A 40,968-nucleotide genomic window follows, 5' to 3' on the forward strand; every position below is an offset into this window, starting at 1 on the left:
TCAATCCTGTGATTCCAGAAGTGGTCAATCAAATTGCATTTAAAGTGATTGGGAATGATCTGACGATTACTTTTGCAGCAGAAGCAGGGCAATTACAACTGAATGTTATGGAACCAGTGATTGCAGTTTCACTTAATGAATCTATTGAATTATTGGTTAATGGTATTCAAACTTTGGATGAAAAATGTATCCAAGGTGTAGTGGCGAATGAAAAAACATGTTACGACGCAGTAATGCGAAGTGTCGGCATTATCACTTTACTTGATCCTATTTTAGGTCATGCGAAATGTGATGAAATCGGTAAGTTATGTATTGCTGAAAATAAAACGATTCAAGAAGTGGTACTTGAGCAAAAATTATTGACTCAAGAGCAACTGGATACAATCTTCTCATTTGAGAATATGATTTCAGAAATTGCAGTGCAACCTTATGAAGAAGTTGAGAAAGCAGGCTAATTCAGTTTTTAAACTTAGTATTTGATATACCAAGCTAAGTTTTTTAAATCGTATCTGACTCGGATTTAAAAAATCCGAGTTTTTTATGAGATATTTATTCTACATCATTGTTTCTTTAATGTGTGGGTTGAGAAGAAGCAATCAACGTTTTGGAATGAGCATTATCAATCGTCATCAAAATAAAAAAGATTAACAAAATCATGTTGGCTAAGTTGTTTTAGTTATGATATCACTTTGTTAATACAATAAATTTGGAGAATAACAATGCACCCAACCATTGAAACCCAAATGCTGATCCGCAAACCTATTGCCGAAGTATTTCAAGCTTTTATTGATCCAGAGATTAGTTCGCAATTTTGGTTTGATTCTTCAACGGGGAAACTTGAACAAGGTAAAACGGTACAATGGACATGGTCTAAATATCAAGTGAGTACCCAGGTTAAGGTATTAACAATTATAGAAAATAAACAGATCCAAATTGTATGGGGCGATCCAAAATCTACAGTCGATTTTATTTTTGAAGAAGTCAGTCCAAACACAACGTATTTGCGTATTCGAAATTATGATATTCCATTACAAGGTGCAGAATTGATCAAATTTATCATCGATGCAACAGGTGGCTTTACAACGGTTGTTGATAACTTAAAAGCTTATCTTGAGCACGGTTTAAAATTAAATTTAATTGAGGATAAGTTTCCGCCATTTTAAAAAATATTTTAATTTTACGATTTTAAAACGACCTCAAAATCATTTAATCAGTTGAGCTTTGAAATTATAAAATGGTTTTGAACGTAACTTATTGCGAGGTCATTATTTCTTAACTTGTTGTTCTTTCAAGGATAAATAAGTGGGTAGTTTTAACTTGGCCTGCGCTCTGAGTTTCATTTTGATATAGAGAACTAATGCAAAACAGGTCGTTGCAATGGTTAAAAATAAACCATTCATATAGGTCATAATCGAACTGATATAACCAATTGTGGTTAAACGATTCATCATTTTGACCACTTGAGGGCTACTTTCTATATCGGTAATGGCCCAACTGCATAAATGTTCACAATTGTTAATAATCAAGTGATAGTTATTTTCATGCATACGTAAACGCATACGACGTACAATATGACGACCTTTATATTTAGGTGAATCATAATGGCGGATTGTAATGCTTTTACCATGTGAAAATTTTGCTAATGATGTCACTTCGATTGGGCGTTTTTTGAAAAGATGTGCAAAGCCTGAATAATGAATGACTCGACCTTTTCCTGCATAGATTCCATGATGGCTATAACCAAAATGTTTAACGATGAGATGAGCACCTAAAGGATAATGATATAAGCGTTTTTTCAGCATCTTTCACTCAGTTCAAATAAAGTATACATATGTATTTAATTGAAAGGATAAAATCATTATAGTCAAGCCAAGGGAATATGGTAGTAGTAAAACTGATAATTCAGTAAAGAATTGCATCTAAAATGATCAGTAATTTTCATTATGGTCTACTATATATTGCGTAATAGACAAAAATTGCTTAAGTCAGCTATGAATTTAAAAATGATCATTTTGCGTTTAGCAGCACTACTCAGTGTGAGTAGCTTGGCGATGGATGTACAGGCCGATACAGATTATTTTCAAATCAAACAGGATAACCGTATTATTGCAGATGCTGTTCGTATTGCTGATTTAGAAAACCTACAATTATTACTGAATAATCAACAAGGTATAGCTTTTAAAAAGTTTAGCCATGTTCAAAAAGCACATCCTAAATGCAAAATAAGTTTTGCGATGAATGCAGGCATGTATCATGCAAATTTTTCTCCAGTGGGACTCTATATTGAACAATTTAAGCAACTGAGTGCATTGAATAGCAATACAAATCAATTTGGTAACTTTTTTCTACAACCAAATGGTGTAGTTGCATGGAATAAGAATAAGGCCGTACTTTTAACGACGCAGCAGTATGCTCAGTCTAATTTTCAGGCAGAATATGCAACACAATCTGGTCCAATGTTGGTGATGAATCGTGAAATTAATCCAATATTTAAATCGAACTCAGATTCTTTAAAAATTCGTAACGGCGTGGGTATTAAAAACAATCAGCTTTACTTTGTTATTAGCCGTGGGAAAATCAATTTTTATCATTTTGCTGATATTTTTAAGACCCAACTTAAAGTAGATCAAGCTTTGTACCTTGATGGAACTGTCTCAAGTGCTTTTATTCCACAAGTCAAACGGCACGATCAGATTTACGATTTAGGGCCAATGTTTATTTATGCGGAGTCAAAGCATTGTGATTGATTTATGGCGTGAGCAAGTTGTATGGGGAGAAAGAAACAGTCGCAGTATATGAATGCTACAACTGTATTTTGAATGGCGTGGCCGTTCTATTTCACCATACTCAGAATAGAAGATTGTGCTTTACAGGTTTGAATAGCCTCATCTTTAGGTAAGCTTTTGATTTGTTCTTCAAAGGCTTTCTTTTGTTCTTTAAGTGCATCTTCTGGAATACCACTTTGTTTAGCGATTTTTTCCATATGTTTCCATGATTCTTCACATTCTTTTGGCATATCACTACATGCGCTTAAAACAGCAGTCATTGCGAAAACTGGAACTAAAAGTAAATATTTCATATTTATGTATCCCTTAAATTTTTATATGGGTATGCGTTATAGTTTGTACAACATTGGTTGTATAGCACAATAATAAAATTTAATGTAATTTCAATGGTGTAAAAACAGTTTTGAAAATAGATGATCTATTTTGAACAGACTATCAAAAAATGACCATTTCTTAAATAAAAAAAGCATTCAGTACACTGAATGCTTTTCTGTATCATCATCCATGACTATTGGATAGGTGGATGCTGTAATTGGTTGAGTTCTTTTTTACTGAAGCCTCGCGACACCAATACTTTTTTAATCCCAGTGATGACATCTTGATCTGTCGCATTTGTTAATGCTGATAAGAGCTGATCATTGGATTTACAAGAACAATCATTTTCAACACATGCAATTTGATTCTTGTGTTCATTTTGCTGTGTATCTTCTGCCATAAACAGCTTTTGCCAAAAACTCATAGAGCCTTCATATGCAACCTAACATAGTTCGAAATATAAGCTTTTTTTTCTAAAATACAAGAGATCTGTGATTATAGAAACAGCTCTTGAAGCTTAAATTGAATAAAAAATTAAATTTTTTATCTATCAAGTGCTATAGAGAAAAAGCATTCTTATCTAATAAAATGTTGATATACATATGTTTATCACAATGCCAAAGGTGCTCTATCGGCATTGTGAGTATTGTAATAAATTGTTTAAATCTTTTCGAGAAGAACACCTGACTCAACATGATGGGTATATGGAAATTGATCAAACATCGCAAATTTTACGATTTTATGCGTTTCAAGAAGTGTTTTTAAATTGTCATGTAGGGTGTCAGGATTACATGAAATATAAAGAATTCGATTAAATCCTTGTAATAATTTTAAAGTATCATCATCAATTCCCGCACGTGGTGGGTCTACGAATACACTATCAAAATTGTAGCTTTGAATATCGATTTCAGCTTCTTGCAAACGACGAAATTCACGTTCGCCATTATAAGCGAGGGTAAATTCTTCTGCGGACAGTCGTGCAATTTGGATATTATCAATGTTGTTTTTTTCTATATTCCATTGTGCAGCATAAACAGATGATTTAGCCAATTCTGTAGCAAGTACACGATTGAATTTGAATGACAAAGGTAGGGTAAAATTACCATTACCACAATACAATTCCAATAAGTCTTGATCTGTTTTTTCAACACTATTACATGCCCATTCCAGCATTTTTTGGCAGACCTGAGCATTCGGCTGAGTAAAACTGCTTTCAATTTGTTTGTATTGAAATTTTCGGTCGAACACTTGTAATTCTTCAACCACAAATTCATCGCTAAGAATCACTTTTTGACCACGACTACGGCCGATCAATTTAATATTGAGTTTTTCAGCCAGTTGTTGGGCTAAGCCTTCCCATTCTTTGGTTAATGGCGCTCGATAGATGAGTGAAACGAGCATTTCACCTTTAAGTGTTGCTAGAAAATGAATTTCAAAAAGACGTTTTGAAAGGATCTCATTTGTTTTTAATTCTGCCAATAAAATTGGCATAAGTGTGTTAATACTTTGATCCGCGATAGGGAAATCATCAATACGCACTACGGTTTTTTGCTGATCTGTATTACGTTCAAACATTGCATAGAACATATCATCATCAGTATGCCAAATACGGAATTCTGCACGCATTCGAAAATGTTGCTCAGGTGACGCAAACACTTCTAAAGATGGTGGATTGAATTCAGCAAATTGAGTTTGGATTCGTTCAATTTTGGCATCAAGCTGTTGTTGATAAGATGAAGTCATAAAAATCAGAAAACACTGGAATTAAGCAGTAGCGATGGTATCAAAAATAGCGGACGATGGACAATCATTCCTGCCCATCTTTGAAAATTTTAGGCAATTCAGCTGAATTGAATATCAAGCAATGGTTATCTATGTAGACCCAAAAGGGCAATTAGTATTTACTTAAATGTTCAACCAGATAATCGATAAAAACACGTACAGCAGGGAGTAAACCACGGCGAGATGGATAAACTGCATGGAAAATACCATGTGGTGCTTTCCAGTCTGGGAGTACTCGTACCAATTCACCTGTTAAAATATAATCATTGGCGATGGTGTCGGGAAGTAGGGCAATACCACAATTTTGACTGGCCAATTTAGCCAACATCATCAAGTCCGAACCCATTAAAATAGGATTAATCTTAATTTTCTTGGCTTGGTTTTGATGATCATGTAAGACCATTTGTTGATCTAAATGCTCATCGACCATGCTTAAAATACGATGTTCAGTTAAATCTTCAGGTTTTTTTAATATGCCGTATTCATTCAAGTAGGCTTGGCTGGCAAATAAATGTTGTTCAATATTTTCAAGTTTTCTTAGCACCAAACTTGGATCATCATCTAAATTGGCACGAACACGTAAAGCAATATCAAAGCCTTCATTAATAATATCAATCCGGCGATTGCTTACCAATAATTGCACTTTAATTTCAGGATAGGTCTTTAAAAAATCAGGTAATATTTTGGAAAGTTCATTTTGTGCAATAGAAACAGGCACACTGACTTTGATCACACCGCGTGGTTGTTCACTTAAATGATCCACTAAATCATGGGCTGATTGGGCAGCATTAATCATCACTTGCGCATGCCGGTAAATATTCATACCGATATCGGTCACGGCAAAGTGGCGTGAACTGCGTTGAATCAGCCGAACACCTAATTTTTCTTCTAAATTATAGACGCGACGACTTAATTTTGATTTTGGAATATCCGTTGCTCTTTCTGCCGCACTAAACCCACCATGTTCGACGACTAAGCCAAAGCAGTAAAAATCATCTAAATCAGAGAGCATTAAAATATTCCAGAATTGCAACAATTGCCTGTTATTAAACTTGATTGTTGCAAAAAGTCAATTTTAAATTGTGTGAATCAAGCAAACTTAATCAAAAACCTACATATTAAAACTAAGCAGTTGCTGTAAGTAGAATATATTCAACTTTTTTATATTCTTCTAAGCGCAACCAATCTTTAGCACTTGGTTGTGGAATCCGTGTTAAATCCATATTGTCAGTAACATCTGCCAGTTTAACAACTCTTGCGATTGGATTCTTTACAGCACGATAAGCTGCTTCAATACGAGATTCACCCTCTTTTTTCGTCAGTGCTAGAATGGCATCAACAATCGTTTGACTAAACCCTAAGGAAATCAAATCGACAACGGTGGTATCTGTATCTTCTAAAATATCGTGTAATACAGCAACGATTTGTTGTTCAGGGGTTTTAACTTTAAACATGAGTCTGAGCGGGTGAAAAATATAAGGTTGTTGTGCTTTATCTTTTTGACCTGAATGTTTACGTGCTGCTAAAGCAATCGCTTTTTCAATTGTTGACATAATATCCTTATCTTTCTTTATATAATCTAAAAACAAAATATAAAAAGCATTAAACCGATTGAGCCATCTATTTTAAAACGAGTGACTAATTTCCCCCAACTCGTTTAAAATATAATTTTATTCTGTTCCAAACCTTATGCCATTTCAACTGATCACGCTAGAAAATTATCAAGAAAATGTTACATGCCCGCATTGCCAACATGCAGTCATCGATTGGAATGAAGAGCAATATATTCAACCATGTGAGCATACTTTATTTATTGCCATGGATTTAGGCTTTGAATATATTGCTGATGAATTTGAAAGTACCATGCAACGCAGTGTAGATGAGATACATGCGCATGATGATCAAGGTCTAAATATTTACAGTGAATTAACCCATTCAGAATACCCGAACTATCTAATTTACAAAGCAAGTTTAGGTATAGAAGGGTATTTTCGATATATTGGTTTTACGCAGTAATCCACGCTTAAGCAGTGGTTGTTATGGTACGTTGTTCCATTAATATTTGTTGAGCAATATAAGCTGCTTGATCTTTTTTAGGACGAACAACTTGCCATTGCTCATTACTGTCCAGTTCCCACGCTCGGACATTGTCTTTTAGATAATTTAGTAAGCCAAATTCAATAATTTGCTTTTTCAGTTTTTTATCTTCAATCGGGAAGCATGTTTCTACTCTTGAGAATAAATTACGGCCCATCCAGTCAGCACTTGAACAATACAGCTTTTCTTCGCCACCATTTTGGAAATAATAGACCCGAGTATGTTCTAAAAAGCGACCTACGATAGATCGCACGGTAATATTCTCTGATAAATCTGGTATTTGTGGTCTTAAACAGCAAATTGAACGGATAATAAGTTCAATTTTAACACCTGCTTGAGATGCCCTATATAGAGCAGCAATCAGTTGAGGTTCAGTTAAAGCATTAACTTTGATAATGATACGTGCAGATTGCCCTGATTTTGCGAAAACGATTTCATTTTCAATTAATTGTAGTAATTGAGCATGTAAGGTAAAAGGCGCATGGAACATTTTTTTTGACTTTGCCATACGTCCCATCCCTGTAAGCTCTTGGAAGATTTTATGTACATCTTCACAAAGATCAGGTTCTGTGCTGAGTAATCCATAATCGGTATACATTTTGGCATTGCCTGCATGGTAGTTTCCTGTCCCAAGATGTACATAACGTTTTAATTTTTCACCTTCACGTCGCACGATTAAAATCATTTTGGCATGAGTTTTATAACCTACAATGCCATAAACCACGACTGCACCAGCTTCTTGTAAAATATTGGCGACAATAATATTAGATTCTTCATCGAAACGCGCGCGCAACTCAATAATTGCGGTCACTTCTTTGCCATTACGTGCAGCCTCAGCCAAAACTTGAACAATTTCCGAATCTGGACCACTACGATATAACGTCTGTTTAATTGCAAGTACGTTTGGATCTTTGGCTGCTTCTTTGAGTAAATTAATCACAGGTTGAAAAGAATCAAAGGGATGATGCAACAACACATCTTGTTTGCTTAATACTTCAAAGATTTTGTGTGGATTACGTAATGCTTTTGGAATGACAGCTTGAAAGGGCTTGAAGCGCAATTCAGGAATATCAAAATGAGCAATTAATCGTGTCAGATTGACTGGCCCATCAACTTGATACAAATGTTGTGGATCTAAATCAAATTGTTCTAATAGATATGAATTGATCGAATCAGGGCAATTATGGGCAATCTCTAAACGTACAGCACGTCCAAAACGACGAGAAGATAATTCATCTTTTAAAGCAACAGCTAAATCATCTACATCCGCAGCCAGTGTTAGATCTGCGTTACGTGTAACACGAAATTGATAACAGCCTGTTGCAGTCATGCCTGGAAATAAATCGTTAATATGCTGTTGAATGATGGCTGATAATAAAATGTAATGTTCTTCGCCATTGGTGAGTTCATCAGGCAAACGAACAATTCGCGGCAATGAACGTGGAGCAGGAACAATGGCCAATTCAATTTGACGCCCAAAAGCATCTTTACCCTCAAGAGTGACGATAAAATTTAGGCTTTTATTCACCAAACGTGGAAAAGGATGAGCAGGGTCAAGGCTAATTGGCGTAACAACGGGTTGAACTTGTTTAAAAAAGTAGTTTTTAATCCACTCTAAATGCTTTTTTTGAATGTTGTTGTATTGAATAAATTTAACGCCGTATTCTTCCAACTGGGGCAATAACACGTGGTTTAATGTGTCGTATTGATCTTGAATGGCTTGATGTGCATTTTCAGAAATTTGTTGCAAAATAACTTCATTGGGGATGCCATCAGGTGCAGTGGTTATACTATTTAGGTCAATTTGTTTCATTAAACCCGCAACACGTATTTCAAAGAACTCATCTAAGTTCCTTGAAAAAATAATTAAAAAGTTTAAGCGTTCTAATAATGGGTGATTTTCATCTTTTGCTTGAGCTAAAACGCGTTGATGAAAAGCTAAAAGTGAAATTTCACGATTGATGTAAGTTGTTGAACTGTGTTGAAAGCTGTTTAAAACGGGCATGATCTGCGTCATTTGAGATTATCTAAAAGACCTTGTAGGGCATAGTAAGTTTTCAATATGACAAAAATGTTACAATCAGCTTAAATTTTAGAGAATTTAATAAATTTAAGTTATTAAAAAATATTCATTTTTTAGTCATAAATATTTAAAGATACAAATTCACAAAAGCTGAATGCAGATTTAAGCCAAACTCTTTAGAACGCTTTTTTGAGCAAGATCAGAAAGCACATTGATCATTTTTAATTTTAAGATCATAACTTTTATGCTCTGAAACAAGTTTCATCTTCACATAATAAGGATTTTTTCTTTGAAATTCGTTTTCAAATATTAAATCACAGTTTTCAATCATCCCTTTGATCAGTAAGCTTTGAATCCGTTCTTTTCCAACGCTATTTGCAAACTGATTGAAGTCTGACGATGTAATAATTCCTTGTAGATCAATATGATCATGAAATAAATCGATCTTTTCGATGAGTGTATTTTGGTCAATTTGTATAGGTAATACACGTGAATCTTCTTCACTCAGTGCAGTTAATAGATCATCCAAGTTCTTTTTATCTTTGATTTTATAATGTTGATCGATTAATTTTTTTTGTATCAGAAAATTATCTAATTCTGTTGCATGTGTAGCCATAGAAAAGCATAAAAATAATGAAGCACTAAGTTGATAAATTATTTTGAAATTCATTGGAATAATTCGCATCGTTAAAATATGGTTTTAGTATACGGAAAGTTTTTGTAAATGACTAAAATTTCCACCGATAAGATGAATCAAAATTCAAAGTTTTTTGGGCTTTGTTACTGTTATAAAGTTGATCATTTTCAGTAATTTGAAAAATGCCTGCTCCAGATTTTATTGCAAGAAATGCAGCATAGGCTGCAGCATCAACGTGAATACGTCCAAGCCCAGTTGGTTCACAGCCTGTAGCTGCACCATAAAGTTTACCATATCGTAAAATCACATATTTTAAATGACTATTTTCAATTTGTGATTCCATATTCTCAATGCTTTGAGCATTCTTTTTAAGTATTTCATTGTCAGAATTACTTGCCAATTCAGTCGTTTCATCTACTTGTGCTAGATTCGATTCATGCGCAAAGGCAATGCTTTGAGCAATGAACTTTTCACATGCAACTGCATGAGCAGCCTTGATTAAATTCTGTGTACCAATTTCTCTAATTTTTGCATTGCGAATCCTGGCTTCAAACATCAACGCTGGATTCAAGCCAAAAGGTAAGTCGGTTAATTGGTGAATAATATATTGAGGTGAAATCGCTTTAATTTTATCTATTAACTGATTTTCATTAAAAACATCAACGATTACAGGCTGAATACCTATAGCTTCTAGGAACTTTGCTTTATTTTCAGAACGGGTAGAGCCAAAAACATTATAATTATGCTGTTTTAAAATTAAACAAAGCTTATAACCGATGGCACCTGTTGCACCAGCAACAAAAACAATAGGTTGATTTGTAGTATTCAAAATTTTACCTATACATCACTTTTATTTATTGATTATAAATAAAGCATGTATAGGTAAATTGCAATTCATCTTATTTTAATTGTTCATTCAATAAAAACTCGACCAATGCTTTTTGGGCATGCAAACGGTTTTCAGCTTCATCCCAAACCACAGCATTTTTATGGTCAAGCATGTTTTCTGAGATTTCTTCGCCACGATGCGCAGGTAAGCAATGCATAAATAAACAATCAGGGTGTGCTAAATCCATCAGTTTTTCATTCACTTGATAGTCAGCAAATGCTTTTTCACGAATTTTTTGTTCTTCTTCTTGCCCCATGCTCGCCCAAACGTCAGTGACGATCAGGTCTGCATTTACTGCTGCATCTTCAGCAGAATCGACAAGTTCTACACAATGCGCAAATTCTGAAAGAAATTCAGGTTTCGGTTCATAACCTTTTGGAGATGCAATTTTAAGCTTAAAGCCCCACATATGTGCTGCTTCAATATATGAATTACACATATTATTGCCATCTCCAATCCAAGCAACTGTTTTGCCTTGGATTGGACCACGATGTTCAACAAACGTTTGTACATCTGCAAGCAACTGACAAGGGTGATGATCATCTGTTAAAGCATTGATTACAGGTACACTTGAGTATTCTGCAAAACGTTCAACAATGTCATGTCCAAAAGTACGAATCATCACAATATCAAGCATGCTAGAAATAACACGTGCAGAGTCTTCAATCGGCTCACCACGACCCAATTGAGTATCGCGCGGAGATAGAAAAATAGCACTACCACCAAACTGATTCATACCTGCTTCAAAAGATACACGAGTTCGTGTGCTCGACTTTTCAAAAATCATGCCCATCACTTTGCCAACAAAGGGTTGGAAAACTTCATGTTGATGTTGTTTTCGCTTTAATTCTTGAGCACGCTCGATGATGCGATTTAATTCAGCAGTAGATAAGTCACGCAGGGTAAGAAAATGTCGTAGAGCCATGATTACTCCACAATAATTGCATGGTCAAAGCCAATGGGTATTGACCAACAATGTATTGTTGGTGGTTGGTGAATAAAAAACAGGAATGAACTAACTATACTATAAGAAAAAGGAAATGCAAAAAAACTAGACTTTTTGATGACCTTGCAAAAAGCGATCTACACAATAGCTGAAATAGTCATATATTTCTTGATCATTATCTTGAATATCTACACTCATAAGTACAGGCCATTCAATATGACGAATAATACCAAAATAGAACTGAGCTGCATAAATGGGTTGTTTACAGTCGATAAGACCGTATTCATCTGCTTTTGTTAGGGCAGATGCAATGGTCAGTTGGACATGCTTCGGTCCTTGTTCATGGATATACAAAGCCAATTTAGGACTTCTTTGAGCTTGTTCTAAAATTAAACGAATAAAAGCAGCATTTTCAAAACGTAATATTTGTGTTTTAAAATTCATTAATGTTTGAATGAGATAGGTACGTAAGTCATCGGTATTGACATTAAAAGGTTCACAAATATCTTTCGAAAATTGTTCACAACGATAATCACAAATTGCTGTAAATAAGCCTTCTTTATTGCCAAAGTATTTATAAATTGAAGCTTTAGAACCACCTGCATGTTGCACAATATCATCTAAAGAAACAGCATCATACCCACGCTCAAGAAACAGTTCATTGGCACTGAGTAATAATGCAAGACGGCGTTCATGACCACGTTTAGTTTGTGGTAAATCACAGCATGGGGTTCCGATTTGCGCTAAGTCGTTGTGCATAAATTTTAAAATACTGCTTCGAAAGAAATGGGGTTGCTACGAGTATAACAAAGATGTCAATGAATATCTTAAGTTATATAAAAATGAAAAATAATAATTAATAAAATCAATAAATTAAAAAAATGAATTAAAATTCATTTTTCTTTATGAAAAGTTTTATGTACACTCAGTCTGTAGCCACTTTTCAGAAAAGTAGGATGGCTATACAAAGAACTCAATAGATAAGTGACCGCTGTGGAAGGGAATATGACAGAACAAACATCTGCAGGCTTAAGATTTAGACAAGCTCTCGAAGTGGAAAAACCATTACAAATCATCGGTACAGTCAATGCTTATGCAGCAATGATGGCGAAACAAGTCGGTTACAAGGCGATTTATGTTTCGGGTGCAGGTGTTGCGAACTATTCTTACGGTTTGCCTGATTTAGGTATGACTAGTCTGGATAATGTTTTAGAAGATGTACGTCGTATTACAGAACGTGTAGATACACCATTACTTGTAGATATTGATACAGGTTGGGGTGGCGCATTTAATATTGCACGTACAGTGAAACAAATGATCAGCGCAGGAGCCGCGGCTGTTCATATTGAAGACCAAGTTGCACAAAAACGCTGTGGTCACCGTCCAAATAAAGAAATCGTTTCTCAACAAGAGATGGTCGATCGTATTAAAGCTGCGGTAGATGCAAAAACTGATTCTAATTTTGTTGTCATGGCACGTACAGATGCCTTACAAAAAGAAGGTCTACAAGCTGTGATTGACCGTGCATGTGCATGTGTAGAAGCAGGTGCAGATGCAATTTTTGCAGAAGCAATGACTGACATTACGATGTACAGAACCGTATGCGATGCAGTCGGTGTTCCTGTATTGGCAAATATCACTGAGTTTGGTGATACGCCTTATTATACGACAGACGAATTAGCTGAACAGGGTATTCGCATGGTGTTGTACCCACTTTCGGCAACACGTGCAATGCAAAAAGCTGCACTTGAAGTGTTCCGCTCAATTCGTGAAAACGGCACACAAGTCAATGTATTGGATAGCATGCAACAACGTAAAGAACTTTACGAATTCCTTGATTATCATACTTTTGAAAACACATTAGACAAACTATTTACCCAGGAGAAATAATAAAATGGCTGAAGGAAAAGTACTCACAGGCGCAGGATTGCGTGGTCAAGTTGCAGGCAAAACAGCACTTTCAACCGTTGGTAAAAGCGGTGCAGGCTTAACCTATCGTGGTTATGATGTTCAAGATCTCGCTGAAAACTGTCAATTTGAAGAAGTTGCTTATTTAATCTTCTTTGGTGAATTGCCAACAGCAGAACAGCTAGCGACTTATAAAGCAAAATTAAAATCACTTCGTCAGTTACCGCAAGCTTTGAAAGAAGTTTTAGAGCGTATTCCTGCAGACTCGCATCCAATGGATGTGATGCGTACAGGTGTATCGATGCTGGGTAATTTAGAAACTGAGAAATCTTTTGATGAACAGCAAGATGTTGCCGATCGTATTTTAGCAACATTGCCTGCAATTATTTGTTATTGGTATCGTTTTAGCCATGATGGCGTACGTATTGAAGAAAATACCGATGATGATTCTATCGGTGCTCAATTCTTACATTTACTTCGTGGCGAAAAGCCAAATGAATTGCATGAGCAAGTGATGAATGTGTCATTAATTCTCTATGCAGAGCATGAGTTTAATGCATCAACATTCACAGCACGTGTATGTGCATCTACATTGTCAGATATGCATTCATGTATTACAGGTGCGATTGGTTCACTTCGTGGTCCATTGCACGGTGGTGCCAATGAAGCGGCGATGGAAATGATTGAAAACTGGACGTCTCCTGAAGAAGCTGAGCGTGAAATGCTGGGTAAACTTGAGCGTAAAGAAAAAATCATGGGCTTTGGTCATGCGATTTATAAAGACAACGACCCACGTAATGGCATTATCAAGATTTGGTCTGAGCGTTTAGCAAAAGATGTGGGCGATACAGTGCTTTATCCTGTTTCTGTACGTTGTGAAGAAGTGATGTGGCGTGAAAAGAAACTTTTCTGTAATGCTGATTTCTTCCATGCATCTGCATATCACTTTATGGATATTGCGACTAAATTGTTTACGCCAATTTTTGTGATGTCACGTGTAACAGGTTGGGCAGCACATGTGATGGAACAGCGTGCAGATAACCGTATTATTCGTCCAAGCGCTGAATATACTGGTCCAGAACTGCGTAAAGTTGTACCAATTGAAGAACGTTCAGCTGCTTAATCATTAAATAAAATCATCTAAATAAACACTATTATTGATTACTCAAATTGTGTTTAACAGTAAAGCCTCTTTTCGAGGCTTTACGTGTTTCTATTCTGTGAAAAATAAATCTATCTGAATCAATATTGAAGCATGTGTTTAAGTCCTTTATTTCTTAGGCAGTAATAAAACAGGATCTTCCACGTTGTAGCCTGTTTCAAAAGGTATACCTAAATATTGAATGACAACCAACTTTTTATTTTGTTTAGGAACAATAAATTTTTGGGTAATTTTTAATGTGTTATCGTAATTTACAGCAGTTTGATTCTTACTCTGATGTGAAGGAGCAGTAATTTTATAGGTGGTTCTATACTCAGTTATTTTTTCACCAGGATCATACCAAGCGGCGATTTGTTTTGTACGCCGATTGAGTATTTGTATTTTTGCAGATTGGTTATTGCTCACAATCAATGGTGTTAGGCGTTTTTTGATTTGAGCCAAATCTTTTTCAAACTGAATCCCATCTTGATCATAATCAACTTTTTGGGTCTTAGGATTGAGATATAAAGACCGAACTTCTATTGGTTTTTCAGGTGTTTTACCGCTGAGTTGGTAATAATACAATTGTGGTAAACGGCCACGACCATCTTCATAATGCCTTAAAAGATAAAGTTTTTGCTCTTTAGCTGCATAACCCAATACTTCGATATTTTGTCCACCACCTACAGTTGCATAGCAATGTAATGACGTTGTAAGTATAGTGCCCGTTATAAGATATTTTAATATTTGCATGACAACACTCTTTATTTATTCTATAGATTTATTTTGCATTTTTTATTGTGAAATAAAAAATTAGTTTTGTATTTAAATACAGACGAGATTGTAAAAGTTTAAGCCCTAATTTCCCAAGTAGAAGTTTGTTATAACTTCAACACAAATCAGTAGTGATCAAGAATTGTTTGAAAATAACTCAACCTAGTGAACTTGTTTCACTAGGTTGAGTTATTTTTTATCGATGGTGAATTACCACATTAAATCATCTGGAATAACATAAGCTGCGTATGGATCTTCTTCATCTGTGGTTTGTTCATTTTTCTCGGAATTATTCACAATAATAAAACCGGTCATTTTGTCATTTATACGATCAGCCAATGCTTTTGGTAGAAGTGCATAACCATCGGCATCTTTTGCAACCACTAAACTTCCAGAAACCAAAGCATTATAAACTTGCTGATTGATATAGATCTTTTTAATAGAACCATCAATAAATTGATAAACAGATTCACCATCTGTGTCTCTGATTTTATGTTGCGAGATCATTTGAATAATGGATGCTTTGAGCGCTTTTTCATCCAATATTTTTTTCTTTTCTAAGTCCAATGCTTGGTCTTTTGATAGTTTTTGCTGCTTGTCTTGTTCAATCTTGGCTTTGATTTCAGCTTCATTACTTTGCCCAGTCCGTTGCTCGTGCTGTGCTTGCTTTGACAGTTTCTTTGCTTTTTTATTATCGACTAAGCCAGCTTTAAGTAACTGCGCTTGTAGTGCATTTTTCACCATAAAAATAACCAACCATTAACTGTGTATTGTGCGATACCGAAAATAAACAAACCAGTACACTAAACTTAAAATTAGACTTAATCCCGCAGGAATAAGAAATGCATTCAATTGTAAATAAGGATGTAATACACTGGCAATGATTCCACCGAGAAAAAAACCAAGAAGAATCAATAAATGTAAGGTAATTCGGCGTTTTTCAGCATTTAAACCACGGAACAAATAACCCAATGCCAAACCTAAGTCGGTCAAGACACCTGATAAATGCGTAGTGCGAATAATTGTACCTTTATAATGGCTAACCATTGCATTCTGTACACCCATTGCAGCACTTGCCCATAACAGAGCATATCTTGGATATTGCGGAATAAACAGCCAACAGAGCAGGATAAAGAATGCAACCAGACTCAGTGGAATACCGTATCTACGACCGAGTTGAAAATGACTATTGCCTAAAATAAAACCACTATAACTTGAGCCAAGTACATAACTTAAAATTACCCAAAATAGATAAAAAATCGTATCAGCTTGATGATGAACAATTGCTTGTGCCAATAAACTGGTATTACCCGTCATATGGGAAATAGATTGATGTAGAACAGTAATTAAGCCGAGAACATTAATCATGCCCGCATTGACTGCGAGCATGAAAGCAGCGAATTGCATCCAAATGGGTAAGCGCTGTAATGGCATAAATCCTTCTTTTTATTCGAACACCAGTGATTTATTACTTTTTAGAAAGATCTACTGCTGCTGTAAATAAGACATCAGTAGAAGAGTTCAAAGCAGTTTCAGTCGAATCTTGTAAAACACTGATCACCATACCAATAGCAACCACTTGCATAGCGATTTCCGAAGGAATACCAAATAAACCACAAGCAACTGGGATGAGCAATAATGATCCACCAGCTACACCTGATGCGCCACATGCAGTCACAACCGATACAATTGAAAGAATAATCATCGTCACTAAGTCAACTTGAATGCCTAGCGTATGTACAGCAGCTAGTGTGAGTACAGTGATGGTGACCGCTGCACCTGCCATATTGATTGTTGCACCTAATGGAATTGCAACATTTGCCGTTGTATCTGAAACACCTAGACGTTTTGCAAGATCAAGGTTAACTGGAATGTTCGCTGCTGAACTACGTGTAAAGAATGCAGTAATACCACTTTCTCTTAAGCATTTTAATACCAAAGGATATGGATTCTTACGCATTACAAAAGCAACAATAAGCGGGTTAATAACAAGTGCCACAAAAATCATTGTGCCAACAAGAACTGCAATCAGTTGTGCATAGTTTTTAAGGGTTTCTAAGCCAGCTTGTGCAAAAGTTGCAACAACTAAACCGAAAATACCAACGGGTGCAAAAGCAATCACGATGCGAATAATTGAATCGATAGCACCTGCCACGTCAACAATCATTTGTTTGGTGGTATCAGAAGCATGACGAAGCGCTGCACCTAAGCCTACAGCCCAAGCCAAGATACCAATAAAATTGGCTTGATCTAAAGCAGAGATTGGATTGGCTATAAAACTCAATAAAAGGTTTTTCAGTACTTCAGCAACACTACCTGGTGGTTGTAATGCTGCATCAGATGCATGGGTAAAGATTAAAGTACTTGGGAAAGCCATACTTGCAACCATAGCGCTCAGCGCAGCCAAAAGCATGCCAATTGCGTATAGACCAAGAATAGGTTTGAGGTTTCCTGCACCTTGACCCACTTTAAAATTGGCAATTGATGCCGTAACCAATACAAAGACAAGAATTGGTGCGACAGACTTTAATGCCTTAATAAACAATTCACCTAAAATATTAAAATATTCAGCAGAACTTGGAAAAAGATAGGCAACTAAAAAGCCCAAAATAATTGCAATTAGAATACGACTAACTAAACTTAAACGTGCTAGGGCAGCGAACATATCCGAACCTTAATGCCTAAACTGGCCTAAAATCAATAAACAAGCTGAGTATTCTATACCTAAACAGGATCACATAAAAAATACAATTTTTAGATAAAAAATAAAATATTAAAAAATATACAAGTTTTTCTAAAATTAACAATAAAAAATGCTTCTAAATCAATCCATTTCATCGCTTTAAATATGATAAAAGCTTTGAGCATCTAATTGATGCATGGCTTGATAATGTGTTAAAAAAACCTTGCCACTCAGTGCATTGATTAAATTAGACTGCTTTAGGCGGTCCATGACAGGGCCTTTAACTTCAGATAAATGCAATTGGATCTTGAGCTTATCCAACTCACGATTTATTTCTTCTAGAGTTTCCAAAGCACTCAAATCAATATTGCTAATACTGGAGCAGTTGATGACTACGTGATGCAAATCTGAATTTTTACTGACTTCAGAAATCACAAATTCTTTAAGGGTATTGGCATTTAAAAAAGTTAAATTTTCATCAATACGAATAGACACAATATTGGCACTGGTTAAAACATCATGGCGAGAAATATTTCTAAAATGTTGTGTTCCTTCAACTAGGCCGATTACAGCGATATGTGGTCGACTAATGCGCCATAGCAATAATAAAAAGGTAGAAACAATACCAATGATTAAACCTGTCGAAATATCAATACACAACACTCCAAAGAAGGTAACCCACATTGCGATACCATCCGCTTTTGAATAGCGCCACGTTTCAACAAAGGGTTTAAAATCGACCAATTTCCAGATGGAAACCATGATTGTTGCAGCGAGGATAGCAAGAGGCAATGCTTTGAATAGCCCTGTAAAATACAGACTGACAATGACAATAAAGATCGAAGATAAAACACCAGCCATGGGGGTTTTTGCACCTGCATCAGCATTTACAACCGTTCGAGACAGGCTGCCTGTTACTGGAAATGCAGCACTGATTCCTGCACTGATATTGGCTACACCGAGCGCAATCAGTTCCTGATTACTATTCAATTCACTACGTTGTTGAAAAGCAGTTGCTTGGGCAATTGAAATTGATTCAACAAAACTGACCATGGTGATCATGGTTGCACCGGGCAAAAGCTTTAAAACTAAGTCCCAATTCCAAAATGGTATGCTTAATGGTGGAAATCCTGAAGGAATTTCTCCAACCGTTTTAATCCCCAAATGATCGATATGAAACAGCTGGACTAAAGCGATAGAAATAAAGACCAACAATAAAGGCAATGCTTTAATCCAAAATTGCATAGTGTTTGAAAATGCTTTGAAAATCGATGAGTTGAGTAACTTTGGAATATAGATTAAAAATACAATTGATCCGATACCAAATATAAATGTTGCAAGATTGGTCAGCGCTAAATATTGCCATGCACTTTGCAAAAACTCGATGATATCCCCTGATTTTAATGGCACATCTAGTATAAATTTCACCTGACTGAGTGCGATTAACACTGCCGAAGCAATAATAAAACTTTTAATGACAGGATGGCTAATAAGACGAATTAAAAAGCCAAATCTAAAAATGCCTAATAACGTTGAAAGTATGCCAACCAGTAAGGCCAATAAACACGCTGCTTGAATATATACAGGGGAGCCGACTTCGTATAAAGGTTCCAATGTTGCAAAAGTCATCATGGAAATGAGTGCAACAGGGCCTATAGACAGTGTTGGACTTCCACCAATCAGGGCATACACAATCATCGGTAAGATACTGGCATATAAACCCATGACAGGTGGTAAACCTGCAACCATTGCATAAGCCATACCTTGCGGTACAAGCATTGCAATCACGATCAGTGCTGCAAGCAAATCAGCTCTAAATTTTGATGAATTATAGTTTTGTAACCATAACCATGCGGGGAGAATTTTACTCAGTTGTAACTTGCGAGTGGGCATCACATTTTCATTATCACATTTTCATATATATTATGCATAAAAAATGCTAAGAAGGTAGCTAAAATTAACCCTTAAAGATCTAAGTTGTTGTCAATAAATATAATTTAGAAGAATTAAGCCTTGTGGCAATACAAACTATATAAAGTGTTGAGAACAATATGTAATTTCTCATCCTTAATCGAATAATAAATTTGTTTACCATCACGTCGTGTTAAAACCAGATCACTTTTACGCAGCATCATCAGTTGCTGAGAGAGCGTAGGTTGAGTAATTTGAGTCTTTTCTTCGATTTGTGAAACATTTAGTTCTTCTTGCGCGAGATGGCACAAAATGAGTAAACGATCTGTATTGGCTAAAGATTTTAAAATAGTGACCACAGATGATGCAGATTCCCGCATCACATCAACTTCAAGATCATTAGACATATTTACTTTCCATGATTGTATAAGCAAGTATAAACGCAGCATTATATACTGTATTTTTTATACTATTTTCTTTGCTTGAACTTTTTCGACTATTCTTTAACAAACAATAGTCAATGCTACAAAATAGACAAAAATGTGGATTATGATAAGATCAACTAAACATCTAATTATTAGATGCTGGAGTAGAATATGAGCACTTCAACAAGCATGACCGTAATGAAAACGACATTACGTGAAGAAGCAACCATTCCTAAATTGGCCATTCAGTCTTTTTCTGATGCATTTGAGCATGCTATCCAATCTGAACAGCAAGTTGTTTATGCAGAAGATTTTAAGTTGATCGCTGTACAACAAGGGCAGAAAGTCATTGTTAAAGATTTATCCAAAGCTTATGTTGTTCCGCAACTTAAACGCAGTGTGCTCAAACGTAAAAATAAACAAGAGGTGATGGCATAAGCGTCTATGCGTCAACCTAGAATTCGTATGTTTGCAGGGCCAAATGGTTCTGGTAAAAGTACCATTAAAGATTATTTAGCACCTCATCAAATTGGGGCTTATTTAAACGCAGATGAATTAGAAAAAGATTTAAAGCAATCGCAAATTTTAAGATTAGAAAACTATCATCCAGATTTAAATACACATACACTGATTCAATTTTTAAAACAGAAGAAACGAAAGCAAGCCAATGATTTTATTCCATTATTATCAATTAATCCGCAAATTCTAAGTGATGGTTCTGTTTATTTTGAACAGCAAGAAATAGATTCCTATCTGTGCGCTCGAATTATCGACTTTATAAGAATGGAGTTTTTAAAATTAAAAATCAGTTTTACTTTTGAAACGGTGATGTCACATATTAGCAAAGTCGATTTTCTAAAAGAAGCGCAGAAACAAGGCTTTAAAACCTATTTATATTATGTGGCAACGGTAGATCCTGAAATTAATATAGGTCGAGTATATTATCGGGTACAGGTCGGTGGACATGCTGTACCTGAGCAAAAAATTCGTGACCGTTATTATCGCAGTTTAGATTTGCTCATGTCTGCGATAGAAGCTTCAGATCGTGCGTATATTTTTGATAATTCAAGTCATGGTGAAAAAGCAGCCTTTATTGCCGAAATCGAAAAAGCAGAAGTGTTAAAACTCAATCCAGCCGTAGAATATTTTCCAAAATGGTTTGTTGATAAAGTCCTAGAACAGTTTAGCTAATTTTTACGAATATAAATCAGCTGTTTGCAATAACAACTAACATAGAACTATAAAATTAAATGATAAAAAAACCTTTAAATTCATTATTTTGTTTAAATAATAGTCGATGATTTAGGGATTAATAACCCTCGTTAGAGCACAAGAAAAAAATGTAATGATTCAATTGATTTGATTGCGGTCAATCGAATGACTGCAACTTGAAGCTGATGAAACATTCAAAAAGTTTGAAAATGGATTGATTAGTTTATAAATATATATATTATTAAAACATATATTGTTTGAATTTTAAAATATGCACGATTATTTATTGGCGTTCTTGGGTGGGCTTTTACTCGGAATATCTGTTGTAGGCTACTTATTTTGCAATGGTCGAATTGCAGGGATTAGCGGCTTAATTGCTCAGGTATTGAATCCACAAACGATGTTCAAAACACCTGCAATATGGTTTCTATTGGGTTTATCGATCACTCCATTTTTCTATGGATGGATTTTTAAACCACAGATTGCCATGGTGGTTACGAGTCCAATCCTTTTAATTTTTTCGGGTTTATTGGTTGGATTCGGCACCAGCTTAGGCTCAGGTTGTACCAGTGGGCACGGAATTTGTGGAATCAGTCGCTTATCTAAGCGCTCTATTGTTGCAACGAGTATTTTTATGTTGGCTGGATTTATAACGGTTTATGTTATTCGTCATGTGATAGGTGTTGCGCTATGAAAAATATTTTAGCTTTGGTTTTTGGTGGATTATTTTCAATAGGGCTTATGCTTTCAGGTATGTCAAATCCAGCGAAAGTCATTGGTTTTTTAGACTTATTGGGAGATTGGGATGCCAGTTTAGCATTTGTAATGCTTGGCGCGATTGCCGTAGCATTTTTTCCTCTTCAAAAAGCCATACGCAAGCCTGTGACGATTTTTAATGAAACGATTCAACTTCCTGAAAAGACTCAATTGGATCAAAAATTAGTTTCGGGTGCTTTTATTTTTGGTATCGGTTGGGGAATTGCAGGGATTTGCCCCGCACCCGCTTTGACACTGATTGGTTTGGGCTATGCACAAGTGCTGTATTTTATTGTCGCCATGTTACTGGGTATATTGATTCAGCGTCAGGTCGCAGGAGCATAAGCAATGATTCGTCCATTGGTGCAAGATTTTTTTGATGAATCGAGCCATACCTTTAGTTATGTGGTTAGCGATCCTGAGACGCAGTGTTGTGCAATTATTGACAGTGTTTTGGATTATGACGCAGCATCAGCAACCACATCAACCCATCATGCAGATCAAATCATTGATTACATTCAAAAACAGCATTTAACAGTACAGTGGATCCTTGAAACGCATGTTCATGCAGACCATTTAACGGCGTCACAATATTTAAAAGCGCAGTTAGGTGGGAAAATTGCAATGAGTGAAAAAATTGCAATTGTTCAGGATACGTTTTCTCATATTTATCATATTGATATTAAATCATTAAATGCTCGTCAAGCATTTGATTATCTATTTAAAGATCAAGAAGTTTTTAAAATAGGGGCGTTAGAGGCATATAACATTCCGACACCTGGTCATACACCAGCGTGTTTGAGTTATGTGATTGGTGATGCTGTTTTTGTCGGCGATACGCTGTTTATGCCAGATTATGGAACTGCTCGATGTGATTTCCCTAAAGGAAGTGCATCTCAACTTTATGATTCTGTGCAACACATTTTTGAATTACCTGAAAATATGCGCATGTATTTGTGCCATGACTATTTACCTGAATTGGCCAACGCTAGGCAAAACTATATGTGTCAAACAGATATAAAAACACAGCGGATGGAAAATATTCATATCCATAGCGGTGTTCATAAACAAGCATTTATCACAATGCGTGAACAACGTGATGCAAGCTTATCAATGCCTAAACTGATGTTAGTTGCTATTCAAATTAATATGGTAGGTGGACAGTTTCCAATGCCAGAAACGAATGGGATCAGTTATTTAAAATTGCCTTTTAACTATTTTAAATAACTGTTTTATAAAAATATTTAATAAGAATGATTGGGCTTAAATATTAAAGGTTGGTTAAATTGAATTTTTTCCAACAAAATCGCTTAAATTTAAGTATCGATAATTCTCCTCAACCCATCAAAAACATGAAAAAACGCTTGTAAAGTCTGTGAACAGAGAGTATTGTGAATTTAATACAGATTTTACGAACGACATGAAGATGTTAAAGCAACCATTAATCGCTACTTCTTATTATTTTTGGCAATTCTTTAGATAATTGCCTGAAGTCGTTCGGGCAATGAATTAGTTGCCCATCAAAGTTAATACCTGATCGGCAACACCGATCAGGTTTTTTTATACCTTTTTATTTTATAAACTTTTTGATTTGAGACATTTGGAGAACATCATGATGACATTGAATAACCTATATTTTAGCAACTTTTATTGGACTTATTTTGGTCAGCCACGTTCGAATAGATCACATACGCTCAAATAAAAGTAAGGACTGTCGAGAGTCCAAAGGAATACATCATGAATGCTTTAAATATCGCTTTACAACAAAATCAAAGCCAAGAAATTGAACTTAGTTTACCAAACGATTTGAAAAGAAAATTTTCATTAAGTCATCGCTTGGCGGTTCAAATTGCACAACAACGCCAAACCATACAAAATATACTCAATGGTAGTGATCCTCGTTTATTGGTGATTACTGGGCCATGTTCAATTCATGATGAAAAAGCAGCACTCGAATACGCAGAAAAATTAAAACAAATTCAAAGTAAAATTTCAGATCAAATCTTTTTAGTAATGCGTGCTTATATTGAAAAACCACGAACTACAATCGGCTGGAAAGGTTTTTTATATGACCCAAATCTTGATGGTTCATCTAATATGCAATTGGGCCTAGAAAAATCACGCCAACTTTATTTAAACATTATTGAAATGGGCCTGCCAATTGCCAGTGAAATTTTGAGTCCGATGGCGACAGCTTATTTTGATGATTTATTGGCTTGGGGTGCAATTGGTGCACGTACCAGTGAATCTCAGATTCATCGTGAAATTTCAAGTCATATGCCTTTCAGCATAGGCTTCAAAAATGGCACAGATGGCTCAATTCAAATCGCAATGGATGCGATTCAATCTGCCAGTCATGCGCATCAATTTTTGGCAATGAGTCAAAAAGGTACACCATGTATTTTGCAAAGTCAGGGTAATCCTTTACCCCATTTAATTTTACGTGGCGCAAACCATGGGCACAATTATGATGCTGAATCTATTCAGCATATTCGAGACCAATATCAAGGTCATTTACCTGCTTTGGTGATTGATTGTAGTCATGGCAATAGTGCAAAAGATCCACTTAAACAGCCTTTGGTTCTACAACAGATTATTGCAGAAAGACACATAACACAGGTACGTGGTGTGATGTTAGAAAGTCATTTACTAGATGGAAACCAAAAGATTTCATGTGATATGACTTATGGTCAGTCGGTGACTGATGGTTGTTTAGGATGGGAAAAAACAGCGCAATTGTTGTTGAATCTTGCTGAACAATTATCCACGAAACCATTATTACGCACAGCTTAACTTGAAAATTTTTGCAAAAAAAAAGATCAGATGAGTCTGATCTTTTTTAAAGCACTATTATTATCTTGAATAAAAGATTATAAACCTGCTTCGTATTCAGTATTGCTGAGTAATTTTTCAACATCAGCAATATTGTCAGGTTTGATTTTATAAATCCAACCTTTGCCGTATGGGTCGTCATTGACGAAATCAGGATCATCTTCTAAAGCTGTATTAATTTCAACGACTTCGCCTGAAACGGGAGCATGAATATCTGATGCAGTTTTCACAGATTCAACCACACCTGCTTGTGCACCTGCAGTGACATGGCTACCTACTTCTGGCATTTCCACATAAACTAAATCACCTAACGCATCTTGGGCATGATCAGAAATACCAGTAATCACAAGATCACCTTCAATTTTTACCCATTCATGTGTATTTGCATACTTCAAATCTGAAGGATGATTCATAATGACTCCTTAATATGACAATTTGTTTTTGTTAAGCGTTATACAGGTTTTTCAGTGAAAACAAAAAGCAGAGATACTGATAACCTTATTCATTCAAGCAAATAATGCTTATAAATACGGATCTTTACGCCAACTGCTCGGACTACGGCCGCTCCAACGCTTAAAAGCTCGGCTAAAATTTGCGACATCACTATAGCCCAATTCATCTGCGATTTGCTCAAGTGTATAGTCAGTTCGTGAGAGTAGCGATGTTGCATGTCGATAACGAACTTCATCCACCAATGTTGAAAATGAAGTGCCTTCAGCAGCCAACTGCCGCTTTAGGGTTCGATCTGACATATGTAGCCGGTCAGCTACATTTTCAATACTTAAATAATGTTGTTCTGAATGGGTCAAAATATCACGTACACGCATCGCCAAACGACGTCTTTCACCCAATGCAGAAAGCTCAGCTTCACATTGGTTGATTGCAATTTGACTGGCAATCGGGTCTGCATTGACCATTTTCAAACCTAAATAAGCCTTGTCAAAACTAGCAATAAGATGAGGTTGGTCAAAGCTCATGTTATAGCGAGACGCCAATTTAACCATATATTTATCAAAACCTTCTGGTTTTGGAAAATCAAAATCGATATCGCCGTGTAACTCTTCTATGCCTGTCAAAGCCTTTGCCATCGTCATGATACCAAAGGTTAAGCCCATAACGATTTCTGTACGTAAAGGTTCTATGTCGATATCACACTGCAATTGTAGTGTGGCTTTTTCGCCAAAAGTAGAGAAATACAATTGTAAAAAGGGCATGCGTAACTGAATAAATCGGTTTGCGAGCACCAATGCATCGGTAATATCGTGAGCCGTCATGATGGCATAGCCAATAAACCCATGAATTGAAATACGCATTTGCGTACCCAAGTGATAACCAAGGGTGGTTTCCCCAGTCAATTTTAATGCATGCTTCACCAATTCATTGGCAAGAGGCGTTGGAATCCTGCATTCAGGCTCTGCCAATTGTTCACTGGTAAAGTTAAAAGGTGCAAAAAGTGTTTCTGCGCTATAACCCCAACGAGAAACAATATCTAATAATAATAGTCCATATACACCAGGAATTCCCTGATCTTGGCGACCTGAGACTGTCTTCATTTGCTATCCGTTGCTCTCAACATGTGCTTCACTTTAATGAATTATATTGTCATGGAATATCTAAAAAATTCTAAATATTGTAAGACAAATTTAGAATTAATGAGCATCAAAATGACGTTTGAATACCACAATTTTTGTGGTTGATATCAGCAGAATATCACCGTGTTGATTTTTCGCCTGAGTCACATAAGTCACAATAGCACGATCATTTTTAGTTCTTGATGGCGTAATAGAAACAATTTCGACTTCAACATGAATTTTATCGCCAACGCGGGTTGGTTTAGGCCATCTCAAACTTGATTCAGAGCCAATTAAACCATAAGCAACAGGGAAGCATTCTGTCCAAAGACGCATGGTTACAGCAGAGGTGTGCCATCCACTTGCTGCCAGACCTTGAAAAATAGGATGATCTTTGGCTTTTTCGATATCGGTATGAAAAACTTGCGGGTCGTATTTTTGAGCAAATTCCAAAATTTCTTCAAGTGTCATTTCATATTCACGGCTAACAAAATGATCACCGATATTGATATCTTCTAAATACAACATGATTTAAATGTTCCTTTAATTTGGCACAACGTATAAATATATGACTTTAAATACAACTGTATAACAGAACCTTCGTCTTATAAAAAGCTTAGGTTTTTATATACTGGGCTTTTTGTGTAAGTCGAATTGTGATGAACATTTATTGATAAGAAGTTTCCTTTCCTGATTAATTGTGATCATTTTTTGACTTTTTAAAACCATCTATTTAGGGTCTGTTGACAATTCGTCTATGTTTGCGACTATGCGTATTTTTTAGGCATGCTGTGTGCTATTCAACATATTGATATAAACGTGTTGAGAATGTGCAGGAAGAGCAGCACGTTGTTCCAATAAATCAATACAGCGTAGCGTTAAATCAAATGATTGGTAGCAGCAGTGGGCAATCAATGCAAGGTGCTTTAATTGTTCATCGCTAATATTTTGAGGCTTTGTGAAATCTCGCACATACACAATATCCGCTTCGAGTAATTGGTTGACTGCACGTAAAGGTTGATTTTGGTAGGTAAAAGGTGAGATTGGCCATTTTTTTACAGCTGCAAAACAATGCGGTATAAACCCTTGGTTACGCAACTCAATGTCGATTTCTCCGAAACTGGGTTGATTTTCATAGAGAGTAATAAAAGATATTTCAGTTTGTATTGCAACAGCATTGCTAAGTTTTTGTTTGCCTGATTGAAAAACAGAAAGCTCAGTACCTTGTATATCGATTTTTAAAAAATCAACTACTTGGATTTCATCAATATCATCTAACTGATGGGTAGAAATAAAAACTCGTTCTAAGACAGTTGCATTGGCTTTTAATGCTAAAAAATTGTCAAATGTGTCTGGGTTAGGTTCAAGTAAACTGGTCATACCTGAATATTGGCACACTTTTAAAGTGTGTTGATTGCCATCACCAATTGCATAGGGGAGGTATTTTTCTAATTCAGTTTTTTGTTGATTGAGCTTTTCCAAAGCTTCAGGTTGAGGTTCGAAACCTGTAACTTTACATAATTTTGACTGTAAAAGTGTTTTATAAGGTGGATCACCATCTATAGGATTTGCACCAATATCCACAATTTCTGTTAAACGCTGTGGTTGTAATAAGTTAATCAGTTGATGCATATCATGTCCATAAGGTTATTTTTATATCTGATCATTATTGATGATGAAAACACACATATTTCTAGTCTAAATAAATGCAAAAGGAAATTTGTGTAGATAATCGGCTTCAACCTCAAGTTCTAAAATTGTTTCTGAATGTTTGATTGTTTTCTTCATCATTTCACCTGCCTTTTTATAATCGGGATAAGTATCGCTGTTTAGCAGATTAAATTGAGTATTTTCCCAAATTTCCTGTGTAGGCCATTGTGCATAGCCAATATAATCGTCCGTTTTAGTCTCTTTATGCAGCCGTGAACCCAATGAACCGAGTAATAGATAAATACCTTCGGTACGTACTTTCCATGCACGTATAAAATCAGCTTCCATTCCTACATGTATCTTAAAACGATAAATGGCAATAAACATATGATTCTCTTTCTGATATTTCTGAATAAACACGACCAATAGCGTTAAAATTTATGAATGCTCTAAATTGAAAATCGTGTTTTATTTAATCGTTTTTAACATCCAAATTTCACAAGCATGGCTATGTCCAGTATTGCCTTTGGGGTGTTTTAAATGCTCAAAACCTAATTTTTCATAAAGTTTAACAGCTTGCCAAAGTTCTTTGGTGGTTTCTAAATAACATGATTGAAACCCTTGTTGCTGGGCAAACTCAAAACTTTTTTCAAGAATCTGCTTGGCAAAACCATAACCACGTATTGCAGGGGAGAAGTACATTTTTTGAATTTCAAGAATAGTTGCATCACCTGCTAATGGTGAAAGCCCGCCACCCCCATGAATCCGCCCAGTTTCATCTTCAATGACCCAGTATTGCGCATTCGCTTGATTATAGACATCATATAGATTATCTAAAATTGGATCTGCCACAGCAAAACCTGATTCAGGTGCTAAACCAAATTCTTGAGAAACATCACGAATAATTTGAGCGATTGCTGCATTATCCTTGGCTTGAATTGGCCTAATTTTAAACATATGAAAATCAATTCAAAAAGAGATGAATTTTTATAGCAAAAAAATCATCTCTTGTGGTGAGTTTAAAATTTAACTGGTTAAAAGTTTGTCAGTTTTAAAACTTTCTCAAAACCTACTCCTATAATTTAGTTTGGTAATTAGGGCTCTTTAATAAGCAAAAAACTATTTTAACTCGCTAGAAGTTTTACCTAATTCACGGCGCGCGATAATCAATTGCTGAATTTGCTGTGTTCCTTCAAAAATATCGAGGATTTTTGAATCACGAGCCCATTTTTCTAACAATTCTGTTTCGTTATAGCCAACACTTGCTGCCAATTCCACGCATTTTAGGGTAATTTCATTGCCGATGCGTCCAGCTTTGGCTTTGGCAATTGAAGCTTCACGTGAATTCGGTTTTCTATTGTCTGCCATCCATGTCGCTTTTATGGTTAATAAACGTGCAGCCTCCCATTCTGCTTCCATTCGATAAATTTGTGCTGCCAAGTTCGAAGTTTGTAAATAAGGTGTTGCATAATCTGGGTCAAGTTCATCTTTAAAAATTTCTTTAATCCGTTCTAAAGATGCTTTGGCACAACCGATCGCCATTGCAGCAACCAAAGGTCGAGTATTGTCAAAGGTTTCCATCACACCAGCAAAGCCTTTGGCAACATCAATTTCAGCATTTCCCAGTAAATTAGCAGCGGGAACACGACAGTCAATAAAGCTGATTGCAGCAGTATCAGAAGCTTTAATTCCCAATTTATGTTCTAGTCTTTCAACTTTCATCCCTGGTGTGCCTTTCGGTACCACAAAAGATTTAATTGCAGCTCGTCCAAGTTTTTTATCTAAAGTTGCCCAAACTACAACTGAGTCAGCACGTTCGCCAGAGGTGACAAAAATCTTTTCCCCATTGAGAATATAATCATCGCCATCTTTGGTCGCAGTAGTACGAATAGCCGCAGAATCAGAGCCACAACCTGGTTCTGTAATGGCCATCGCAGCCCATGTACCTTTGAAGCGTTCTAGTTGTTCATCATTGGCAACAGCGGCAATAGCAGAATTTCCTAAACCTTGGCGTGGCATAGACAGTAGTAAACCTGTATCGCCATAACACATTTCAATAATACTTAATGCCGTACTCATATTGACGCCATTTTTATTACCTACTTGAACATCACCACGGACATTCACAGCAGCACCTGCATTCAGTCCTTCACCACCATCATTCATACCATCGAGTAGTGATGCCAACATATCCAATTCTTTGGGGTAAGCATGTTCTGCCTTGTCATATTTACGTGAAATAGGGCGCAGTACATTGATTGCAGTTTCATGTGCTTGATCTAAAAGCACTTTAAATTTTTTGGGATTTTGTAAATTCATGATTGTTATCCTATAGTCTGTTCGTTTTTGTCTTTTGATTTAAGCGTGTAGGCCTGAATGTAAAATTGCCATAGCACGTAAATCACGGTACCAACGTTCAGCAGGATGTTCTTTAGTGAAGCCATGACCACCTAGAATTTGTACGCCATCAGTACCAATTTTCATGCTTTTTTCAGCACAGAGTAACCGCGCTAAATATGCTTCTCGGTGGAAAGGTTGTCCAGCTTCTGCAAGGCTTGTGGCATTTAAAACCAGCATACGCATGGCTTCAATTTCAATTGCCATATCTGCAATCATGAATGCAACACTTTGACGATGTGAAATCGGCTCGCCAAAAGCAGTGCGTTCATTGGCGTATTGGATACAGTATTGCTTTACAGCTTCGCATGTCCCGACAGCCATTGCACACCACATTAAATTACCTAAATCTAAAAAGGCAGGATAATTAAAATCGTCATCACCTAGGCGTTGCGCAGGGCTGTTGTCAAACTTTAAGGTCACCGTTTCTGTCGCTTTAAGCCCCATTGCAGATGTTTTTTGTACCGTAATACTTGGGTCTCGATTTACGATAAAAACATCCGCTTTGCCATTAAAATCTGCACTCACTAAGAATACATCTGCTGTTTCACCAAGCATCACCAAGGTTTTTTCACCTGTAATACTGAATTGACCCTGATTTGAAATAGCTTTCGTCTTGAGTTTCAATGGATTAAAAGCAGCAGTTGCTTCTTGTACTGCAAAACTGGCTTGAATTTCTGTATCTTCTGCAAAGCTTGGTAAATAGGTAGCTTGAACGTGTTCTGAGCCCCATTGCGTGATCGCGTTGATCACACTAAATGTTGAAAGCAAGCCTGCTGCAAGTGAAAAATCACCTTTAGCTAAACGTTCTGCGATTAAAATATTACTGACAATATTTTTTTCGGAAGCAACACCACCTAAAGCTTCAGGTAGCGCATAGTAATTTAAACCGAGATCGGTACTGTATTGCCAAAGTTGATTTGGAAATTTTTCATCATGGTCTGCTTGATGAGCAAGCGGGTATAGAACTTCTGATGCAAATTGATCCATTGCATCAACAGTCATTTGTTGTTCTTCAGTTAGACTCAAATCAAATAATGACTTTGATTGATTGGGTAAACGCTGTTTAGTGATATTGGATTCAGACTTAAAGGCTTTCTGAGTCGCGGTCAATGTTTTAAAACCCGCTTTAGAGCCTTGATAAAGTGATTTTTCGACAAATTTTCGGAGTTTAAATTGATCAAGTAAATCACTACCTGCAATTTTTGTTATTAAGTTTAAGCCCAACCCCTGAGCTTTATTGACCATGTTTGTCATTCCGTCGTACCCTGTATTTTTAGTGTTGGAATAACAACATCGTGACATGCAAAAAAATAAAAAACTATGTCAAAGATGACAAACTCATTGACCTAAGATAAGTGGTTGAATTGCGCTTAGGCTTCTATCTAGATATTTGTATTTTATGTGTTATTTAAAAATGAAAATACTCAACAAAAGTTGAGTATTGACAAATCTGACATTTAATTTGTGTAATTCTACTCTATTTAAAAATAGAAAAAGAAACTTTAATTAAACAAAAGGTGTGACCATTTTACGGACATTGGTTTTCGCATCAATCACAGTCATGAATGTATAAGCACCGATGAATTTACGGCTAATAAACATAAATTCTTTTGGTGGAATACTAAAGTAACGTGAGGCCATAGATTTAGACGCACGTTGCATGACTCGGCTATGTAATTGGCTTTTTTTCCAATCATAACGATTTTGTTCATCCATAACACCGGGCGGTAAATCTGGATTATTTAACAAGGTACTGAATGCTTCAGTCGCTAACAAAAATACTTTTGCCATGTCAGGTTTAATGCTAAGTGGCATCGCATCAAAAAACTCATAACCAGACATTGAATTGACCATTTCTTGGCTATCATGGTCATAACCAGATTTGATTAAATTACGTGCAACTTGAAGAAGTTGTGCATCAAACTGGCGTATTGCGCCAAAATCTAACAAAATGATTTTATCTTTAATGTCTTCACCATTGCCTAAACGAACTAAATAGTTACCAAAATTAGGATCGGTTTGCATTTCGCCCCATTCAAATAATTCTCGAACAGCAACCTCAAGCGATGCTTCACCAAGTAAATTACGGCGCTCTTGTGGTAAAGACAACATAACTGGACTATTAATCGGTACGCCACGCTCAAAGGTCATACAAAGCACTTGATCTGTACAGTAATGATCAATCACTTGCGGAACGACATAGCGTGCATCAGTTTTGAGTCTTTCACCAAAACGACGTGTTGTTTCAGCTTCTAAGTGATAATTGACTTCACGATGCATCATTTCACGAACTTCATCAAACCATTGATCAAATTCACGTGTTTGAGGAACCATTCGTGTGAGTTTAAGCATATTTTTAAATAAACTCATGTCTGAATCTATCGCATCAGCCACGCCAGGATATTGGATTTTTAGAACCAATTCCAAACCATCCGACTTGCGTATTGCACGATGAACTTGTGCAAGGGAAGCAGTCCCGATTGGTTCATGGTCAATGGTCAAGTCATCAAGCTTGGAACCTAATTGGCTGACAAGCTGTTCTTTAATCGCTGGCCAAGCCAGTGCAACTGTTTGATTATTGAGTGTGTTTAATGCTTGTGTAATTTCTTCAGGTAAAAAATGTTCGCCATAAAGCGCCATCATCTGACCAATTTTAACGATAGAACCTTTGAGTTTACCAATCTCTTGAACAAGGTAATTGGCTTGTTCTTTCATGGCTTGTTTACGTTTCTTTTCTTTTTCTTCTTCACTCGAAAACATTGAACTAGCACTTGAAGCCGCCCAGCGTGTTCCTGCTAATAATGACGCTTTTGCGATAGATAAGCGACGATCCATTGACGAGGTTTTTAACTGTTTGAGCTTTTCGTTCTGATCTGACATGAAGATAAAATCCTTATAGAGATTCGAAAAGATGAGGAATTGTAAAGAATATTACATGCAATAGCGCTATTTAAATAGTTCAATTCGCTAAACGGGGCGATATATTTCTTCTTTCGTTGATTTAAATCGCATAAATTAGGCTGAATAAATTGGGACGTTACAGTCTAAACTGGATTTTAATCTGTTCTCTTAACATTAAGGATTGTTTATTCGTTTCAATATGATGTGTAATCATGTCTTGTACACTACGATTTGTAAATCCAAGTGAATAGCCTTTTACAATGATGATACTGGGCAAGCTAAAGAAAAAATATTTAACATCGTCTAGTGAGGGGGCTTCATAAATGCCTAATTCAAGCAAGGTATTTTGAAAAAATTGTTTTTCAATTTGAACAGACGGATTAGATTCGTCATTCCACCATGATTGACGCATAGCGAGGAGATTGTTGTGTTTATAGCTCATAGAATTAAAAATCGACTTTCAAAATAGTATTTAACAATTAGATTTATATAGTGTTGTATAAAATAAAATTCAAGTATGGTGACGTGAAAATATACAATTCTTCAGCATAGCATGCCGTGTTTTCATAGCATGATGAAAAAGGTGCTCGCTTTGTGATCAAAATAATTTGATTATATTATTCAGTCACATTGGCTTTATGCATTGTAATTTCTATCAAATCTTTTACACTCAATACGATGAAATATTTGAATTAAAAGAATGATTTTTTATAGGGAAAATTCAATGTCGTTAAAATATTTGGGGTTAACGGTTGCTTTGTTATTGCCAATGCCGATTTATGCAATGGGATATAGCGCTGACTATTTATCTTGTGTCAGTTCAAAAAGCGATAGCTTTGCAAATTGTGCAAAAGATGAGTTCAAATACCAAGATGACCGTGTAGAAACATTATTCAAAAAAACCTTAATTTTATATTCAGGCAAAGAAAAGAAGGCTCAAAAGAAATATCAGAAACAATGGGTTAAGCAAAGAGACCAACGTTGTGACGAAGCCAATAAATCTGTATCCGAAGTGTATAAAAGCAAATATTATACCTGTGCCTTAAAAGAAACGGTCAATCGTGGCAACATGTTAGAACGACTTGCATTCAGATTATAAAAAATATTGTTTTAGGATCTGTTTGAAAATCCGATGGTGAAAAAGTTTGAAAGCATTATAAAAGTCGCTCAAAACAAGGTATTATAAGCTGTTTAAAAATATGACCTTGGAGAAACCTTAAGTGGATCGACCGACTATTAGCCCTGAACATTTACAGGAAGCTGCTGAAAACTTAACAACAATTCGTGATTTTATTCGTTTTGGTGTTACAGCATTACGTCAATACGATGCACATTTAGGTCAAGGAACGGAAGACTATTTTGCTGAAAGTTCAGCACTGGTTTTGCAAACAATGTCATTGGAATGGAAAGCAGATGCTGAAATTCTGGATGCGAAATTATTACCAAGTGAAAAAGCAGAATTTTTAAGTCTGTTAGAACGTCGTATCAACGAAAAAGTTCCAACGTCTTATTTATTAAATTTAGCTTATTTCTGTAATAAACCTTATTACGTCGATGAACGTGTACTGATTCCGCGTTCACCGATTGCAGAATTAATTAATAATCGTTTTGCGCCATATTGCTTAGACGAAAATGGTCAAATGCGTGAAGCAAATAATCAGTTGCCTGAAAATGCGAAAGCTAAAACACCACAACGTATTTTAGATATGTGTACAGGTTCAGGCTGCATTGCAATTGCTTTGGCTTATGCTTTCCCTGATGCGGAAGTTGATGCCACGGATATTTCTAAAGAAGCCTTAGAAGTTGCCTCAATCAATACAGAACATCACGATAAGCAATATCAAGTTGCGTTACTTGAGTCAGATTTATTCTCAAAAATTCCTGCAGAAAATCAATATGATTTAATTGTTTCAAATCCGCCATATGTAGATGCAGAAGACATGGCAGATTTACCTGATGAATTCCACCATGAACCTGAACTTGCGCTTGCAGCAGGTCAAGATGGTTTAGATTTAGTACGTAAAATGTTGGCTCAGGCTGCGGATTATCTGACTGAAGATGGCTTAATTGTGATTGAAGTCGGTAATTCTGAATGGGCGATGCGTCAAAACTTCAATACCATTGATTTCTATTGGTTACAATTCCAAAACGGTGGTTCAGGTATTTTTGCTTTAACTGCTGCACAATGTCGTAAATTCCGTGATTTATTTATTCAATCTACTCAAGTTTAAGGAGTCGTGAGCATGGCAGGTAATAGTATTGGACAACTCTTCCGTGTAACGACTTGTGGTGAATCTCACGGTGCTGGCTTAATGGCAATTGTGGATGGTGTTCCACCCGGTCTTGAATTATCTGAAGCAGATTTACAAAAAGATTTGGATCGACGCAAACCGGGAACATCTAAATTTGCGACACAACGTAAAGAGCCTGATCAAGTTGAAATTATTTCAGGGGTTTTTGAAGGTAAAACCACGGGGACTTCAATTGGTTTGCTGATTCGAAATACTGACCAAAAATCAAAAGATTACGGCAATATTGCACAGACATTCCGCCCGGGGCATGCAGATTATACCTATACGCAAAAGTATGGTTTCCGTGATTATCGTGGTGGCGGACGTTCTAGCGCACGTGAAACAGCCATGCGTGTCGCTGCAGGTGCAATTGCTAAGAAATTTTTGGCTGAAAAATTCGGTATTGTTATCCGCGGTCATGTGACGCAGATCGGCCCTGAAGTTGCTGAAACCTTAGATTGGAATGAAGTCCCGAATAATCCTTTTTTCTGTGGCGATGTAGACGCTGTCCCACGTTTTGAAGCTCTGGTTACTTCACTTCGTGAGCAAGGGACAAGCTGTGGTGCAAAACTTGAGATTTTGGCAGAAAAAGTGCCTGTAGGTTGGGGCGAACCTGTCTTTGATCGTTTAGATGCAGATATTGCACATGCGATGATGTCAATCAATGCAGTGAAAGGTGTGGAGATTGGTGATGGTTTTGCTGTAGCGGGTCAGTTTGGTCATACAACTCGTGATGAACTCACTACAGAAGGTTTCTTGGCAAATCATGCAGGCGGTATCTTGGGGGGGATTTCTTCAGGTCAAACCATTCGTGTTGCGATTGCGTTAAAACCAACAGCATCTATTACCACGCCAGGTAAAACGATTAATATCAATCGTGAAGACACCGATGTTTTAACCAAAGGGCGTCATGACCCATGTGTAGGTGTACGTGCGACACCGATTGCAGAAGCCATGCTTGCAATTGTTTTAATGGATCATTTTATGCGTCATCGTGCTCAAAATGCAGATGTCGTTGCACCTTTTACACCAATTGAGCCGAAGTAGTATTTTAATCATTCAATTGATTGTTAAAGCATAAAAAAACCAGACTTTAAGTCTGGTTTTTTTATTTCAGGCTAAAGCATTTAAATTATTGTGCAAGTTTACCTGTATAACCTTTTAAGAACGTTAAATAAGCAGAAGATTGTTGTCCATTAGCCTTTAAAATAGGGCGTTCGATATCACCTTTATCGGTGACTAATTTAAGCGTAATTTCTTTACCACTGCGGAAAGAGTTCAAGAAGCTTACTGGAACATTGATAGAGTTAGCTGAAACTGTTCCTGTATACTGCGTTGGGTTAATGGTTGAGTATGCATAAGGTTGACCGTCAACTAAGAATACAAATTGTTTGATGTCATATTTGTTTGAATTATTGATTTCAGCTGTAATTTTAAAACCATTACGATCTTCTTCATTCCAACGCATAGCAAGTTCAGGACAAATTTCGTTTGCCTCACAGATTAAAGGCCCTTTAGTTACCACTCTTTCTGGGTAAGAACCTGCACAACCCGCTAAAGTTAAACATGCTATAGAAGAAATTAAAGCAAATTGAAGTTTCATAAAGCTTCCTATTCATTAATGTTATTGCTTGTGCAGAATGTGTAAAATTTACCGTTTTTTAGTAAAAAAGTGAATCAATTTATTTCATTAGGCGTTGTAAAATTGTATTTTCATAAGCTAATGAATCATTTATATACTTTTACAATGCAGAATGGTCAATAATTCTATTGCGACATTTTCAGTCAATATATTCAGTCGTTCTAAAGGCGTACCTTCAATCAAGTATTTAAAATTAAATAATTGATTGTTGAAATATATGCAAATGAAGAAAGTACCTTCGGGTTTGGTCGGTGTCGCACTACCACCACTTTTAAGTAAACCTGTACAACTCACAACAATATCAGCCTGCTCAAATAAAACTTTACCTTGTATTGCCATTTGTTGCGTAACTTGAGCTGATTCAGCACTAAAAGCCTCAATCAACTGAGTTTCTATATGCAGTATTGAAATTTTAATCGAAGGATCGTAACTGACTAAACCTCCCAATAAAATATCTGCACCACTATTTTTGTAAATTGAGAATTGACTGCTTAAATACCCTGAGCTGGCACTTTCAATAAATGCAATTTTTAAGCCTAACGATTCTAATAAATCACAACATTGTTTTAAAACCATTGAAATCAACCATTTAAAAGGATGAGCTAAGTCGTATAATAGCTAATAATTAAATAAAACAGTTAGTTATAACACATTTTAATTGTAGATTTTTAAATCAAATATATTAAAAAAATAGATATGAATAAGGTGAATGCAATAGAGTTGTCATATTTCCCTGAGATAATGAACTCAATAAGAAAAACTTAGACAACCACAAGAATCACTGTATTTTAATAATGACAGTTCAGCGCAATCAGGCTGTAAGTTGATGGTCTACCCACTTTTTAGATAAGGTGGGTTTTCTTTTTTTTAGGGTTAAATGGGGAATAACTAGACAATTTAGCAATATTTTATCTTTCAACGGTGTAAAAAAGTGATATAAATAAAAATAAAGTGCATATGAAAAAGGAGTGCGTTAAATGAAAACTACAGTTAAGTATGTTGTCCTTAAAAGTAGAGAATACCAACTTGGCACACCTTTATTTGAAGAAAGTATAGAAGCCGATGCAAATTATTTTGATCAAATTCCAAATATAATTCATTATCAAAATCACGATTTTAAAGTGAAATCGAAAGAATTAACACGTAAGCAAATTTTTGATGATTTTGAAGAATTTCAAACCATCTTGGTGAAGGTTATTGCAATTTAAATCAAGTCATTAAATCAAACGCATTTGATTTAAAAAAGTTCCCCTCATTATTAGCTGTACAGAGCACAACGCTAAAGAGGGGAACGATATAGCATTTAAAAAATTTAAACCAACAACGATAAAATTACTGTTTCACAATCAAAATAGGTAATTCTGTTTGCCCTAAAACGTCCTGAGCAAAACTGCCTAAAAAGAACTTTTGAAAACCTTTTCGACCATGAGAACCAATTACAATAAGATCCGCTTTTAATTCTTCAGCAGTTGTTACGACAGTTTCCGCGGAAACAGCATTTTTAACCACTTGAGTATTAATGCTCAAGCCTTGTTGTTGAGCAATCTGTTGTGCTTTGACTAAAGATTCTTCTGCATTTTTTACCGCTTCAGTCACATAGTCCTTCAAGATTGCAGAAGTATAATAGAAGTCCGCAGCTGCAAATGGATCTTCAGACACCACACTAATTGCAGTGACTTTACTTCCAAAAGCTTTGGCTATTTCAGTTGCATGTTTAATAGCAGAATAAGAAATATCAGAGCCATCGACTGGAACAAGAATATGTTGATATGACATGAGGAAATCTCCTGTTTATTTAAAAATCAATTGGTAAACCACTAAAATTGCAAACACGTTAAATATTATTCAAGTTCATTGACTGATTTGATAATCAGTACTGGTAATGGGCTAATCGAAAGCACTTCTTGTGCAACGCTTCCCAAGAAAAATTTTTTAAATCCAGTACGGCCATGTGAGCCCATGACAATAAGGTCAGCATTCAACTCATCAGCCGCTTCTAAAATACCTGTTGCTGGCGGTAGTTCTCTGACAATCTTCGTCTCGACAACGCTCACACCATGATGAATTAAAGTTTCTTGAACATCTTTTAAACGATTTTGCACATTCTGTTCAGCTTCCATGAGGTATTGAGTAACAGCAGGGGCAACTTTATAAAAATCGACTCCCTTAAATGGATCGACCGCGATCACACTGGTCACGGTAACTTTACAATTCAAGGCAATTGCAAGTTTTTCTGCATGTGCGATTGCAGCATAGGAAATAGGAGAATCGTCTATCGCGAGAAGAATGTGTTTATAAAGCATAATATTTCTCCTTAATTTTTAATTGTTCAACTTATTCATTGATAACATATTAACTAAGGTAGAACAATTCGAAATCTGGGTATTTATTTGAATAAAATTGTAGTATGAGCAAGGTTATGTGATATACACATACTTTTTATATGGTTTTAACTTTATCTATTGAAAATAGCGGTTCTCGAAGAGCGATAACCCGATTAAAACAAATTTACTTTTTAAGCGATATGAATACGATTTTAACAAAAAATATCGCATAAAGATTTCCTGTTCTAGCGTACAAATTTTAGAATAAAAAGCTATTTTATTGAGTTAAATTATGAATTCATCTTTTCCTAGAATTATATCTAAATTAATCTCGATAATTTTTAGCTCAAAAGCTGATTCAAGAGATGACTTTGCTGTTGCCGTTGATCATGCAACTGAGCAAAATATTGGCTATGCACAAGATACGCTTCAGCAAATCAGTGAAAAAGGTGTTCAGCTTATTTCTCATTTTGAAGGTTTACGTTTAAATGCTTATCAAGATAGTGTAGGGGTTTGGACGATTGGATTTGGTACAACGATTTTTCCGAATGGGCAGCTAGTAAAAGATGGGGATTGTTGCACGATTCAACAAGCAAATAGCTATATGTTGCATGACTTAAAACGTTTTGAAGCTGCTGTGTCTAAAGCTGTACAGGTTCCATTGAATCAGCATCAGTTTGATGCTTTAGTCTCGTTGGCGTATAACATCGGCGCAGGTGCTTTTCAGAACTCGACCTTAGTTAAAATTTTAAATACAGGCGATTATCAGGCTGCAAGCCATCAATTTGATGTTTGGATTAAAGCAAATGGCAAGACTGTTCAGGGTTTGGTGAATCGTCGGGCGATAGAAAAAGCATGCTTTTTAGGTAAATAATGAACACCTTAAACCATTTTATTTTGAAATAAAATAAGTAGAAAAATATCACAATAATTGCAATTAAAAAACATGAATATTTGTTTAAATGTTATTTAATTACAATAGTTTAATTAAATAAATAGTGTTCGCGTTGATTGCGATAAATTCATAATAATGTTAAGTTTGACGAATAAATAAAAAACTTAGAAGCTTACT

At 35.9% G+C, this 40,968-nt stretch carries 48 protein-coding genes (1 of these 48 cut by a window edge); 17 read left to right on the forward strand and 31 right to left on the reverse strand.

What is annotated here, in order from left to right; genetic code table 11:
* Positions 1-455, forward strand: the final stretch of a protein-coding gene (gene aspA / locus D7V20_RS06890) for an aspartate ammonia-lyase (RefSeq protein ID WP_120383622.1). Its footprint begins 997 nt before the window's first position; the window shows 455 of its 1,452 coding nt (coding positions 998-1,452); the start codon falls outside the window, past its left edge; its stop codon occupies positions 453-455.
* 264 nt (positions 456-719) lie between these two features.
* Positions 720-1,163, forward strand: coding sequence for an SRPBCC family protein (locus tag D7V20_RS06895; protein ID WP_120383573.1), 444 nt, complete (start codon positions 720-722; stop codon positions 1,161-1,163).
* Positions 1,164-1,265: 102 nt separating this feature from the next.
* On the opposite strand, the gene D7V20_RS06900 is transcribed toward D7V20_RS06895, so the two are convergent.
* A complete protein-coding gene (locus D7V20_RS06900) occupies positions 1,266-1,802 on the reverse strand; it encodes a lecithin retinol acyltransferase family protein (RefSeq protein WP_120383574.1) in 537 nt (178 codons plus the stop codon).
* 189 nt (positions 1,803-1,991) lie between these two features.
* Between D7V20_RS06900 and D7V20_RS06905 the strand changes: the two genes are divergently transcribed.
* Entirely contained in the window at positions 1,992-2,747 is a 756-nt protein-coding gene (locus D7V20_RS06905; RefSeq protein WP_120383623.1) for a phosphodiester glycosidase family protein, read from the forward strand.
* Positions 2,748-2,833: 86 nt separating this feature from the next.
* Here the strand turns inward: D7V20_RS06905 and D7V20_RS06910 are convergent, their stop codons facing one another.
* The 5 genes from D7V20_RS06910 to D7V20_RS06930 form a co-directional block, all read right to left on the reverse strand.
* A complete protein-coding gene (locus D7V20_RS06910) occupies positions 2,834-3,079 on the reverse strand; it encodes a hypothetical protein (RefSeq protein ID WP_120383575.1) in 246 nt (81 codons plus the stop codon).
* Between the two features lie 215 nt (positions 3,080-3,294).
* On the reverse strand, positions 3,295-3,525 hold the full coding sequence (locus tag D7V20_RS06915) for a hypothetical protein (protein ID WP_120383576.1): 231 nt from the start codon (positions 3,523-3,525) through the stop codon (positions 3,295-3,297).
* Between the two features lie 236 nt (positions 3,526-3,761).
* On the reverse strand, positions 3,762-4,844 hold the full coding sequence (trmA, locus tag D7V20_RS06920) for a tRNA (uridine(54)-C5)-methyltransferase TrmA (protein ID WP_120383577.1): 1,083 nt from the start codon (positions 4,842-4,844) through the stop codon (positions 3,762-3,764).
* Positions 4,845-4,995: 151 nt separating this feature from the next.
* The gene (locus D7V20_RS06925; protein ID WP_120383578.1) at positions 4,996-5,895 is read right to left on the reverse strand and encodes a LysR family transcriptional regulator; all 900 of its coding nucleotides are present in this window, start codon (positions 5,893-5,895) and stop codon (positions 4,996-4,998) included.
* 112 nt (positions 5,896-6,007) lie between these two features.
* The gene (locus D7V20_RS06930) at positions 6,008-6,436 is read right to left on the reverse strand and encodes a guanosine-3',5'-bis(diphosphate) 3'-pyrophosphohydrolase (RefSeq protein ID WP_120383579.1); all 429 of its coding nucleotides are present in this window, start codon (positions 6,434-6,436) and stop codon (positions 6,008-6,010) included.
* 136 nt (positions 6,437-6,572) lie between these two features.
* Here D7V20_RS06930 and D7V20_RS06935 point away from each other — a divergent pair, with 136 nt between their 5' ends.
* The gene (locus D7V20_RS06935; RefSeq protein ID WP_120383580.1) at positions 6,573-6,899 is read left to right on the forward strand and encodes a hypothetical protein; all 327 of its coding nucleotides are present in this window, start codon (positions 6,573-6,575) and stop codon (positions 6,897-6,899) included.
* A 7-nt stretch (positions 6,900-6,906) separates the two neighbouring features.
* Here the strand turns inward: D7V20_RS06935 and ppk1 are convergent, their stop codons facing one another.
* From ppk1 to D7V20_RS06960, 5 genes are all read right to left on the reverse strand, one after another.
* Entirely contained in the window at positions 6,907-8,997 is a 2,091-nt protein-coding gene (gene ppk1, locus D7V20_RS06940) for a polyphosphate kinase 1 (protein ID WP_120383581.1), read from the reverse strand.
* Between the two features lie 205 nt (positions 8,998-9,202).
* Positions 9,203-9,673: a hypothetical protein gene (locus D7V20_RS06945; protein WP_120383582.1), complete on the reverse strand. Its 471-nt coding sequence runs from the start codon at positions 9,671-9,673 to the stop codon at positions 9,203-9,205.
* Between the two features lie 58 nt (positions 9,674-9,731).
* Complete coding sequence (locus D7V20_RS06950) at positions 9,732-10,469, reverse strand: NAD-dependent epimerase/dehydratase family protein (protein WP_120383583.1); 738 nt, start codon at positions 10,467-10,469, stop codon at positions 9,732-9,734.
* A gap of 70 nt (positions 10,470-10,539) precedes the next feature.
* Positions 10,540-11,454, reverse strand: a complete 915-nt coding sequence (gene argF, locus D7V20_RS06955) for an ornithine carbamoyltransferase (RefSeq protein WP_120383584.1) — start codon at positions 11,452-11,454, stop codon at positions 10,540-10,542.
* A gap of 126 nt (positions 11,455-11,580) precedes the next feature.
* Entirely contained in the window at positions 11,581-12,234 is a 654-nt protein-coding gene (locus D7V20_RS06960; RefSeq protein WP_120383585.1) for a TetR/AcrR family transcriptional regulator, read from the reverse strand.
* A 246-nt stretch (positions 12,235-12,480) separates the two neighbouring features.
* Here D7V20_RS06960 and prpB point away from each other — a divergent pair, with 246 nt between their 5' ends.
* Positions 12,481-13,365: a methylisocitrate lyase gene (gene prpB / locus D7V20_RS06965; protein ID WP_120383586.1), complete on the forward strand. Its 885-nt coding sequence runs from the start codon at positions 12,481-12,483 to the stop codon at positions 13,363-13,365.
* 4 nt (positions 13,366-13,369) lie between these two features.
* Positions 13,370-14,506: a bifunctional 2-methylcitrate synthase/citrate synthase gene (gene prpC / locus D7V20_RS06970; protein WP_120383587.1), complete on the forward strand. Its 1,137-nt coding sequence runs from the start codon at positions 13,370-13,372 to the stop codon at positions 14,504-14,506.
* A gap of 147 nt (positions 14,507-14,653) precedes the next feature.
* On the opposite strand, the gene D7V20_RS06975 is transcribed toward prpC, so the two are convergent.
* The 6 genes from D7V20_RS06975 to D7V20_RS07000 form a co-directional block, all read right to left on the reverse strand.
* A complete protein-coding gene (locus D7V20_RS06975) occupies positions 14,654-15,277 on the reverse strand; it encodes a hypothetical protein (RefSeq protein WP_120383588.1) in 624 nt (207 codons plus the stop codon).
* A gap of 231 nt (positions 15,278-15,508) precedes the next feature.
* Complete coding sequence (locus D7V20_RS06980; RefSeq protein ID WP_120383589.1) at positions 15,509-16,042, reverse strand: DUF2058 domain-containing protein; 534 nt, start codon at positions 16,040-16,042, stop codon at positions 15,509-15,511.
* A gap of 15 nt (positions 16,043-16,057) precedes the next feature.
* On the reverse strand, positions 16,058-16,732 hold the full coding sequence (locus D7V20_RS06985; protein ID WP_120383590.1) for a YoaK family protein: 675 nt from the start codon (positions 16,730-16,732) through the stop codon (positions 16,058-16,060).
* 34 nt (positions 16,733-16,766) lie between these two features.
* Positions 16,767-17,963: a serine/threonine transporter SstT gene (sstT, locus tag D7V20_RS06990; protein ID WP_120383591.1), complete on the reverse strand. Its 1,197-nt coding sequence runs from the start codon at positions 17,961-17,963 to the stop codon at positions 16,767-16,769.
* A 177-nt stretch (positions 17,964-18,140) separates the two neighbouring features.
* Positions 18,141-19,874 carry a SulP family inorganic anion transporter gene (locus D7V20_RS06995; protein ID WP_120383592.1) on the reverse strand — a complete coding sequence of 578 codons (1,734 nt, stop codon included), beginning with the start codon at positions 19,872-19,874 and terminating at the stop codon, positions 18,141-18,143.
* A 113-nt stretch (positions 19,875-19,987) separates the two neighbouring features.
* Positions 19,988-20,299: an ArsR/SmtB family transcription factor gene (locus D7V20_RS07000; protein WP_120383593.1), complete on the reverse strand. Its 312-nt coding sequence runs from the start codon at positions 20,297-20,299 to the stop codon at positions 19,988-19,990.
* Positions 20,300-20,488: 189 nt separating this feature from the next.
* On the opposite strand from D7V20_RS07000, the gene D7V20_RS07005 reads away from it, so the two are divergent.
* From D7V20_RS07005 to D7V20_RS07030, 6 genes are all read left to right on the forward strand, one after another.
* Positions 20,489-20,755, forward strand: a complete 267-nt coding sequence (locus D7V20_RS07005; RefSeq protein WP_120383594.1) for a hypothetical protein — start codon at positions 20,489-20,491, stop codon at positions 20,753-20,755.
* A 6-nt stretch (positions 20,756-20,761) separates the two neighbouring features.
* Complete coding sequence (locus tag D7V20_RS07010) at positions 20,762-21,508, forward strand: zeta toxin family protein (RefSeq protein WP_120383595.1); 747 nt, start codon at positions 20,762-20,764, stop codon at positions 21,506-21,508.
* Between the two features lie 292 nt (positions 21,509-21,800).
* Positions 21,801-22,223, forward strand: coding sequence for a YeeE/YedE family protein (locus D7V20_RS07015; protein ID WP_120383596.1), 423 nt, complete (start codon positions 21,801-21,803; stop codon positions 22,221-22,223).
* The gene (locus tag D7V20_RS07020; protein ID WP_120383597.1) at positions 22,220-22,630 is read left to right on the forward strand and encodes a DUF6691 family protein; all 411 of its coding nucleotides are present in this window, start codon (positions 22,220-22,222) and stop codon (positions 22,628-22,630) included. The genes D7V20_RS07015 and D7V20_RS07020 overlap by 4 nt, the downstream gene beginning before the upstream one ends.
* Before the next feature lie 3 nt (positions 22,631-22,633).
* Positions 22,634-23,512: an MBL fold metallo-hydrolase gene (locus D7V20_RS07025; RefSeq protein ID WP_120383598.1), complete on the forward strand. Its 879-nt coding sequence runs from the start codon at positions 22,634-22,636 to the stop codon at positions 23,510-23,512.
* Positions 23,513-24,022: 510 nt separating this feature from the next.
* Complete coding sequence (locus tag D7V20_RS07030) at positions 24,023-25,078, forward strand: 3-deoxy-7-phosphoheptulonate synthase (protein WP_120383599.1); 1,056 nt, start codon at positions 24,023-24,025, stop codon at positions 25,076-25,078.
* Positions 25,079-25,155: 77 nt separating this feature from the next.
* Here D7V20_RS07030 and gcvH read toward each other — a convergent pair whose 3' ends face one another.
* The 10 genes from gcvH to D7V20_RS07080 all read right to left on the reverse strand — a co-directional run bounded on the left by gcvH (position 25,156) and on the right by D7V20_RS07080 (position 34,081).
* Positions 25,156-25,530, reverse strand: coding sequence for a glycine cleavage system protein GcvH (gcvH, locus tag D7V20_RS07035; protein ID WP_010111632.1), 375 nt, complete (start codon positions 25,528-25,530; stop codon positions 25,156-25,158).
* Between the two features lie 108 nt (positions 25,531-25,638).
* Positions 25,639-26,670: a helix-turn-helix transcriptional regulator gene (locus D7V20_RS07040; protein WP_120383600.1), complete on the reverse strand. Its 1,032-nt coding sequence runs from the start codon at positions 26,668-26,670 to the stop codon at positions 25,639-25,641.
* 96 nt (positions 26,671-26,766) lie between these two features.
* Positions 26,767-27,216 (reverse strand): MaoC family dehydratase, encoded by a 450-nt coding sequence (locus tag D7V20_RS07045; protein WP_120383601.1) that lies wholly within the window; start codon positions 27,214-27,216, stop codon positions 26,767-26,769.
* Positions 27,217-27,468: 252 nt separating this feature from the next.
* Positions 27,469-28,320 (reverse strand): FkbM family methyltransferase, encoded by an 852-nt coding sequence (locus D7V20_RS07050; RefSeq protein WP_120383602.1) that lies wholly within the window; start codon positions 28,318-28,320, stop codon positions 27,469-27,471.
* Positions 28,321-28,386: 66 nt separating this feature from the next.
* Positions 28,387-28,725 (reverse strand): antibiotic biosynthesis monooxygenase, encoded by a 339-nt coding sequence (locus D7V20_RS07055; protein ID WP_120383603.1) that lies wholly within the window; start codon positions 28,723-28,725, stop codon positions 28,387-28,389.
* An 81-nt stretch (positions 28,726-28,806) separates the two neighbouring features.
* Positions 28,807-29,295: a GNAT family N-acetyltransferase gene (locus D7V20_RS07060; protein ID WP_120383604.1), complete on the reverse strand. Its 489-nt coding sequence runs from the start codon at positions 29,293-29,295 to the stop codon at positions 28,807-28,809.
* 162 nt (positions 29,296-29,457) lie between these two features.
* Entirely contained in the window at positions 29,458-30,657 is a 1,200-nt protein-coding gene (locus tag D7V20_RS07065; protein ID WP_120383605.1) for an acyl-CoA dehydrogenase family protein, read from the reverse strand.
* Between the two features lie 39 nt (positions 30,658-30,696).
* Positions 30,697-31,983: an acyl-CoA dehydrogenase family protein gene (locus tag D7V20_RS07070; RefSeq protein ID WP_171407774.1), complete on the reverse strand. Its 1,287-nt coding sequence runs from the start codon at positions 31,981-31,983 to the stop codon at positions 30,697-30,699.
* A gap of 261 nt (positions 31,984-32,244) precedes the next feature.
* Complete coding sequence (locus D7V20_RS07075) at positions 32,245-33,618, reverse strand: ABC1 kinase family protein (protein ID WP_120383607.1); 1,374 nt, start codon at positions 33,616-33,618, stop codon at positions 32,245-32,247.
* 157 nt (positions 33,619-33,775) lie between these two features.
* Positions 33,776-34,081 carry a hypothetical protein gene (locus D7V20_RS07080; protein ID WP_120383608.1) on the reverse strand — a complete coding sequence of 102 codons (306 nt, stop codon included), beginning with the start codon at positions 34,079-34,081 and terminating at the stop codon, positions 33,776-33,778.
* Between the two features lie 282 nt (positions 34,082-34,363).
* On the opposite strand from D7V20_RS07080, the gene D7V20_RS07085 reads away from it, so the two are divergent.
* From D7V20_RS07085 to aroC, 3 genes are all read left to right on the forward strand, one after another.
* Positions 34,364-34,738, forward strand: coding sequence for a lysozyme inhibitor LprI family protein (locus D7V20_RS07085; RefSeq protein WP_120383609.1), 375 nt, complete (start codon positions 34,364-34,366; stop codon positions 34,736-34,738).
* Positions 34,739-34,859: 121 nt separating this feature from the next.
* Entirely contained in the window at positions 34,860-35,870 is a 1,011-nt protein-coding gene (gene prmB / locus D7V20_RS07090) for a 50S ribosomal protein L3 N(5)-glutamine methyltransferase (RefSeq protein ID WP_120383610.1), read from the forward strand.
* A 12-nt stretch (positions 35,871-35,882) separates the two neighbouring features.
* Entirely contained in the window at positions 35,883-36,977 is a 1,095-nt protein-coding gene (aroC, locus tag D7V20_RS07095; RefSeq protein ID WP_120383611.1) for a chorismate synthase, read from the forward strand.
* Positions 36,978-37,062: 85 nt separating this feature from the next.
* Here the strand turns inward: aroC and D7V20_RS07100 are convergent, their stop codons facing one another.
* Together D7V20_RS07100 and D7V20_RS07105 are read right to left on the reverse strand one after the other, a co-directional pair.
* On the reverse strand, positions 37,063-37,533 hold the full coding sequence (locus D7V20_RS07100) for a hypothetical protein (protein ID WP_120383612.1): 471 nt from the start codon (positions 37,531-37,533) through the stop codon (positions 37,063-37,065).
* Between the two features lie 129 nt (positions 37,534-37,662).
* Positions 37,663-38,148 (reverse strand): CinA family protein, encoded by a 486-nt coding sequence (locus tag D7V20_RS07105; protein ID WP_120383613.1) that lies wholly within the window; start codon positions 38,146-38,148, stop codon positions 37,663-37,665.
* A 401-nt stretch (positions 38,149-38,549) separates the two neighbouring features.
* Here D7V20_RS07105 and D7V20_RS07110 point away from each other — a divergent pair, with 401 nt between their 5' ends.
* Entirely contained in the window at positions 38,550-38,780 is a 231-nt protein-coding gene (locus tag D7V20_RS07110) for a hypothetical protein (RefSeq protein WP_120383614.1), read from the forward strand.
* A gap of 124 nt (positions 38,781-38,904) precedes the next feature.
* Here the strand turns inward: D7V20_RS07110 and D7V20_RS07115 are convergent, their stop codons facing one another.
* On the reverse strand, positions 38,905-39,348 hold the full coding sequence (locus D7V20_RS07115) for a universal stress protein (protein WP_120383615.1): 444 nt from the start codon (positions 39,346-39,348) through the stop codon (positions 38,905-38,907).
* A gap of 65 nt (positions 39,349-39,413) precedes the next feature.
* The gene (locus D7V20_RS07120; RefSeq protein ID WP_120383616.1) at positions 39,414-39,875 is read right to left on the reverse strand and encodes a universal stress protein; all 462 of its coding nucleotides are present in this window, start codon (positions 39,873-39,875) and stop codon (positions 39,414-39,416) included.
* 313 nt (positions 39,876-40,188) lie between these two features.
* Here D7V20_RS07120 and D7V20_RS07125 point away from each other — a divergent pair, with 313 nt between their 5' ends.
* Entirely contained in the window at positions 40,189-40,770 is a 582-nt protein-coding gene (locus tag D7V20_RS07125) for a lysozyme (RefSeq protein WP_120383617.1), read from the forward strand.
* Positions 40,771-40,968 lie beyond the last annotated feature (198 nt).

Source organism: Acinetobacter rongchengensis (assembly GCF_003611475.1).
GTDB lineage: Bacteria > Pseudomonadota > Gammaproteobacteria > Pseudomonadales > Moraxellaceae > Acinetobacter > Acinetobacter rongchengensis.

What these genes read in the sequence shown, in the direction of transcription:
- D7V20_RS06895 (WP_120383573.1), top strand. Translation starts at nt 720, where the DNA reads ATGCACCCAACCATTGAAACCCAAATGCTGATCCGCAAACCTATTGCC.
- D7V20_RS06900 (WP_120383574.1), bottom strand. Translation starts at nt 1,802, where the DNA reads ATGCTGAAAAAACGCTTATATCATTATCCTTTAGGTGCTCATCTCATC.
- D7V20_RS06905 (WP_120383623.1), top strand. Translation starts at nt 1,992, where the DNA reads ATGAATTTAAAAATGATCATTTTGCGTTTAGCAGCACTACTCAGTGTG.
- D7V20_RS06910 (WP_120383575.1), bottom strand. Translation starts at nt 3,079, where the DNA reads ATGAAATATTTACTTTTAGTTCCAGTTTTCGCAATGACTGCTGTTTTA.
- D7V20_RS06915 (WP_120383576.1), bottom strand. Translation starts at nt 3,525, where the DNA reads ATGAGTTTTTGGCAAAAGCTGTTTATGGCAGAAGATACACAGCAAAAT.
- trmA (WP_120383577.1), bottom strand. Translation starts at nt 4,844, where the DNA reads ATGACTTCATCTTATCAACAACAGCTTGATGCCAAAATTGAACGAATC.
- D7V20_RS06925 (WP_120383578.1), bottom strand. Translation starts at nt 5,895, where the DNA reads ATGCTCTCTGATTTAGATGATTTTTACTGCTTTGGCTTAGTCGTCGAA.
- D7V20_RS06930 (WP_120383579.1), bottom strand. Translation starts at nt 6,436, where the DNA reads ATGTCAACAATTGAAAAAGCGATTGCTTTAGCAGCACGTAAACATTCA.
- D7V20_RS06935 (WP_120383580.1), top strand. Translation starts at nt 6,573, where the DNA reads ATGCCATTTCAACTGATCACGCTAGAAAATTATCAAGAAAATGTTACA.
- ppk1 (WP_120383581.1), bottom strand. Translation starts at nt 8,997, where the DNA reads ATGACGCAGATCATGCCCGTTTTAAACAGCTTTCAACACAGTTCAACA.
- D7V20_RS06945 (WP_120383582.1), bottom strand. Translation starts at nt 9,673, where the DNA reads ATGAATTTCAAAATAATTTATCAACTTAGTGCTTCATTATTTTTATGC.
- argF (WP_120383584.1), bottom strand. Translation starts at nt 11,454, where the DNA reads ATGGCTCTACGACATTTTCTTACCCTGCGTGACTTATCTACTGCTGAA.
- D7V20_RS06960 (WP_120383585.1), bottom strand. Translation starts at nt 12,234, where the DNA reads ATGCACAACGACTTAGCGCAAATCGGAACCCCATGCTGTGATTTACCA.
- prpB (WP_120383586.1), top strand. Translation starts at nt 12,481, where the DNA reads ATGACAGAACAAACATCTGCAGGCTTAAGATTTAGACAAGCTCTCGAA.
- prpC (WP_120383587.1), top strand. Translation starts at nt 13,370, where the DNA reads ATGGCTGAAGGAAAAGTACTCACAGGCGCAGGATTGCGTGGTCAAGTT.
- D7V20_RS06975 (WP_120383588.1), bottom strand. Translation starts at nt 15,277, where the DNA reads ATGCAAATATTAAAATATCTTATAACGGGCACTATACTTACAACGTCA.
- D7V20_RS06980 (WP_120383589.1), bottom strand. Translation starts at nt 16,042, where the DNA reads ATGGTGAAAAATGCACTACAAGCGCAGTTACTTAAAGCTGGCTTAGTC.
- D7V20_RS06985 (WP_120383590.1), bottom strand. Translation starts at nt 16,732, where the DNA reads ATGCCATTACAGCGCTTACCCATTTGGATGCAATTCGCTGCTTTCATG.
- sstT (WP_120383591.1), bottom strand. Translation starts at nt 17,963, where the DNA reads ATGTTCGCTGCCCTAGCACGTTTAAGTTTAGTTAGTCGTATTCTAATT.
- D7V20_RS06995 (WP_120383592.1), bottom strand. Translation starts at nt 19,874, where the DNA reads ATGCCCACTCGCAAGTTACAACTGAGTAAAATTCTCCCCGCATGGTTA.
- D7V20_RS07000 (WP_120383593.1), bottom strand. Translation starts at nt 20,299, where the DNA reads ATGTCTAATGATCTTGAAGTTGATGTGATGCGGGAATCTGCATCATCT.
- D7V20_RS07005 (WP_120383594.1), top strand. Translation starts at nt 20,489, where the DNA reads ATGAGCACTTCAACAAGCATGACCGTAATGAAAACGACATTACGTGAA.
- D7V20_RS07010 (WP_120383595.1), top strand. Translation starts at nt 20,762, where the DNA reads ATGCGTCAACCTAGAATTCGTATGTTTGCAGGGCCAAATGGTTCTGGT.
- D7V20_RS07015 (WP_120383596.1), top strand. Translation starts at nt 21,801, where the DNA reads ATGCACGATTATTTATTGGCGTTCTTGGGTGGGCTTTTACTCGGAATA.
- D7V20_RS07020 (WP_120383597.1), top strand. Translation starts at nt 22,220, where the DNA reads ATGAAAAATATTTTAGCTTTGGTTTTTGGTGGATTATTTTCAATAGGG.
- D7V20_RS07025 (WP_120383598.1), top strand. Translation starts at nt 22,634, where the DNA reads ATGATTCGTCCATTGGTGCAAGATTTTTTTGATGAATCGAGCCATACC.
- D7V20_RS07030 (WP_120383599.1), top strand. Translation starts at nt 24,023, where the DNA reads ATGAATGCTTTAAATATCGCTTTACAACAAAATCAAAGCCAAGAAATT.
- gcvH (WP_010111632.1), bottom strand. Translation starts at nt 25,530, where the DNA reads ATGAATCATCCTTCAGATTTGAAGTATGCAAATACACATGAATGGGTA.
- D7V20_RS07040 (WP_120383600.1), bottom strand. Translation starts at nt 26,670, where the DNA reads ATGAAGACAGTCTCAGGTCGCCAAGATCAGGGAATTCCTGGTGTATAT.
- D7V20_RS07045 (WP_120383601.1), bottom strand. Translation starts at nt 27,216, where the DNA reads ATGTTGTATTTAGAAGATATCAATATCGGTGATCATTTTGTTAGCCGT.
- D7V20_RS07050 (WP_120383602.1), bottom strand. Translation starts at nt 28,320, where the DNA reads ATGCATCAACTGATTAACTTATTACAACCACAGCGTTTAACAGAAATT.
- D7V20_RS07055 (WP_120383603.1), bottom strand. Translation starts at nt 28,725, where the DNA reads ATGTTTATTGCCATTTATCGTTTTAAGATACATGTAGGAATGGAAGCT.
- D7V20_RS07060 (WP_120383604.1), bottom strand. Translation starts at nt 29,295, where the DNA reads ATGTTTAAAATTAGGCCAATTCAAGCCAAGGATAATGCAGCAATCGCT.
- D7V20_RS07065 (WP_120383605.1), bottom strand. Translation starts at nt 30,657, where the DNA reads ATGAATTTACAAAATCCCAAAAAATTTAAAGTGCTTTTAGATCAAGCA.
- D7V20_RS07070 (WP_171407774.1), bottom strand. Translation starts at nt 31,983, where the DNA reads ATGGTCAATAAAGCTCAGGGGTTGGGCTTAAACTTAATAACAAAAATT.
- D7V20_RS07075 (WP_120383607.1), bottom strand. Translation starts at nt 33,618, where the DNA reads ATGTCAGATCAGAACGAAAAGCTCAAACAGTTAAAAACCTCGTCAATG.
- D7V20_RS07080 (WP_120383608.1), bottom strand. Translation starts at nt 34,081, where the DNA reads ATGAGCTATAAACACAACAATCTCCTCGCTATGCGTCAATCATGGTGG.
- D7V20_RS07085 (WP_120383609.1), top strand. Translation starts at nt 34,364, where the DNA reads ATGTCGTTAAAATATTTGGGGTTAACGGTTGCTTTGTTATTGCCAATG.
- aroC (WP_120383611.1), top strand. Translation starts at nt 35,883, where the DNA reads ATGGCAGGTAATAGTATTGGACAACTCTTCCGTGTAACGACTTGTGGT.
- D7V20_RS07100 (WP_120383612.1), bottom strand. Translation starts at nt 37,533, where the DNA reads ATGAAACTTCAATTTGCTTTAATTTCTTCTATAGCATGTTTAACTTTA.
- D7V20_RS07105 (WP_120383613.1), bottom strand. Translation starts at nt 38,148, where the DNA reads ATGGTTTTAAAACAATGTTGTGATTTATTAGAATCGTTAGGCTTAAAA.
- D7V20_RS07110 (WP_120383614.1), top strand. Translation starts at nt 38,550, where the DNA reads ATGAAAACTACAGTTAAGTATGTTGTCCTTAAAAGTAGAGAATACCAA.
- D7V20_RS07115 (WP_120383615.1), bottom strand. Translation starts at nt 39,348, where the DNA reads ATGTCATATCAACATATTCTTGTTCCAGTCGATGGCTCTGATATTTCT.
- D7V20_RS07120 (WP_120383616.1), bottom strand. Translation starts at nt 39,875, where the DNA reads ATGCTTTATAAACACATTCTTCTCGCGATAGACGATTCTCCTATTTCC.
- D7V20_RS07125 (WP_120383617.1), top strand. Translation starts at nt 40,189, where the DNA reads ATGAATTCATCTTTTCCTAGAATTATATCTAAATTAATCTCGATAATT.